A 57,671-nucleotide genomic window follows, 5' to 3' on the forward strand; every position below is an offset into this window, starting at 1 on the left:
ACGATATTCAAAGCTTAGCACTGGCAGAAAGCTACTTTGGTTCAACTCAAGATGTTGAAGACTCAATATTGATTCGTGTTCATCGTGGTGTGGGTTCGGGCGTTATTGTTAATCAACAACTTTTAACCAACCATAATCAGAGCGCTTGTGAAGTTGGTCATATTCAAGTTGATGCATTGGGTGAGCGTTGTCATTGTGGTAATTTCGGTTGTCTGGAAAATCGAGTTGTAAACGATGCGATTGAACGCCGTGCCATACAGATGATAGAACAAGGTTATCCAACCAAACTCACTCTTGATGCGTGCCATATTGCTAACATTTGTCAGTGTGCTAATCAAGGTGATGAGCTGGCAATAAAATTAGTCAAAGATGCCGGCGAAAATCTTGGTCGAGCTGTGGCAATTATGGTGAATATTTTTAATCCACAACGCATAGTGTTAGCCGGTGAGCTAACCAAATCACCACAAATTCTTTTAAGTGCCGTCAATAGTGCTTTAAATGCGCTAAGTTTAGAGGATTTAAGAAAGAATCTTACCATTAACTGCTCATCGCTCAATGACCGATCGGCTATTGGTGCATTTGCCTTAATTCAACAAGCGCTGTTTAATGGTTCGTTATTAATGACGTTGTTTGATGACTATAATTAAATAGATTTTGGTGACTAAAAAGCCCGATGATTCGGGCTTTGTCAATTAGGCTAAAATGCGTAACATTCTTCTTAACGGCTCTGCGGCGCCCCATAATAGCTGATCGCCAACGGTAAAGGCAGATAAGAAATCTTTGCCCATATTCAATTTACGTAAACGACCAACCGGCGTTGTTAATGTTCCGGTAACAGCAGCCGGAGTGAGTTCTTGCATCGATAACTGGCGATCATTTGGTACCACTTTCACCCAATCATTATGCCCGGCAAGTAATTGTTCAATTTCAGGCACGCTGATATCTTTCTTCAGCTTGATTGTAAAGGCTTGGCTATGGCAGCGTAATGCGCCGATACGAACGCACAAGCCGTCAACCGGAATAATTTGGCTGGTGCCTAAAATCTTGTTGGTTTCAGCTTGACCTTTCCACTCTTCTTTACTCTGACCATTGTCTAACGCTTTATCAATCCATGGGATTAAACTGCCGGCTAACGGCACACCAAAGTTATCGGTCGGTAAGCTGCCGTCACGCATTTTTTGCGTCACCTTACGTTCAATCTCTAAAATTGATGAATTAGGATCTTGTAACTCTTTCGCAACTTCAGCATGTAACATGCCCATTTGTGTTAACAGTTCACGCATATGGCGAGCACCACCGCCGGAAGCGGCTTGATAGGTTGAAACAGAAATCCAATCAACTAAATTTTCAGCAAATAAGCCACCGAGCGACATAAGCATTAAGCTGACAGTACAGTTACCACCAACAAAAGTTTTGAAGCCTTGATCCAATGCTGTATGAATGTTAGCTTTATTTACCGGATCGAGCACGATGATGGCATCATCTTCCATTCGAAGTGTTGAAGCGGCATCAATCCAATAGCCTTGCCAACCGGTTGCACGAAGTTTGGCGTAAATCTCTGAGGTGTAATCACCACCTTGACAGGTAACAATAATATCTAATGCTTTTAGCGCATCAATATTGTCGGCACTTTGTAATGTCCCGGTTTTACCTCCAAATGTAGGTGCAGCTTGACCTGCTTGAGATGTAGAAAAGAAAACCGGATTGATATAATCAAAATCATGCTCTTCAACCATACGTTGCATCAGAACAGATCCCACCATTCCACGCCAACCGACAAAACCAACATTTTTCATAATTTATTTCCAAAAAGTAGATGTTATATTGAGATATATTTTTTACTATTAAAACAAAATATCTTGATAAAACAAAGTAAGATAAGAATTATTTCTACAGGGTATAACAAAATAACATGGCGTTATATTAAACAGCTAAATCAATGAGTTTATTAAGTGCTTGATAAGCAAGGCAGCGGTTTTGAGTGTTTTTAAACCAGTTTGCCTTACTTATATAGACGACTTATCTTGAGCGATAGCTATGTGCTAAAAATCCTCATCTTGATCGGAATTGGTTGTCATTGATGCGATATTAATTTGCTCAATCCCTTCCACTGATGCTTTGATTACTTCCGGTAATAAATCATCTAGCTGCAATTGTTCTCTGAGCATAAAAGTCGCTAATAACATAGGGATATTCACACCCGTGATAATTTCGAGATTGGGATAACTTGCCATAAGCTGCGCTGTGGTATTAAAAGGCGTTCCGCCTTTTAAATCCACCAAACACAATATTGCCTCGCCTTGTTGGGCAAAGCTTGCTAAATGATTTTCAATCTGCTGTTGAAAATCATCTAACGATTGACCCATTAAAAAGGGTACTGCTTCACATAAGGTTTGTTTACCACAAATCATCTCGGCACTTACGATCAAGCTTTGCGCCGTTGGTCCATGAGTACTGATTAATACTGCAACCATTGTTGCACTCCTTAATAATCCAGACAACGATAATAGCGACGAATAGTCATTGGATGTCGATTCAAGTGTTCAACATAAGCATCAATTCGATTATTTATCGTTCTAAACACAAACGGTGATAAATGGCCACGATATTTTTCTGATATACCCGGTAATGGATAGTCTTTGGTATCAATAATGGTGTAGTTTCCACAAATTTGCGGTAAGAATTTTGCCACTCTTTCACTTAATGGACGTTGACTATCTTCACCAACATAAACGGTTACAGCCGTATCACGGTCAATCACTTCTAGTGTGCCATGGAAAAATTCAGCAGACTCGATCGATTTTGAACGTAGCCAGTGCTGCTCTTCCCAGTAGCACATCGCATGAGAATAAGTTGCACCCCATTGGTTGCCAGCACCGACAAAATAGTGCATCGCATCGTTATGATGTTTCAATGCGACTTCTTGCCCGAATGCATCAGCTTTTTTCGCCACTTCGACGATGTTTTTAGCAAAATGTTGATCCATTTGTTGATAAAATTCATCATAGTCAGGGTATTCGCCGGCCAAATACATTAAGCGATCAGCGGCCATAAAGAATTTTAATTGTTCATTCATTGGGTAAGAAATCACATGGTGCGCCATTTTACCTAATGGTGAATCGGCTTTATCTAAAAAGGCTAAAACTGTTGCACCCACATCTTGTTGAATTTTATCAATAGCCGCAACGACTTCTTGGGTAGAGCCTGTAACAGATGAGATGATAATTAAGGTGTCTTTGGTTATACGCTTATTGCCGGTTACCAGATATTCCGCTGCATGTTGAATAAAGGTTTCAATAGCTGATTTTTCTTTCATATGAACAACTGCTTGCATCGATGAAGCGTAAGTTCCGCCAATACCTAACCAGCACACATTGCTGTAACCACGAGAATGAATTTTATCAATAAATTCATTGATTTGTGGACGAAGTGCCAATGCACCATTCATGCTCTCGAGTTCTTTTTTTTCATCGTATTTTCTCATGCTCTAACCCTCTTAATTTTAGATTTAGTAATTTCATCAAATTCCGGATATGTTGATTTTTCCAGATTGTGACCTTTTAACTGTGATACTTGATAGCTAAGTAAGTGAATAGGAATTGTCATAAACAGCGAAGTTAATCGCTCATCACAACTGACACCTAGACATAAGTCATTTTCTGTTAGGTTGTCTTGTTGATGTGCATAAATTGTTACAACATTTTTCACATACTGATTTAAGAATACTTTTAAGGATTCGGCTCTTTGTGCCAGTTTCCCTTGCGGTTCAATAAAAATGATATGATCATCGCTATGCAAACCCAGATAAGGGCCATGCATATACTCTTCGAGCTCTTTACCCAACGCTGTGTTGCGCACGGTTTCGGTAAATTTAGTTTCTCCTTCCCTTGCAACCCCGTAGGTAGCACCGTAACCGATCATTATTACCCGTTGAGCTTGATTATATTGATCTTCAAGGCGATTAACCCACGCCTGTGAACGCTCAATGACTAGTGGTAATAATTGGGTAATCGTTTTAATCTGATTCATATAGTCATCAAATTTGGCTTGATTAATGGTTTCGGTTTTTTGCCCAATAATGAGGCTAATTAAGATCAAATCTAAAATAGTGATACTATAACCGGCACTGACATAAGGCATTTCTTCAATCGGCATCCCCATAGATAAAACGTGATTGCTAACTTGATACAAAGGACTTTGCGGATTGCTGGTCAGGCTATATATCGTCTTGTTATGGTGAATAAATTGTTCAACTAAATGAATGGTTGAGTAGCTCTCTCCACCTTGTGAAATGGCAAAATAGAGTGTATTTGGATCGTTATAGTGCAGGTAATTAGCCGCCATTGAAGGATCTTCAATATAGACAGGAATCTTCAACAGTTCGCTCATTATCGGTCTTGCACCATAAGCAGCATTAGCACTGGAGCCGGTGGCAAAAATGACAATGGCATTAAGCTGTTTTATTTGACTTAAATCGATATGATCGGCAAATAACGTCTGATAATTATCTAAAACAGCTTGATAATATTTCGGCTCTAATGCGACATAATCAGCAATACTTTTCATTGTTTTATCCCTCAATTTCCTAATAACCCAGTCCAGGCACCGAAAATGCCTATAGCGGCGATAAGTAGAAGGATCCAATGTGCTTTAACACCTTTTTTCACCAATACAAACATAAATAGCGTAAAAAGTAACGGTAGGATCTGTGGCACAATGCCGTCAAAAATATCTTGTAAGGATGCCGAATCATCACCGGTACCTATTTTCAATGGCATATTGAGTGTCACCATGGTGGCAACCATTGCCCCGACCACACAGAGTCCGAGTACTGAAGCGCCATAGGACAATTTATCCATTAAGCCGGTTTTTTGCACTTTTTCAATAAAGGAAGCGCCAATGTTGTAGCCAATTAATAAGCCAAAATATCGTGCTAAAATCGCCGGCACATTAAAGATAAGCAAGAATAACAATGGACCTAAAATATTGCCTTCCAGTGCTAAAGAGGTGCCAATGCCGGTGGCAATAACACGTAATGTCCCCCAGAAGAAAGAGTCACCTAAACCACTTAACGGCCCCATTAACGCAATTTTGACATCATTAATCGAACTTTTATCAAACTCACTATCGGTGGCATTTTGTTCTTCCATGGCAATACAGATGCCTAAAGGAAAGGTAATTAGCCAAGGGGTAACATTATAAAATTCTAAGTGGCGTTGATAGGCATCGGTAAGGTCCACTTGATTATCACTATAAATTTTATCTAAAGCCGGGCGCATGGCATAGGCATAGCCTAAGTTCATTTGCCGTTCATAATTCCATGACCATTCAGCGGTGAAAGAGCGCCAAAAAGTTCGGGTTAATTCTTTATTGGTTATTAATTTAGAATTCTTCGTTTTCATAATCGATCTCCTGTGCACCTAAAACGTTGCCAGTGTTAGTTGTTAGCTTCTGACTGTCTTGTTCTGTTACGCCTTTTTTTCCATTAAATGAGGAGTAACCGGTCAAGATAAGTGCTAGGCAGGCACCAAAAATGGCCACGCCAGTAACAGGCACTTTCATATATACGGCTAAAGCAAAGCCAAGAACAAAAAAGGTGGCATTGGTTTTTTTAATCATAATTTTCATTAACATGGCAAAACCGAACGCCGGTAATAAGCCGGTTGCAATACCTAAACCATCGATAATAAAGCGAGGAATCATTTCTAATAAGCCATTGACCGCTGAACTACCGAATAAGTAGGAGAATCCAACCACTAAACCAATTGGCAGATTGATTGAAAAGAAACCACCGAGTATGTTCATTCGATCCATTCCTTTGCCGTTGCCTTCGCTGGCGTATTTATCGGCTTTGTGAACAAAGTAAGGAAGAATAAAAAGAAAACATAAATTTTTGACTAATAAAACCAGTGATGCAATTGGAATGCCCAGTGCTAAGGCGATTTCGGTACTTTTACCAGCACCAATGGCAAAAGCGGTACCTAAAACACTGCCGGAAATTATTTCCGGTGGAATGGATGCACCGATTGAAAACGATCCGACAAACGCTAATTCTAACGTTGCCCCAATAATAATGCCTTGTGTGATATCACCCATGACTAAACCGGCTAAGGTACAAGTCACTAACGGTCTGGATAACATTGATGAACCTAAAAAGTATTCACCATTTGCTAACATCGCAATCAAAGCTAACAGTACTGCGGTTAATTCGATACTCATTTTGTACCTCTCAACTATTTCTCAAATTTCTGCTTTGATTCGCTTGGAATTTGCTGAATGTAGATATCAATACCGTCTTGTTGTAATTTGGTCAGTAAATCTGCTTCAAGATCGGTTAAATTAATGGTTTTAGAGTAGTTTTTTGTGCCTTCACGTGGCTTAGTGCCGCCTAAATTAAGGCTGGTTATTTTGCCTTGCGTGCCACGGATTAATTTTTCAGCATCTGCTACTGATTCAACGACAATTAGCATCTGATATTTATCCGTGACGCCTGAGTTAATCGCCTCAATACTGTCATCGATAGATTTCATCACTAATTTTGCATGCTCTGGCTTAGCCAAACGAATCGCAGATTTACGTAGTTCGTCAGTGGCAACAACGTCATTAGCAACTAATATCGTGTTTGCATCCATACTTTCGAACCATGAAACAACAACTTGACCATGCAATAAGCGATGATCAACACGTAACAATTTAATCATTGGTGTACCTCCTAAGTGAAATCGACCACATATTTGGTATTACTAGCAAACTTATACTCAAGGGCAATCGGTTCGCTATTAGTATCAAAATAGTGATTAGAAATTTTAAATAATGGGTCGTTAATCTGGATTCGAAGTTGTTTGGCGAGCTCTGAGTTGGCTACAATCAGTTGCAAATCTTGTTCTAATTTATCGACTTTTTTCTTGCCTGAATTGATGATTTCGAGCGCAGATAACACTTTGATAATTGAAATTTGAAAATCGGGAAAGTTATTTAATGGCAGCACAAAGATCGCTTTTACGATACTGTTTTTTGCCACTTCAAGGAAGCTAATGTAATAGACCAGTTCAGCCGGTTTTATTTTTAGTAATTGGCTGTAATATGCGCCTGCTTGCCTTAAGTAAGCTTCTTTGATGACTTTTTTATGATTGGGGTAGATGTAAGGTTTAATGATGCCTGTCATCTCTAAAATATTTTGGGTCGAAAGCGTTGGCGCAACAAACAGCCCCACTCCTTTTTTCCTCACCACCATATTTTGATCGACTAATCGATCTATTGCTTTACGGACAGTTGTTCGGCTTACATTGTAATCTTTTTGTAATTGCCCTTCGGGTGGTAACTCAGCACCAACGCCATATCGTCCGGTATTTATCTGCTCAAGTAATTGAGCGGCAATTTTTTCAAATAGCTTCATTTATGTTTTTCCTCATAATTGAAGATATTTTTAGCCGATAAGTGATAGCGAAATCGGTTGCCAATCAAATATTGATCGGTATGTTCAAATGGCTGGAAATTATTATCGTAACTGTAACTTGATACTTTATAGATAGGTGTTCCTTCGGCAATAGCTAAATACTGTGCTTTATCTTCGGTCGCTGCTTCGTAAGTGATCTCTTCCCGACCATGGCTTGGGGTAAAATGATAATGCTCTTTAAGGTATTCATAGAGCGAAACGTTATTTAAATCCTGTTTTTCTAAATCGGTAAATTTTTCCGAAGGGAGATAATTGATTTCATAAGAAAGCGGAGTGTTGCCCAATAAACGTTGTCGGATAATTCGAATTAATTGTTGGTTGGATCCAAAAAAGCTACGCAATTGTGCGGGCATTTTTATAATTTGGTTGGACAATACTTTTATTTCAATTTGAACATTTTCTTCTTTTTGGATCTCTTCACTAAACGAAGACATTTTTAGCATATTGATTTCAAAAACGTTGTGATTCGGAATGTGGTTATCGGCTTGAAAAATATAACTTTCCATCGCTAAATCATGCAAGGCTTTCCTGACGGTTGTTCGGCTTACCTTAAAAAATTCCGCAAGCCCTCGCTCAGTCGATTTTTCCGTAATAATTTTAGGATTTGCTCTTATTTGTTCTTCTACATCGGTTTTAGACGCAATATCACGATATTCCAAAGATCACACTCCAATTACTGGGCTTTTTTAATTCACAGATATATCTTAAATCACATAATATAGTTCAAAAAATAGATAAAAAAATACATGTTGTCAATTTTAAGTACCAAAAGTGTAAGCGAGATCACAAATTTTATGAGATAGTTAATAAAATCAATTAAATGAATATTAATTAGGGTTGGCGGTGGGGTAAAATAGCAGCAGATAGTGCGTTAAATAAATACGATAAAGCGACAGTTTATAAGCTATTGTGGAGAATAACAGAGCTGAAGCGGATAATAAAAAAGCCTACTCATTGAGCAGGCTTTTTTATATAAAAATTGGTCGGCGAGAGAGGATGACTCGCATTTCATGCTCGCCCTTCGGGCCGTTGCTAAAGCAACGTTGTCTCGCTGCGCTCGGCTCGAACCTCCGTCGGTTCTCATCCTCTAGACTAAAGCGGATAATAAAAAAGCCTACTCGTTGAGCAGGCTTTTTTATATAAAATTGGTCGGCGAGAGAGGATGACTCGCATTTCATGCTCGCCCTTCGGGCCGTTGCTAAAGCAACGTTGTCTCGCTGCGCTCGGCTCGAACCTCCGTCGGTTCTCATCCTCTAGACTAAAGCGGATAATAAAAAAGCCCACTCAATGAGTAGGCTTTTTTATCTGAAATTGGTCGGCGAGAGAGGATGACTCGCATTTCATGCTCGCCCTTCGGGCCGTTGCTAAAGCAACGTTGTCTCGCTGCGCTCGGCTCGAACCTCCGTCGGTTCTCATCCTCTAGACTAAAGCGGATAATAAAAAAGCCTACTCATTGAGCAGGCTTTTTTATCTGAAATTGGTCGGCGAGAGAGGATTCGAACCTCCGACCCACTGGTCCCAAACCAGTTGCGCTACCAAGCTGCGCTACTCGCCGTTAGATGTTTTTGCTTCGTATAAATGGGGTGGCTAATGGGACTCGAACCCACGACAACTGGAATCACAATCCAGGGCTCTACCAACTGAGCTATAGCCACCATAAGAAGCAGGACGAAATATTACGCATAAAAAATAACATTGTCCAGCATATTTTTTAAAAAATGTGCTGATTGATTATATTAAAAGCGCTAAAAGTTTAATCTTTTAGCAATAACCAAATTATTTAAGCTTTATGCGACATAATATCAATAATTTGGCTGTCGATAACTTTCATGCTATTGCTAACTATTGCACCTAAATTATTGATAGATGTTTCCACACTATCACAGACAATGCCTTCTTTACCGGTGACTCGGGTTTGATTTAACGCCATTAAAACGGCTTTAAAACCCGATGATACCGAAGTTGAAACTTTCATCGCACAGCTATTGGATGCGCCGTCACAAATGATGCCCGATAGATCACCAATCATATTACAAATCGTCATATCAACCGGTTCATATTGCCCTTTACCCAGTAACCAAGCCATACCTGCTGCCGACCCCATGGCTGCGGTTGACGCTGCACAAAGTGCCGATAAAGGTGGGAACTTGCTATGAATATAGATCGCAATCGTATGCGATAACATCAAGGCTCGAGCTAGCTGTTCAGGCGTTGCATTTAAATAATCAGCAACCACAACGACTGGCATTGTGGCGGTGATGCCTTGATTACCCGAACCGGAGTTACTCATCGCCGGCAGTGTTGCCCCACCCATTCGTGCATCCGAGGCGGCGGTTGTGCGAATTATCACTTTAGAAAGTAGATCATCTGCCAGTAAGCCGGTTTTGGTTTGTTGATGTAAAGTTGTGGCAATACTTAAACCATAGGCTTTTGATAACCCTTCTTGTGATAAAGCATCGTTTAATTTTGCTGAATCTAAGATAAATTTGATATCGTCAAAGTTAGCCTGACTGGCAAATTCATAAATGAGCCTCACCGACATATTTTTAAGGATGATATCGTTTTTTGACTCACATCGGCGGGTGTTATCGGCTTGAAAAATTGTTTCACCATTTTTTTCAATTAACGTCACATTAGTATGCTGATCTTCAATGCAGACTTTAACATGGTCAGAGCGGGTATAAATATTCGCTTCAGAGTAGATAGCTTTATTGCTTTTGGCAATTTGTACCGTGATTTTGTTGTCTGCTAACATATTTTTGGCTTGAGTGATTTGGTTATCTGTAATATTTTTTAATACCTCAAGTCCGGCATCAGCATCGCCACCAATCGCACCTATTGCAGCGGCAATGGGTAATCCAATCATACCGGTACCGGGTACGGTTACGCCCATACCGTTTTTCATTAAATTAGGGGAAACAAAAGCGTCGATTTTTTCAATACTGTTTTTATCAATATGCCGAGCTGCGCAAGCGGCGGCTAAAGCAAGTGAAATCGGCTCAGTGCAACCAAGTGCCGGCAAAACTTCATGTTTCACCAGTTTAATTAATTGTTGCCACATTACTTGTTGTTTCATTTTTTATCTCCATATAGTCATAAGTAATGTTAGATGGTGAAGAACATTTAACAGACAATGAACGTACTATTTTAGTCTATGTTGATCAAGAATTGAATAATGTCAATATATTATCAATAGTGGTTAATATTTAATGACTAATTTATCGATGTTATTTAGTCATAAATAGACTAAAACGTACATTAAATCTTAAACTTATTTGCATTATTTTAAGGTAAATTAAATCGTCGGGAATCGTTCAAATTATGTAATATTTTAGTAAAACCGACTGACTTTTTTTTTATTATTGCAATAATGTAAATACCTAAAATTAAATAATAATGGCGATATATGATAAATATTTTATTAATTGATGATGATATTGAATTATCACAGATGCTTAGTGAATATTTGACCAATGAAGGTTTTAATATCAAAAGTGTTTATTTGGGTAAAGATGGTATTGATGAAGCACTTTCAGGTAAATATCGTGCAGCAATTTTAGATGTTATGTTACCGGATGTTAATGGTATTGATGTCCTTAAAAGTATTCGTCAACAATGTAATATGCCAGTTATTATGTTAACGGCTAAAGGTGATAATATTGATCGCGTTTTGGGACTGGAGTTAGGCGCTGATGATTACATCCCTAAACCATGTTATCCACGTGAATTATTAGCCAGATTGCGTGCTGTGTTACGTCGTTTTGATGAACGTTCAGTCGAATTGGTTGATGATAAAAAATATCATTTTAATGGCTTAACGTTAGATTTACCTCAACGACTTTGTACCTGGAATGGTAAAGTCATTGATTTGACCTCAACCGAGTTTAATTTGTTGGTTTTATTGGTCAAACATAGTGAGCGAGTGGTTACTAAAGAAGAGCTTTCAGAAATTGGACTTGGACGAGCACGTGAGCTCTATGATCGTAGTGTCGATGTTCATATCAGTAACATTCGTCAAAAATTACATCAAGTCGCCCAAAATGATGTCACAATTGAAACGATTCGGGCTGTTGGTTATCGTATTCGTTAATTTGCAATTAGGCTTGCTATGAATCGTCGATTATTCACAAAAATACTCATTATATTTGGGGTCATTTTTTATCTTACTTTCCAATTTACTTGGATTGCTTTTTCTTACTATATAGAAAGTAAAAATCAACGATTTTTAAATCATATGCCGACAAAAGTCGACATGATAGCGCAATTATTGCATGTTGCTGGCGAAGATGAAACACTCAATTTTATCGCCCATTTACCGGAGCGTGAACGGGCGTTGTTGTCGATAAAGTTAGTTTCTCCGCAAAATGATCAAGTCAATATTCTGACTGATGAATTAGAACCGCCAACTTATGTTTATCAACGCACCACTATCGCGCCAGACGGTACGCTCTATACGGTGTCATTTAAAGAAGATAAAGATAAGGATGATCACGTTAAAAAAGCGCTGTTTAACATGCCACTACCTATTGTATTAATGGGTATTTGTGTTGGGTTGCTATTTAGCCTATTTTTAGCGTGGAACTTAACCAGACCGATGAAGCTACTAAGGGAAGGCTTTTTTCGAGTCTCTCAAGGCGATCTATCTGTACGATTATTTGAGAAACTAAAAGCTCGACGTGACGAATTAAGCGAACTGGGTAAAGATTTTGATATGATGGTTGAGCAGCTCAACATCTTAATTTCAGATCGTCAAGCCCTATTGCATGATGTGTCACATGAACTTAGAACGCCATTAGCTCGCTTGCAATTAGCCATTGGACTAGCCCAGCAAAATAAACAAAATATTGACACCGCGTTAGCCCGTATTGAGTTAGAATCAGAACGATTAGATCAGCTTATTGGTGAAATCCTAAACTACTCTCGTGCTGAGATGAATAATCGTACCGATGAATATTTTGATCTTAAAGAGTTACTTGGCGTTGTGATAAGCGATGCGAATTACGAAGCCAATCATCAATTGATTAATGTCTATTTTAATTTATCGCCTATTTCTCATTCAATTGTGAAAGGTAATTCAGAACAGATCCGTCGGGCAGTTGAAAATATCATCCGTAATGCGATTCGTTTTTCCAAACCCGGGCAAGCGGTTGAAGTAACATTAAAAGAGTCAGGTAAGTGCTTACAAATTGAAGTGAAAGATCGGGGACCCGGCGTTGAATCCAGTAAACTATCGAGTATCTTTGAACCGTTTGTTCGTATTCAATCTGCTCAGTTAGGTAAAGGTTATGGGCTGGGGCTTGCCATTGCCAGAAAGACCGTTATTATGCATAACGGTACTATTCAAGCAAATAATCGTGATGGTGGTGGGTTAGTGGTGACAATTAAATTACCTTACTGGCGTAAACACTAATAGCAGTCTTGATTAACTGTTAGCACATACTCTTTAATGAGCCGTTGTAATTCAATTTTGTCATGGCCGATAAAATTGAGCGATTGCATTATAGATTGCGGATTGGTTTCTAATGTCGCTTTATATTGTGCAATATATTGGCTGGCAATCGGTTTATAAGACCAGTGCCACTCTTCGGGTTGATAGCCACCTTTACGCCCTTCATTAAATGCCTGACAAAATCCATATTTAGCTAAATTGTCTTGTAACCATTTATATAAAATAATGCCTTTTTTATCATTTTTAAAATAGTCCGATGAAACACTGGTGATATCAATATCGGTACCCCAATGGTGTCTTGATGTGCCGGGCATGGAAGAGAATTTCAAAATCTCTTGAGCAATTTTTTTTGGATCATTTATCTTTTTTGCCAGTGCATCCCATTTACGTTGCCAAATGCCATTTTGATAGGTGTAATTGCGTGTTGCACTAACCACAATAAAAGGAATATCGGGATGTGCTGCCTTAAAATCGTTATAAGCTTTAATCAGTTGCTCTGTCGGCTCCTTTTGTAGATACATGCCTTTTTTATTAACCGGTAAGATTGTTGAATCTAACGCAACAAAATTACTGTCTTGTTTTTCATCGAACTGACCGATAAGTTTGTTTAGTGGTATTGTTTGTGCCATAGTGAAAGTTGTGTATAAAAGTGGGGTTAATGTTGAAAGTGAAGTAAAAATTATTTTTATAACTCTCGCCTTCTTAGTCATTTTATATTATCCATTATATTCTATTAGCCACAATAGGTGAAAAACAGTATAATCCTTTCCCTGAAATTTGAAATAGCCATAATGTGTAAAAACGAGGCCTTATGTTAACAACTGCAACATCTAATACGTCTGTAAATTGTTCAGACACAACCAAAACCCTTGATCTCAATCCAACGCCTGAAAAAATCAATTTGCTCAATTTTACCCGGCAGCAATTGCGTGAGTTTTTTATCTCGTTAGGAGAAAAACCATTTAGAGCTGACCAAGTGATGAAATGGATCTATCATTTTGGTATTGATGATTTTGATCAAATGACCGATATCAATAAAAAATTACGTGAACAGTTAAAAACGCTGGCAGAAATTAAAGCGCCAACTATTGCAATGGAGCAACGATCATCTGACGGCACCATTAAATGGGCGCTTGATGTTGGTAATAACCAAATGATTGAATCCGTGTATATCCCTGAGCGTGATAGAGCGACACTGTGCGTTTCATCACAAGTGGGTTGTGCGTTAGAGTGTAAATTCTGCTCGACCGCTCAGCAAGGTTTTAACCGTAATTTAACCGTTTCTGAAATTATTGGCCAAGTTTGGCGAGCGTCAAATGCTATTGGAGTAACCGGTAAATTGGCCGATCGTCCGATTACCAATGTGGTGATGATGGGTATGGGCGAACCGTTACTGAATTTATCGAATGTGGCACCAGCAATGGAGATCATGCTTGATGATTTTGGCTATGGTTTATCAAAACGTCGAGTCACGCTTTCTACGTCCGGCGTTGTTCCGGCTTTAGATAAATTAGCTGGCATGATTGATGTGGCGTTAGCCATTTCCCTGCATGCGCCTAATGATGCTATCCGTAGCGAAATTATGCCAATCAACCAAAAATATAATATGGCGATGCTGCGAGATTCTATCTTACGCTATCTGGCGACTTCCAATGCCAACCATGGCAAGGTCACCATAGAGTATGTGTTACTTAACCAAATTAATGACAGTGTTGAGCATGCGCATGAACTGGCTAAGTTCCTAAAAAATGTGCCGAGTAAAATTAATTTAATCCCATGGAATCCGTTCCCCGGTGCGCCTTATTCCCGTTGTTCCAATACCCGCATCGACCGTTTTATGAAAACGTTAATGGGCTATGGTTTTACCGTTATTGTTCGTAAAACACGTGGTGATGATATTGATGCGGCGTGTGGTCAGTTAGCCGGTGAAGTTGTTGATCGCACGAAAAGAACGCTTTATAAAAAGCAAAATCTTGCTCAACAAACGGCATAACAAAGCAGAATATAAGGAATTGAACATGAAAAAAATAGTGCCGATATTAAGTTGCTTAATGGTCATGCTATTAGCGGGTTGTCAAAACACAAATGGTGAAGAGTTTGATCCTGAAAAAGCGGCGCTAGCCCGAATGCGTTTAGGTTTGGGGTATTTGGCCAAAGCCGATGAATCAGAAGATAACGTCAAAGCCGCACATTATAATCTGAAATTAGCCGCACAATACTCGCCGAATAATCCGCAGGTTATGCTGGCTATGGCAATGTTTGATCAGCATGTTGGTGAATATAACGAAGCAGAGATGATTTATAAACGCATTACCTTAATGCAACCGGGTAATGGCTTATATCATGTTCATTATGGCTCGTTTTTATGTGGCCGTAATCGTTATCAAGAAGCCAAGCAACAGTTTCAGCAAGGGCTTGATTTCGACCGGCACAGTTGGAAAGCGGATGTTTATGAGCAATATGGATATTGTGCGATTCAAAATGGCGATAAAAAAACGGCTGACTCAATGTTTCAGCAACTGTTTAAATACGATGCTAGCCGTCGAGATAGCGTAATAAAAACCGCAGAACTCTACCGAACAAAAGGGGATGCGAAAGTGGCGAATTACCTATTTTCAGTAACCAAAAAATAGTTTTGATTAAACAATAAAAATTAAATATAAAATATATCATTTGAAGCAGAGTATATGTCATGAGTTTCTGGGCTATTTTGTTATTGGCGTTAGCCATGTCTACAGATGCGTTTGCCGTAGCGGTATGTCGTGGCACATCTTACCAATCAACGCCTTTTATTGGCGCATTAAAAGTTGGACTATTATTTGGTGTCATTGAAGCCATTACCCCCTTATTGGGTTGGTTAATCGGCTATATTGCTCTGCAATATATTGAAAAATGGGATCATTGGGTCGTTTTTGCCGTCATGTTATTTTTAGGTATTAGCATGATTTATAACAGTTTTAAGGAAGATGATGAAAATTGTGATGAGTCAGTCACCCAATCGTCAAAAAAATCTTTTTTAATGCTTATTTTTACCGCTATCTCAACCAGTATTGATGCCTTTGCCGTGGGGGTTGGATTAGCGCTTGCCAGTGTTAATATCTATCTTGCCGCTGGAATGATTGGTCTGGCGACCTGTATTATGGTGACAATTGGCTTATTGTTAGGTAGAAAAATCGGTTGTTTTATTGGAAAAAAAGCTGAGCTAATCGGCGGAATAGTCCTTATCTTAATTGGTGTGATAACGCTTTATCAGCATCTATCGTAATGAGAAAACCGTCGACCGTGACGGTTTTTTATTGACGGCAGATTATTATCTGCCGTTACTATTTTTATACTAAAACATAGGTATTTTCTGAAACTTCTTGTCAAACGTTAATCGATTAAACTACAAACCAAATCATACATTGCTTGTTTTGTCGGGACGATTGGATTTTGCAGTGATCGTGTTGTTAAGTATCTCAAAAAAGCATAGATTCGTGTTTTATACTTAAACATGGGTGTTTTCTGAAACTTCTTGTCAAACGTTAATCGATTAAACGACAAACCAAATCATACATTGCTAGTTTTGTCAGGATGATTGGATTTTGCAGTGATCATGTTGTTAAGTATCTCAAAAAAGCAAAGATTCGTGTTTTACACTAAAACGTGGGTGTTTTCTTAAACTTCTTGTCAAATATTTATCGATTAAACCACAAACCAAATCATACAATGCTAGTTTTGTCGGGACGATTGGATTTTGCCGTGATCCTGTTGTTAAGTATCTTAAAAAATCAAAGATTAGTGTTTTTATACTAAAACATAGGTATTTTCTGAAACTTCTTGTCAAATATTTATCGATTGAACTACAAACTAAATCATACATTGCTTGTTTTGTCGGGACGGTTGGATTTTGCAGTGATCCTATTGTTAAGTATTTCAAAAAAGCAAAGATTCGTGTTTTATACTAAAACATGGGTATTTTCTGAAACTTCTTGTCAAATATTTATCGATTGAACTACAAACTAAATCATACATTGCTTGTTTTGTCGGGATGATTGGATTTTGCAGTGATCCTGTTGTTAAGTATCTCAAAAAAGCAAAGATTCGTGTTTTATACTAAAACGTGGGTATTTTCTGAAACTTCTTGTCAAGATTTTATCGCTTTGTTTAAAAGCCAAATTGATGATTAATCTTTTATTTAAAGGATGCGGGGCGGATAAGGAAATAAAAAAGGGGGCATATAGCCCCCTTTGCTTAAGTATGATTTAGCAATAAATCAACCTATTTGCCCAAAGTAAAATACCGTATTAGTTTTTACTAAATTCGATATCAAAACTATGCGTCTGTTGATTATAAATCGCTTTAAATACGCCCTGATCATGAGGGTTTTGTAAAATATGATTCACAATAAATGGTCTTATATTGGCTTTAATATAACCCGGTAAACCTCGTGCACCACGAATAATGTCATAGTGTTCATGACAAAATGCGCTGATACAAGCATCTTGCATTTCAATGCTATAGCCTCGTGGCTGATAAGCTTGATTCAATTTATCGATTTCACGGCGAATAATTTTTTCAATAATTTGCATCGGCAAGCGTTTAAAGTGAAGAATATTTTCTCGTCCGTTAAAGCGGTTAAGCAATTCTGAACGGTAAGTATTATTGAGTTCATTTGTAGCCAATTGACAAGCTACTTCATCAGACAGTTCCGGATCTAAATAGTAAGATTGTCCGATGTTAGATGTCATGATGATCATGATATCGGAAAAATCAACGGTTCGACCAACGTTGTCGGTTAATCTTCCGTCCGATAAGATCTGTAAAAAGATATTAAATACATCCGGATGTGCTTTTTCGATTTCATCGAAAAGATAAATACCAACAGGTTTTGCTCTAACTGAATTGGTTAAAATTCCGCCTGCTTCAAAGCCTTCATAACCTGGTGGTGCACCGATCAATTTGGCCACAGCATGTTTTTCCATATATTCAGACATGTCAAAACGTATTAACGATTTTTCGTCTCCGTATACATAGAGCGCAAGCGCTTTGGCCATTTCGGTTTTACCTACACCGGACGGACCTAGGAATAAGTAAGACATGGCTGGACCCGACTCTTCAAGCGCATCCACTTTCGCAACTTTTACCGAATTGGCGACATGCTTAACAATATTATCTTGCCCAAAGATGCGTGATAATAGGTGATCTTCAAGATGAATTAAGTTTTCGATTTCATTTTCATCGAGTTTATTGGCCGAAATACCCGAAATTTTACTAAATTCACTGATCACTTGCTGGCGCTTAAGCTGTAAATCTTTGTTAGCTAATGTGACCAGTTTTTTATGTTGTTGGTTATTTTGTTCAATTTCGGCATCGATTTGTCGAATTTTTTCTTTTAATTTGGTCACTGCGGGTGAATCAAATCCACCAGAAGTTAACTGGGCAAAGGTTTTTATAGCAGAAGATTCTGAATTTTTGTTATTCTCTTCTTCTTGTTCTAACTGAGTGATCTCATCTTGCAACTTAAAGCGCATTGTTTCAGCATCACGTTGATATTGGTAAGTTTTGCTAATCTCTGATTTAAGTTCTTGCCAATCTTGTTGCCACTGGTCAAGTTGCTTTTGCAGCTCTTGCTTTTCTGATTCATTAGAACTACGGCTGATTTTTTCCATTAATTCCGTAATTTTAGGGTGCTGTTTATGGGTTAATTGGCGGTAGCTGGCAAAAGCACGATCGAGTAATGAAATTGCTCGTTGTGGTTGTGCGCCACCTAAACCTAAACTGTCACGATATTTACTTGTTAAATGGATCGCCTCGATGACGGCTTCTTCATCCACTGCGATTTTATGGTGCTCAGATAACTCTTGTGCAACAACACTAACAATTGCATTTAAATCATCTCCAGCCGGCTCTTTGACATCATAAAGGGTGTAAAGCTCAGACATATTGGTGCTGGCTTTTAAAACACTGCTTAACTTATCATCACGCACTTCTAAAATAACTTGGAAATTATCTGATTTATCCGCATTATTTAAAGCGTTGATAAAGTGTGAGTTGCCGGTGTTGTGTGCGGCTTCAAGAAAATTAGCCGTGTCGGTTATGATTAAAACCGATTCCGGTGTTTGCATTAATTTTTTTAAAATTCGTTGAAACTCGTTATTAATTTTTGCGCTATCACCACTGGCAAAAAGTGCATCACTATTTAACCAAAACAGTTTTTTGACAATTAAGTCAAATGGTGTGTCCGGATTATTTTTTGCCGCTTGTAAACCAAGGGTAAGCGCCGAAACGCCTACACCTGCTGGACCCGTTAATAATAGTGAGTTTGAAGTTTTTCGTATAAGAATCGATGATATTCTTTCTAAATCATGCTCCCTTCCCACTAAAGCAAAATTGGGATATTGCGCTAAATATTCGCGTCCTCTAACTAAATACATTGATAATTCCTTTGTTATAGTTTAAAGGGCGAAGTTGTACCCGTGCTCTCTTTTTTGGTTTCGGTTTTTTCTGATAAAACGTCACCGGTTACTGCAATAAAGTCACGGGTGTCTTCTTGAACATCTTTAGACATTTTTTCGATTTCTTCCAAATTAGCACGCATTGTTTCAAGTGCTGAACGGGTGATTTCAGTCGCTTCACGTTGGGTATCACCAAATTCTGCTAAGTTTTGTAACATGGCTTCTAAATCATTATTGATTTCATCACGGCCAGTTGCGATGCGGATTGCTTCATTTTTCGCAATATCGTTGGTAACACGTGTCATTTCAGCGAGGGTATTGCCTGCCATGGATTGTGCTTCATTGATCGCCGCTGAGTTAACCGCTGTGACCACGACACTTAGTTGTGATGCAACCGATGCAATACCGCGAGAGTGCATTGCTCTTGCGCTTTCAACTTGCTTTTTGGTTGCCGCTTGCATATTACGTATTTTGATTGCTTCAGTGGTTAATTCACCATAAGTTTGCATGGTATCAACGGTTGCTGTTGATACGGTATCAATATGCTCATCTAAATTACGTCTTGCTTCATCAAGTTTCATTGACTCAAGTAAATTGTCGCCGACGTCTTTGTTTTCAAGCTCTGCTCTGCGTTCACGGTGAACTTTTTCAACTTGTTTGGTCGCTTCGTTCATAATGGCGTAGATTTGGATCATATTGCCATTATTATCACTTAATCCCTCAATTTGCTTGACCATTTTTTCCAGATGATTGCGGATAGCACCAAAACGCTCTTTGCCTTGATTGACAAATTTTAGTGCTGATTGAACCATATCGGCTTGGCGTAAGGTGTGTTGATCGGAAGTTAAATTCAGTAATTCTTTAAGCTTTTCAACATCAATTGATTGCGTGCGCTGCTGATGATTCTGTTTGACTTCAGCTACGATCTCGCCAATTTGCTTACGCTTGTTTTCGATAGCTTGTTTTAAAAATGCTATTGTTTGTTCATTAGCGGTGATTTTCGCTTTTGCTGCCGGTTTGGTTTGACCTAACCCGAAGAACGATCTCTCTTTTTCAAGTTCAATATTGTCAGCTTCAAGTTTTTTGATTTGTATTTGATTGTCATGAATTTCGTTATTTAATTGCGCTTGTTGTGCCTCTTTTTCTGCGTCCCATTGTTGATCAGCTTTAATTTTTGCCAACGCATTACGCGTTTCACCATTTTGGCGCAAGTTATAAAGTGCATCAGTGATTTCGGTAAGCGGTTTTATTTTTTCAATAAAATCATTAAGATCATCATTAAAATCAGAATAAACACGTTGTAATTCAGCAAACACTTCTGTATCGGTCATTTCGATACGCTGTTTTGACATCTCTTCTGAGATAGATTGTAAGTATTCCTTAAACGCATCAAATTCTTGAATTTTGGCACGATCATTTTCTTTGTTGTCAGTGAAAGCTAATATGCGGGTGACTTCTTCTACTTTTTGCTCTAAAGAGAGGCTATCTGAAAAAATGACATTAAAAAAGGTATTGTCCTTAATATTTGCTTGCGGGTTTTCTGCTTTAGTATTTTTTTCACGTTGTCTTGCAGAATAATCTCTTTGTTCAGTGGTGGCTAATTTTTTCTTTGAAGCTACGCTCATTGTTTTTTTCCTTTTTAAAATCTATCCTTTTATTTAAAAACAGGATAATTAATTCCATTACTTGAAAAAGATAAGTCTCATCTTTTCAGCGCGTTATTATCTAATCAACCTCTCTTTTTGACAATATAATTATTATAAATTATAAAATTCATCTGCTTGATAGGTTATCTCGGTAAGATATCGTGAGGGTATTGTATGTGGGGTTGTAACTGTTTTTTCTATCAAAATGAGATCCGCATCAAGCGAAAAAATTTGTTTTACACCTTTAAATCAATTAAAAAATAACCAAAAAAAAATCACCCGCACTATGCGGGTGATTCGAGTTAATGCTTTTAGTATGTAGATGAGAGGAATTACATCATTCCGCCCATTCCACCCATGCCGCCCATACCTGCAGCAGCACCTAAATCAGCTTTATCATCTTTAGGTAAATCAGTAACCATACATTCAGTTGTGATCATAAGACCAGCAACAGATGCAGCATATTGTAATGCGCTACGAGTTACTTTAGTTGGATCTAAGATACCCATTGCGATCATATCGCCGTACTCTTCAGTTGAAGCATTGTAACCATAGTTACCTTTGCCACCTTTAACTGCGTTAACCACAACAGATGCTTCTTCACCACAGTTAGTTACGATTTGACGTAATGGCGCTTCCATTGCACGAAGGGCAACTTTAATACCAACGTTTTGATCTTCGTTTGCACCTTTAAGGTCTAAAATTGCAGATGCAGCACGAACTAACGCAACACCACCACCGGCAACCACACCTTCTTCAACAGCTGCACGAGTTGCATGTAATGCATCTTCAACACGTGCTTTTTTCTCTTTCATTTCAACTTCAGTTGCTGCACCAACTTTAATTACTGCAACACCACCCGCTAATTTAGCTACACGTTCTTGAAGTTTTTCTTTATCGTAATCAGAAGTTGATTCTTCGATTTGTTTACGGATTTGTTCAACACGTGCACTGATTAAAGACTCTTCACCAACGCCGTCGATGATAGTGGTGTTGTCTTTATTGATAACAACACGTTTAGCTTGACCAAGATCTTCTAAAGTCGCTTTTTCAAGCTCTAAACCGATTTCTTCTGAAATTACCGTACCAGCTGTTAAAATAGCGATGTCTTGTAACATAGCTTTACGACGATCACCAAAACCAGGTGCTTTAACTGCTGCAACTTTAACAATACCACGCATAGTATTAACAACTAGTGTTGCTAATGCTTCGCCTTCAACATCTTCAGCAATGATTAATAGTGATTTACCTGCTTTAGCAACCGCTTCTAATACCGGTAATAATTCACGGATATTAGAGATTTTTTTATCAACTAATAAGATATATGGGCTATCTAATTCAACTGTTGCGGTTTCTGGTTTATTGATGAAGTATGGTGATAAATAACCACGATCGAACTGCATACCTTCAACTACATCAAGTTCGTCTTGTAAACCTGTGCCGTCTTCAACAGTGATAACACCTTCTTTACCCACTTTTTCCATTGCTTGTGCAATTAAAGTACCAACAGTTTCATCTGAGTTAGCAGAGATTGTACCTACTTGAGCAATCGCTTTAGAGTCTGCACAAGGTGAAGATAATTTTTTAAGCTCTTCAACCGCTGCAACAACTGCTTTATCGATACCACGTTTTAAATCCATTGGATTCATGCCAGCCGCAACCGCTTTTAAACCTTCGTTAACAATTGCTTGTGCAAGTACTGTTGCGGTAGTTGTACCGTCACCAGCGGCATCGTTTGCTTTTGAAGCCACTTCTTTAACCATTTGTGCACCCATGTTTTCGAATTTATCTTCTAATTCGATTTCACGAGCAACAGACACACCGTCTTTAGTAATGGTTGGTGCACCAAATGATTTATCTAAAACGACATTACGTCCTTTTGGACCTAATGTTACTTTAACTGCATCAGCTAATACATTAACGCCTTTTAGCATTTTAATGCGAGCGTCATTACCAAATTTTACATCTTTAGCTGCCATTTTGTATTTCTCCTAAATTCTGTATATAAATAAAATTATTTGCCAATTACGCTTCAACAATGGCTAAAATATCGCTTTCAGATAAGATAAGCACTTCTTCATTATCAATTTTTTCTGTTTTAACGCCATATCCTTCATTGAAAATAACGATATCACCAACTTTAACGTCTAATGGTTGAACTTGACCATTTTCTAAAATGCGACCATTACCAACAGCTAAAACTTCACCACGTGTTGATTTACCCGCAGCTGAACCCGTTAAAACAATACCGCCAGCTGATTTTGATTCTACTTCTTTGCGTTTAATGATCACACGATCATGCAATGGACGAATTTTCATTAGTTATCTCCTAGCACTAATTTGTAAACAAATGATTATTAACAATAAATCATAATTTAATGATTTTAAAATATAGTGTGCTTTACATGGGGATATTTTTATATTCTTCAAGAGAAAGATTCCAAAAAAATAACCGATTGATTATTTATTCATCATCTTTACGACTAAATTCACCTTCAATATATTCATCAAACTGATTAACGGTTGTTGTTTTTGATGAAACAACAACCGTTTTACTAAATACTTTTTCTAAAATTGATTTGGTTATATACCTTTTAACGTAGGGAATCAATAAAATCCCCCCAAATATATCACTTACAAAACCAGGAAGGGTGACAAGACAAACCCCAACTGTTGTTAAAATATTTGAAAGTGTTTCAATTTTTAAACTCTCCAGTTTCATACCCTTTAGATTCGTCTCATCCTGTTGCATAAATCGATCATTTTTTATAATTTGTTTTTTAGCGAATTGAGAACAAAGAATGAATTTAGCAATCACAAAAATTAGGGTTGGCCATACACCGATTAAAGAAATCACCAGTTTAAATAAACTAATTTCGCAATAAAAATAAAATATAATAAGAAAAAGAATAAAATAGGCTAAAAATCGCATTAGTCATTACCTAGAAACAACATGATACAGTCAGAATATTTGTAGTAATATAAACCCAATCAGTTATTTTTCAACCAAACAGTTTATTTTTTTTAAAATATATCACAAAAAGAATTGACGAATTATCACAGATCGTGTTTAATGTGCATCCATTGTTGCCCGGATAGCTCAGTCGGTAGAGCAGGGGATTGAAAATCCCCGTGTCCGTGGTTCGATTCCGCGTCCGGGCACCAATCCTAAAAGAACACCAGCGAAAGCTGGTTTTTTTGTGTCTGAAATTCAAGCAAGTTAAAAACTGTTAAAAATCGTTTTTAATATCGATATATAAACATGTTTACTGACCCGATATTTAATACAATCTTAACATTAGCATAACAAATAACCACATTGATAAAATATAAATTCTAATCCCAATAGAAAGTGTTAACAGTAGGATCTTGTCTTCATAACTATATAAGAGCCCCTAAATTAGGCGAATTTGTTAAAAGCCAAACAGACGGTAATCGTGATATTTCTGAAAATTCTATATTTTTTACCAGAAAGTGAGAAGATATCTTACTATTTATCCAGTCAAAATATTATTACCTATAACATCACACTCCCTCATAATTTGTGGTAGGATTGGTGCCTAATGTAATACATTGTTTTTATCGGTAAACAAAAATTGGAGGCAGTTTTGTTAAATGATTACAACCCTATCTCCAATCTTTAATCTGTTCATATTTAAAACGTGTCGGAAAAAACAACATCCGATTACGCAAGTGTAGTAATAATTAGGAATAACCATGGCCATCAAAAAAACTGAACTATACACATCCCTTTGGGCTAGTTGCGACGAACTGCGCGGTGGAATGGATGCCAGTCAGTATAAAGATTATGTTCTGACAATATTGTTTATGAAGTATGTATCAGACAAATATAAAGGCGATCCTTACGGTTTGATTGTCGTGCCACAAGGCGCTAGCTTTGATGATATGGTTAAGCTTAAAGGCAATAAAGAAATCGGCGATAAAATAAATAAAATCATCAGTGCGTTAGCTGAAGAGAATGATCTCAAAGGTGTTATTGATGTAGCCGATTTTAATGATGAAGATAAACTCGGTAAAGGTAAAGAGATGGTTGACCGCCTATCTAAACTGATAGGTCTATTTGAAGGACTTGATCTCTCTTCCAACCGTGCCGATGGTGACGATTTATTGGGTGATGCTTATGAATATCTGATGCGTCATTTTGCAACTGAATCGGGTAAATCTAAAGGCCAGTTTTATACGCCATCCGAAGTGTCGCGCATTCTTGCTAAAGTGATCGGTATTAATAGTAATACTCGGCAGGACGCCACCGTTTATGACCCAACCTGTGGTTCCGGTTCTCTTTTATTAAAAGCCAGTGATGAAGCTCCACGTGGTTTGAGTATTTTTGGTCAAGAAATGGATAACGCCACCAGTGCATTGGCTCGTATGAACATGATTCTGCACAACAATGCCACCGCCAAAATTTGGAAAGGTAATACCATTACAGATCCACAATGGAAAGAAGAAAATGGACAACTTAAAACTTTTGATTTTGCGGTTGCTAACCCACCATTTTCAAATAAAAACTGGACTAACGGTATTAATCCTCAAGAGGATCAATTTAATCGCTTCAGCTGGGGAGTGCCACCCGAAAAAAATGGTGACTATGCCTTTTTATTACATATTATCAAAAGCTTAAAAAGCACTGGCAAAGGCGCAGTTATTCTACCTCATGGCGTATTATTTCGTGGCAACGCCGAAGCACGTATTCGTGAAAACCTGATTAAACAAGGTTATATAAAAGGCATTATTGGTTTACCTGCCAACCTATTCTATGGCACTGGCATCCCAGCCTGTATTATTGTGATCGATAAAGAACACGCATCGATGAGGGAAAGTATTTTTATGATCGATGCCAGTAAAGGTTTTATCAAAGATGGCAATAAAAATCGCTTACGTAGCCAGGATATTTACAAAATTGTTGAAGTGTTTACCAAACAACTAGAACAGCCACGTTTTAGTCGTATAGTACCATTAAGCGAAATAGAAGCCAATGATTACAACCTGAATATTCCGCGCTATATTGATTCTAGCGAACCGGAAGATCTGCATGATCTTAGTGCCCACCTGCAAGGGGGAATTCCCAATCGTGACGTTGATGCTTTAGATCGCTACTGGCAAATATTCCCGAGTATTCGCGCTACCTTATTCAAACTAGCGCGTGAAGGTTATAGCCTAGCGTTGATTAACGCTTCTGAAGTGAAAAATACCATTCTAAATCATGCAGAGTTCAAAAGCTTTGCAACACAAACTCTTAAACCCTTTACCAATTGGGCTGAACGTGCAAACCTAAAAGCGATAAAACAAGGTGAGCAGCCAAAACAGATTATTCATCAGATCAGTGAAGATCTGCTGCAATGTTATTCGCGAACGCCATTGCTAAGTAAATATGATATCTACCAGATCTTAATGGACTACTGGGCTGATACCATGCAAGATGATGTATATGTGCTAGTGCAAGATGGTTGGTCTGTGGGTAAAGTCCTGCGTGAATTGGTTGCGGAAAAAGGGGAAAAACTCAAAGAGACGCCTGATTTAGTGATTGGTAAAGCCAAATATAAAGCTGAATTAATTTCGCCTACGCTTATTGTGGCGCGCTATTTTGCTGATGAACAAGCTAAGGTCGATGCATTGCAAAGTAAACTTGATAGTGCTAGTCAAGAGCTAGAAACATATCTTGAGGAAAATGGTGGTGACGACGGTCTGCTCAATGATGCAGTCAATGACAAAGATAAAGTCACCAAAGCTACAGTCACTACGCGTTTGAAAGTTGCCACTAACGCTGATGAAAAAGCTGCACTTAAACAAGCTAAAAAACTGTTTGATTGTGAGGCTGATGCTAAAAAAGCGCTGAAAGAAGCGCAAGACGCACTTGATTTGGCGGTATTTAAGCAGTACTCGAAGCTTAGTATTGATGAAATCAAATCTCTAATAGTTGACGATAAATGGTTAGCGACTCTCGAATCAAACCTTATTGCTGAAATCGAAAGGATTACCCAACAACTGGCCAATCGAGTTAAAGAGTTGGAAGAGCGTTACAGTGAGCCACTACCAATGATTATGCAATCGGTAACAAGTCTGAGTGATAAAGTGGCGGGTCATTTAAAAGCAATGGGACTGGAGTGGACACTATGAGTAATGTAGAAACTAAAGTAAGTTCAAATCTTATTCCAGTTGGCTATAAGCAGACTGAAGTTGGGGTGATTCCGGAGGATTGGGAAATAAAATCTCTTGGAGAAATATGTAGTTTTGAAAATGGTGATAGAAGTTCTAATTATCCTTCAGCACATGAATTTTCTAATTTTGGAATTCCATTTATAAATGCTGGTCATATATCAGAAGGAAAAATCGACCTTGAAAATATGGATTATATACCGACTAATATTTTTGAACGCTTGGGAGGAGGTAAAGTAAAATCAGGTGACTTATTATATTGTTTAAGAGGTTCACTTGGTAAATTTGGAGTTGTATCTGATAAATTAGGCTTAGGCGCTATTGCTAGTTCTCTTGTCATAATAAGACCAAATAAGTCTACAACAACCAGTTTTATCTCATCATATTTTAAATCGAATATTTCAAAAAAAATGCTTTCCCTTTGGGCTGGGGGGGCTGCTCAACCTAATTTAGGAGCAAAAGAGTTAGCTAATTTTCTAGTTCCATTGCCTAATGCTAAAGAACAAACTGCCATCGCCAATGCACTATCTGATGTCGATGCGCTGATTACCGAGTTGGAAAAGCTGATCGCCAAAAAACAGGCTATCAAAACCGCCACCATGCAACAACTCCTTACTGGCCGCACTCGTCTACCACAATTCGCCTTGCGCGAAGATGGTTCGAAAAAAGGTACCAAGCAAAGTGAATTAGGGGAGATACCGGAGGATTGGGATATAAAAACATACGGTGAAGTCTTTACTTTTTTATCAACCGCAACAAATTCAAGAGCTGACTTATCTGACGACGGTGATTTTGGATATGTCCACTATGGTGACATCCATACGAAATGGAATAATAAACTTGACCTAAATAAGGAAAATTTGCCGACGATATCTAAGGATATCGTCAGATCACCATTCATAATGAATGGTGATTTGATTATGGCAGATACTTCTGAAGATTATGAAGGTATTGGTAAAAGCGTAGAAGTTTTTAATGTAGGCCATAAACTGCTTATTGCTGGTCTTCATACTTTCCTATTACGTGATAAAGATAAAGTGTTTGCGGACGGTTTTAGAGGCTATTTATATACTATCCCAGCCGTTAAAAATACCTTTGATAGATTGGCAACAGGTATGAAGGTATATGGTATTTCTAAACAAAATCTTTCTGCCGTTTGTATTCCTGTACCAAACATAGATGAACAAACTGCCATTGCCGCAATCCTCTCCGATATGGATGAAGAGATTCAGGCTTTGGATCAACGTCTTAGCAAAACCCGTCAAATCAAACAGGGTATGATGCAGGAGTTACTAACAGGAAGAACAAGATTAGTGTGAGTGAAAATCGTTATATAAATAATTAAATTCTTGAATCGGAGCTTGAGAATTTGCTAAATAAAAGAATAATAAAATTTAACTAAAGGCAATAGGTAAGCCGGTACATTTTTCTGCTGCAATTAAGCGTATTTGTCTAAATGGCTTAAATTTTTATGAAAAGACTGAGTTTACCTAATTTAATGGCAAGAGGGATATCAGGCAGAACAACCTGTATGACGAAAAGATACTAGCAATCCTGATCTCTTGAGCCTTTAGTTTAAAAACACAGATGAAGGAAAATTAATATGAGTATTGTCGGCCAGCATGAGCGCGCTACACAAAATCGGATTGTTCAATTTTTTCAAACTGACTTAGGTTATCGGTATTTAGGTGATTGGAGGGATCGTGAAAATAATAAGAATATTGAAGTTGCGATCCTTAGTGATTGGTTAAAAAAACGGGGTGTAAGTGAGGCGTTAATTAAGCGCACTATTCGCCAGTTGGATATGGCAGCAGCGCTCGGTGAAGGTAAAAAACTCTATTATGCCAACAAAGATGTTTATCGTTTGTTGCGCTATGGCGTTAAAGATAAAGAAGGTACTGGACATCAGAATGAAACAGTATGGTTGATTGATTGGAATAATCCTGAAGCCAACGATTTTGCCATAGCCGAAGAAGTCTCTATCAAGGGCGAAAATAAGAAACGACCTGACATTGTGCTGTATGTAAACGGTATTGCACTGGGCGTAATAGAGCTTAAGCGCTCGTGTATATCGGTATCTGAAGGAATTCGTCAAAATCTGGATAACCAAAAAAAGGATTTTATTCGTAACTTTTTCACTACCATGCAATTAGTAATGGCTGGCAATGATACGCAAGGTTTACGGTATGCTACAATTGAAACTCCCGAAAAATATTATCTTGAGTGGAAAGAAACAATTGAAAACACTTATACGCATAAACTTGATTATCACCTAAGCCGTATATGTAACAAAGTCCGTTTTTTACAAATCATCCATGATTTTATTGTTTTTGATGCGGGAATAAAGAAAACTTGTCGTCATAATCAGTTTTTTGGTATTGAGGCCGCTAAACATTATATTGCAAAGCGTGAGGGTGGCATAATTTGGCACACTCAAGGTTCAGGTAAAAGCCTAACTATGGTGTGGTTAGCTAAATGGATACGGGAAAATGTCAAAGATGCCCGTGTGCTGATTGTGACTGACCGTACTGAACTGGATGAGCAGATTGAAAAAGTATTTATAGGGGTTGAGGAAGACATTTACCGCACCAAAAGCGGTGCCGATTTAGTGGCGACGTTAAATCAACCGAATCCTTGGTTGGTCTGTACATTGGTACATAAGTTTGGCTGTCAGTCTGAGTCTGAACGTGATGCTGAAACCGATAAGTTTATTAAAGAGCTGAAAAAGTCACTGCCATCCAACTTTAGCGCTAAAGGCGAGTTGTTTGTATTTGTCGATGAGTGCCATCGTACCCAATCTAACAAGTTACATGATGCCATGAAATCAATTTTGCCTGAGGCAATGTTTGTTGGTTTCACGGGCACGCCGCTGATGAAAAAAGACAAAAAGAAATCCGTTGAGGTATTTGGCCCTTACATTCATACCTATAAATTTGATGAGGCTGTCGCCGATGGCGTAGTATTGGATTTGCGCTATGAAGCAAGAGACATCGACCAACACATTACATCCCAAAAGAAAATCGATGAGTGGTTTGAGGCGAAAACGCGTGGCTTATCTCGAATAGCAAAAACGCAGCTTAAACAAAAATGGGGCACAATGCAAAAAGTGTTATCCAGCAAATCACGCTTGCAACAGATTGTGAATGATATCTTGCTGGATATGGACACTAAACCACGCTTGATGGATGGTCACGGTAATGCTATGTTAGTGTGCTTTGATGTTTATCAGGCCTGTAAAGCTTATGAAATGTTCAGCCAAACAGACTTAGCTGGAAAGGTCGCTATTGTGACCAGTTTTCAACCAACTGCAGCGAATATTAAAGGTGAAGAGACAGGAGAAGGGTTAACGGAAAAACTCTTTAAATATGATTGTTACCGCAAAATGCTAGCAGACTATTTTGAATTAGCTCAAGACAAAGTTGCTAATATGGTTGAACAGTTTGAAACAGAAGTTAAAAAGCGTTTCATTGATGAGCCTGGGCAGATGCGTCTATTGATTGTGGTCGATAAATTGCTAACGGGCTTTGATGCACCTTCAGCCACCTATTTGTATATTGATAAGCAAATGAAAGATCACAGCCTATTTCAGGCAATTTGTCGGGTCAATCGTTTAGATGGTGATGATAAAGAATATGGTTATATTATCGACTACAAAGATTTGTTCCGTTCTTTAGGTAAAGCAATTTCTGACTATACTCAAGGTGCGTTTGATGATTATGACAAGGAAGATGTAGCCGGTTTACTAAAAAACCGTTTAGAGCAAGCCAAGCTGGATTTGGATAATGCGCTGGAAATGGTTCGAGCATTATGTGAACCGGTAAAAGTCCCACGAAAGACTCAAGATTATATTCATTATTTTTGTGGTGAGTCTGGCTTGAATCAAGATGAATTAACCGATAAAGAAGCGCTTCGTATAACCTTGTACAAGGCCGTAGTTAAGTTATTACGTGCATTTGCTAATATTGCTAACGAAATGCCTGATGCGGGCTATTCTTCTCAAGATATTGATTTAATCAGGTCAGAAGTTTGCCACTATGAAAAAGTTCGTGATGAAATTAAGCTGGCTAGTGGTGATTTGGTCGAGATGAAGCGTTTTGAGCCCGCAATGCGACACCTATTAGATATGTATATTCGTGCCGATGATAGTGAAGCGCTTATGGACTTTGAAGAAATAGGATTAATTGAGTTAATCGTCGAAAAAGGTGCCGGTGCGATTGATACCCTGCCTGAAAATCTACGTAACAATCCGGAAGCAATGGCTGAGGCTATTGAGAATAACGTTCGAAAAATTATTGTTGATGAAAATCCTGTTAATCCTAAATATTACGAACAAATGTCAGTTTTATTAAATGAGCTAATTGAACTTCGCCGACAAAAAGCGATTGAATATCAAGATTATCTGAAAAAAATTCAAGAATTATCGCGTAAGGTCGTTCGCCCTGAACAGACTGCATCCAACTATCCGAAATCTATGGATACTAATCCTAAACGAGCTTTTTACGATAACTTTGGAAAAGATGAAGGACTTGCAACAAAAATTGATAGTACAATTCGCTACACGAAAAAAGCGGATTGGGTTGGTGATCGTTTTAAAGAACGCGAGATTGCCAATGCTCTTCGAGATGAAACAGCGGGTTATGAAGTGGATATTCAGGCTTTAATGGAACTTGCAAAAGCGCAAAAAGAGTATCAATAATGACGATAATTGAAATTGGTTCGATAACTATACAGTTGAATCGTAAGGCAATCAAAAATTTACACATCAGCGTGTTACCACCGGATGGACGAGTACGTGCATCTGTACCTGAATATATGACAGACGCGGCTATGCGGATGGCTGTGATACGGCGTATCCCTTGGATTAAAAAACAACAGAACAACTTTATAAAACAACCTCGGCAATCAGAACGCGAAATGGTCAATGGCGAATGTCATTACCTATGGGGAAGACGCTATCGCCTCAATGTAGTAGCGCATATCGGTAAGCATGAAGCTAAACTAAATCGAGGACGATTGCATTTATATGTAAACCCTATGGTAACTGCTGAGCAAAAAATGTTAGTTTTGACGACTTATTACCGGAATGTACTAAAAAAGCGAATATCAGACTTATTACCTATTTGGGAAAATAAAATAGGTGTAGATGTTGCTGCTTGGGGTGTAAAAAAAATGAAAACCAAATGGGGAAGTTGCAATACACAAGCAAAACGTATTTGGTTGAATTTAGAACTGGCAAAGAAGCCTCCAGAATGTTTAGAATACATTCTGGTCCATGAGTTAGTACATCTACTTGAGCGTAATCATAATGACCGCTTTAAAGCTCATATGGATAAGTTACTTCCTGATTGGCTAGAACGTAAAGCATTGCTGAATGGATTACCATTGAACTACGATAATTGGCTGTAAATTTCTTTAATAAATGTATGATTTTCTATAGTGAGTTTTTCTTTAGCATTATTAGAACTAACTAAATATACGTATTTAGTTAAGGATACAATCCTTGGTACTTATATAACTTAAATTTTCCATACCTGCAATACTTTAAGCTGTATCTCCGATTCCGCGTCCGGGCACCAATTCTAAAAGAACACCAGCGAAAGCTGGTTTTTTTGTGTCTTAAACTTTTGGGGTATGTTTTTTTATTTTACCTATCAACAACTTTTTACTGAAATTATGCTAAATAGTACGGGCAAAAGCAGGTAATGTTGTTTCGATATTAGGAAGTATCCTCAGTAATTGTCATTAATTTTTAAGTGAATTGCTGATTATCGGAAAAGATTTTTTTTATCTCATCTATAATTATTCTACCGGCAGTAATATCAAGTATCCTTTTAGGAAAACAGATAATTATTTTTTTCTGTAAAACATTTTTTTGGATAATATGTAGAGAATCATCAATTAAATAGTCTGGTAGTAGGCTTACTCCAAAATCATTTTTAATAGCGACATAAATAGAGTTCAGCGTATTGGATTCGAATAATATTGACTTTCTACCATATTTATCAATTATATAATGGTTTTCAGGAAGGTCTTTCAAATCAAAATTGTAAAGCAATGTCTTTATCTTTTTGTCACACAATATTTCATTTTCCAAATACCGCTTAGAACAACATAAATGGTAGTTAATATTACGTAATAAATCCCCCTCATAATCTCTATCCGTATTAATGTACCTTATTGCTATATCACACTCTCTTTTATGGAGACTTTCAATGTTAGTACTTATTAAGAAATTAATTTTTACTTGAGGGTATTTATTTAATATTGGTTTTAGGCCTGGTATTAATATATTTTCAGCAATAGAAGCGCTTGATGATAAAGTAAGGGTTTGTTTTAAATGACTACCTGCCGTTGATTCTTCTTCCATATCCATCAACGATAAACTGATTTCTACAGCCTTTTCATATAAAGCTTGACCTTCATTGGTTGGATAGTAGCTATTGTCCTTAAAAAAAATTAATTTTTTTTTCAACGAGCGTTCTAATCTCTCTATTTTTCTACAAACAGTTACATAGTTAACGCCCATTTTTTTAGCTGCTGCTGAGGCTGTTTTATTGTCGATAATTGCAACCAAATACCTTAGATCGTCCCAATTCATACTACTCCTTACAATTATGAATATCCTATATGCAATTTATATGGTTCCCATCTAATTTTGCTGTAGTACTATGATTAAAACAGGAGAAAAAGATGATTAAAACATTATTACAAATATCGGGCGTTGAAAATAAACAAATTGATTGGAATAATTGTAATTTATTACTAATAGATATGCAAAATCAATATTTTGAGAGAGAACTGGATCTTAAAGAGCGAGGGAGAGACGCTGTCTTGAAAGCTAAAAGTGTTCTTGATTTTGCCAGAAACAAAAAAGTTAATATTTTTCATGTTATACACGTTAGTAATGATAAAGCAAAATTATTCAATAGTACCAGTAACGATATCAACATTATCAAAGAGCTGGAGCCAAGAAAAGGTGAAAATATAATTGTCAAAACGATACCTAACTCATTCTATAAAACTGATCTCTATGATTTATTGCAACTTACGGGTAAAAAGCAATTAGTTATAATGGGTTTTGCCAGTCATATGTGTGTGACGGCAACAGTTATAAGGGCCTTTGAGCTTGGGTTTGATAACTTTGTTCTCACTGACTGCTGTGCAACAAGAAAGCTTCCATTATTTGATGAAATAGTAGAAGAAGATTTATTACACAGATCTTCAATGGCATTATTAGGAGATCGTTACGCAACACTCATGAAATCTTATGATGTATTAAATTAGCCCCCTTTTCTGAATTTAGTTTGATTGCAGTTTAAAGGTGACGGTTGATTCTGTCACCAAATGCTGTAAACCAACTTATCGTTCTTTTGCCGTTTGGCATAGGTATATTATCCTTGCCAGTCACTTATAAATAGCTAAATCAATCTGCGATATGTATGGGGACGGCAACAAGCGCTTCATAAAACCTACACTTGCGAAATAACGTTAGATCAACAAATTTCATAAAGCATGTCAAAATAAATGTTACCACTACTGTAATACAACAAGTCACCAAAGCATGGATAATATTCATTGGGCTATCGATAATAATTTTAGGTATTCCGGGGGATACAAAAGCATAACGTGATAAACCGGATACTCACTGTTAAAAACTAAAAAGAAGTAAAAGGAAAACTGACTATGTTTTCAAACTGAGATTGTGATGCGAAAAATGTGATCTATATCTTATTTTTGGTAGTTTGTTATAAAAATTATTTAAAATTATTATTTTGATGATTATTTTATCTGCAATAATTATAATACATTCAATAAAAATCAAACAGTAAGCGAAAAATCATCTAATCAGTCGAGTGACATAGATAAGTTAAACATATCAAGAAAATGTGTTGATTAGTTGTTTTTTATATTTTTGTTTAGCATGATTTTGCTTGAAAAATGGCACTATTTTTGCAGAATTTGTTTGTTACACATCACTTATAGCTTGTGTTGAACATTTTTCAATTAAAAATGGAATATTATTATAAATTTCAATGTGATATTGGACTTTTAATCATAATGCAATTTGCACTATTGCTGTGCAAGATTTGATGAAAAAAGATTCTAATAAAATAAATTGTTCTGAAAATCAAAATTCAGACTATTTATACAGGCTTTATTTAAAAGATATTAGTAATACAACGTCTTTAACTTTGTTTAAGTAACATAAAAATAGAATTACAATTCAATAATTGGAGTAATTATCATGAATAATTTAAGGAAATATAAGCGTAAATTTTTGTTAGGTGTTGGGTTGCTGACGATGCTTGCTAGTGCACAGCTTCATGCTGCCCAAACACTAGTCTATTGTGCTGAGGCTTCACCTGAAACATTCAATCCACAGTTAGTGACAAGTGGAATTTCAATGGATGCTAGCGCTGTGCCTGTTTATAACCGTTTGGTCGAGTTTAAATTAGGTACGACCGAAATTGAACCTTCTTTAGCTAAATCCTGGGATATTAGCCAAGATGGTTTAACTTATACCTTTCATTTACGTGATGATGTGAAATGGCATAACACTAAAGAATTTAAACCAACACGAAATTTAAATGCTGATGATGTTATTTTCACATTTATGCGACAAAAGGATAAAAATCATCCTTATAACAAAGTTTCAGGTGGGCAATACGTATACTTTGATAGTATGGGGTTAACAGATTTAATTAAAGAGATTAAAAAGGTTGATGAATATACAATTGTATTTGAATTAAATCAACCGGAAGCGCCTTTTTTAGCTGATTTAGCGATGTCATTTGCTTCAATATTATCTGCTGAATATGCCGATGCTATGCTTAAAAATGGCACCCCCGAAAAAGTGGATTTAGTTCCTGTTGGTACAGGGCCATTCACTTTTGTTCAATATCAAAAAGATTCAAAAATCCTTTATAAAGCTAATCCAGAATATTTTGGTCCAAAAGCTAAACTTGATCGTTTAGTTTTTTCAATTACACCAGATGCTGCAATTCGTTATGCAAAATTGCAAAAAGGAGAGTGTCATGCTATGCCATTTCCAAATGTGGCCGATGTTGAACGAATGAAATCAGACAATAATATTGTAGTGAAAGAAATGGCTGGGGTTAACATTGGCTATTTAGCCTACAATATGGATAAGCCACCACTTGATAATTTAAAAGTTCGACAAGCATTAAATATGGCAGTGAATAAAGATGCGATTATTAAGGCTGTTTTTCAAGGTGCCGCTGAACCGGCTAAAAACTTTATTCCTCCTTCAATGTGGGGTTATAACGATGAAGTAAAAGATTACCCTTATGATCCAGCACAAGCAAAAGAATTATTAAAATCAGCTGGGCTAGAAAACGGATTTACTATCACTTTATGGGCAATGCCAGTACAACGTCCATATAATCCAAATGCGCGCCGTATGGCTGAAATGATTCAAGAAGATTGGGCTAAGATTGGTGTAACCGCTAAAATTGTTAGTTATGAATGGGGAGAGTATTTATCCCGTATTCGTGACGGTGAACATGATGCGGTGTTAATGGGTTGGTCTGGAGATAATGGTGATCCGGATAATTTTTATTCTGTTTTGATGAGTTGTGATGCGGTTAAATCAGGTCAAAATTATTCACATTGGTGCTATAAGCCATTTGATGATTTATTACAACAAGCTCGCATTGAGCCTGATCATGAAAAAAGGGTCAAGTTATACAAACAAGCGCAAGTTGAAATGCGTGATCAAGCGCCTACGCTAATGATTGCTCATTCTATGGTTTATATGCCATTACGTAAAGAGCTTAAAGGCTACGTCATGGATCCTTTAGCATTACATAATTTTAACCAAGTTACTCTTGAAAAATAGCATCAATGCAATTAACCACCTTTTTGTGGTTAATTGCGGCATTAGCTTTTTTAGGGTTGAAATAGTAAATATTATTTTTATAAAAAATTATCTTTCATATAAACAATACGTTAGAAGCAATATTTAAGAGCAACTATATGTTCCAATTTATTTTAAAGCGGTTAGGTATACTGATTACGACGTTTATTTGTATCACACTGCTTACTTTTATTTTTGTCCATCTTATCCCAGGGGATCCTATTACAGTGCTTGCTGGAGAGCGAGGCTTATCCCCAGAACGCCATGCTGAATTGATGACTCAACTGGGTTTAGATAAACCACTTTATCATCAATATTTTCAATATATTATCAATATGTTTCATGGCGATTTTGGAATTTCCTTTAAAAGCCAAATTCCAGTATGGGACGAATTTGTACCCCGATTTAAAGCAACGTTTGAGTTAGGATTTTGCGCAATGTTGTTTGCTGTCAGTGTCGGCATTCCAATCGGTGTTCTTGCCGCAGTGAAACGTGGTTCAATATTTGATCATACAGCGATAGGCCTGTCTCTAACCGGTTATTCCATGCCAATTTTTTGGTGGGGAATGATGCTAATAATGTTAGTCTCTGTACATTTAAACTTAACCCCAGTGTCCGGACGTGTCAGTGATATGCTATTTTTGGATGAAAGTAATCCTTTAACTGGATTTATGCTAATTGATACTTTTTTATGGGGTGAAACAGAAGATTTTATTGATGCTGTAACTCATTTAATTTTACCGGCTATTGTGTTAGGTACTATTCCATTAGCGGTCATTGTCCGTATGACCCGTTCTTCAATGTTAGAAGTATTAAGTGAAGATTATATTCGAACTGCACGTGCTAAAGGCGTTAGCCGAATTCGTATTATCCTTGTTCATGCGTTACGCAATGCGATGATTCCAGTGATTACTGTTATCGGTTTACAAGTTGGTTCAATGCTAGCTGGAGCTATATTGACCGAAACGGTTTTCTCATGGCCTGGAATTGGACGTTGGCTTATTGAAGCGCTACAACGCCGAGATTACCCTGTCGTGCAAAGTGGCGTGTTAATCGTTGCGGGTATGATCATTTTAGTGAATTTATTAGTTGATATGTTGTATGGCGTTATCAATCCACGTATTAGACATAAATAAGAGTATGTATACAGATGAATAAACAGGATATTGCTGAAAAAACCAATACACAGCCGGATGCTAGTTTGGTTGCACCTAAACCCTTAACGCCCTTAGGAGAGTTTTGGTTCTATTTTTCAAAAAATAAAGGGGCTGTTGTTGGTTTAATTTTTATTGTTATCGTTGTATTGCTAGCTGTTTTTGCTAATTTTATTGCGCCACATTCTCCTTCTGAACAATTTAGAGAAGCATTATTAGCTCCTCCTGTCTGGATGAAAGATGGCAGTTGGCAATTTATTTTGGGAACCGATGATGTAGGTAGAGATATTTTATCTCGCCTTATTTATGGTGCTCGACTATCCTTATTGGTCGGTTGTTTGGTTGTCATCATCTCACTTATTTTGGGCATTACCCTAGGTTTGATTGCTGGTTATGTTGGTGGCTTCGTCGATAACATCATTATGCGAGCTGTTGATATTATGCTTGCTTTACCGAGTTTACTGCTTGCACTGGTTTTAGTTGCAATTTTCGGCCCATCTATTACTAACGCCTCTATCGCTTTAGCTTTTGTTGCATTACCACACTATGTTCGTTTAACTCGAGGCGCGACGCTTGCTGAAATTAATAAAGATTATGTGATTGCTTCCCGAGTTGCCGGTGCCGGAGCCTTACGGCAGATGTTTATAAATATTTTGCCAAATTGTTTAGCGCCACTGATTGTTCAAGCCTCGTTAGGATTTTCAAATGCAATTTTAGATATGGCCGCCTTAGGATTTTTAGGTATGGGCGCACAACCGCCAACACCTGAATGGGGAACAATGCTTGCTGACGTATTGCAATTTGCACAGTCTGCATGGTGGGTTGTTACCTTTCCTGGCTTAATTATTTTAATGACAGTGTTAGCTTTCAACTTAATGGGAGATGGTTTGCGTGACGCACTTGATCCTAAATTGAAGCAGTAATGGAGATACAGTCATGGCACTATTAGAAGTAAAAGAATTATCAGTTGAATTTAACGGATTCAAAGCCGTAGATCATATTAGTTATGACGTCGAACAAGGACAAGTAGTTGGTATAGTTGGAGAATCTGGCTCAGGTAAATCAGTTAGTTCGCTGGCAATAATGGGATTAATTGATTTTCCCGGCAAAGTTACTGCCGAAGCATTACATTTTGATACTAAAAACCTTCAACAGCTTACAAGCAAAATGCGTCGTAAGATTGTAGGTGCAGATGTGGCGATGATCTTTCAAGATCCAATGACTAGCTTGAATCCTTGTTTCACTATAGGTTACCAAATTATTGAAACATTAAAAATTCACCAAGGTGGCAGTAAAAGAGCACTTAAAGCAAGGGCGATTGAATTGCTTAAATTAGTGGGTATTCCAGATGCTGAGAATCGTTTAAGTGTTTATCCACACCAGTTGTCAGGTGGGATGAGTCAACGGGTCATGATCGCAATCGCAATTGCGTGCAATCCTAAACTCTTAATTGCTGATGAGCCGACAACCGCATTAGATGTTACCATTCAAGGGCAGATTATTGAGTTATTGCTTGAGTTACAACGCAAAAATAACATGGCATTAGTTCTTATTACCCATGATTTAGCGTTAGTTTCTGAAGCAGCACAAAAAATTATTGTGATGTATGCCGGGCAAGTTGTGGAAATTGGCGATGCTGAAATTATCTTTAAAACGCCGTTACATCCTTACACTCAAGCATTATTACGATCACTTCCTGAGTTTACTCAAGATAAAGAACGGTTAGAATCGTTATCTGGTGTTGTACCGGGTAAATACGATAGACCAGTGGGCTGCTTACTTAATCCTCGTTGTCCTTATGCAACTGAGCGTTGTAATACCGAGGAGCCTACATTAATCAGCTATTCCAAAACCAGGAAAGTAAAATGTCATTATCCATTATCGCGCGAAGGGACACCTCAATATGAACAACAATAATATGGAAAATAGTGAATTACTGCTTGATGCCAGAAACTTGACGAAATATTATTCGGTAAAAACCGGTTTCTTTTCGGAAAAAAAACAAGTCAAAGCGGTTGATGGTGTTTCTTTTACATTAGGTAAAGGCAAAACCCTTGCGATTGTTGGCGAATCAGGGTGTGGTAAATCTTCATTAGCCCGATTATTAACAATGATTGAAAAACCGACATCCGGTGAAATATATTTTAAAAATCAGAACCTATTAAATGATGATCCACAAGCGCAAAAATTACGTCGTCAAAAAATACAAATCGTTTTCCAAAACCCCTATTCATCATTAAACCCACGAAAAAAAATCGGCTCGATATTAGAAGAACCTCTCATTATCAATACTGATTTAACGGCAAGTGACCGTAAAGCAAAAGTACTATCAATGATGCAAAAAGTTGGGTTAAAAGAAGAGTTTTATAATCGTTATCCTCATATGTTTTCGGGTGGACAACGCCAGCGTATTGCTATCGCAAGAGGTTTAATGCTTGATCCCGAAGTGGTGGTTGCTGATGAACCGGTTTCAGCATTGGATGTTTCTGTGCGAGCACAAGTACTTAATTTGATGATGGATTTGCAACAAGATCTTGGGTTATCTTATATATTTATTTCTCATGACCTTTCAGTTGTTGAGCATATTGCTGATGAAGTAATGGTAATGTATTTGGGGCGTTGTGTTGAACAAGGGAGAAAAGATGAAATCTATCGTAATCCTCAACACCCATACACGCAGGCACTTTTATCCGCAACACCAAGATTAAATCCCGATCTTAGGCGTGATAGAATAAAGTTAGAAGGGGAATTACCAAGCCCTTTGAACCCGCCTTTAGGTTGTGCTTTTCATGCTCGCTGTCGTTGGGCATTTTCACGTTGTGCATCTCAGCAACCAAAGCTGATTAATTATAATGAACATAAAATTGCTTGTTTTTGCACAGAAGAGAAAATTAATAACAGTGGCAGTTAATGCTGCCACTAAACTGCCATTATATGAGAAAGTTTAACGGAATTTTTATTAACAAAACTTCTAACTTACTTTTTGAACGATTGAGTGGTAATGAAGAAGTATGTAATAAGGTTATGGGTGACGTAGAATTAAGAGAAGTGATTAAACGACTTGCCAAACAAATATATGAGCGAGTAAAGTGCTAAAATAATATATAAACACTATTTTTAATAAATACCATCTTCAATTAGCATAGGTAATTTATGACTTACTATACCAATATATTTTCCCCTGAAACCTATTTATCTTTGGATTTTTATTTACTCACCTAGGGGGATAAGTCCCTCAAATTTAGAGCATTCTTCTCCAAATGCATATGCAGGTATGCCTATACCCCCTGACAAATTCCATATCTGCTTAAGCCAGTCAATGCTTACTTCAACAATTAAATCATTGACTGAAAATGGAGTTTCATAAGGATCAAATAAAGGCACTTCTGGTTGTAATTTAGCATCAATGAATTTTATGCCAAACAGTTCACGATAAGGTTCTATCACTTTATTAAGTACGTATAGATCTGGTCCGATAAGGTGAACCATAATAGAAAATATACCTTCCTCATCTTGGGTGGGATGAATACCAACCTCAACCGATCTAGCTTTTTCGGGCAGAATCTGTTTAATACGATTAATCTTCGCAATCGCATCTTGCGTGTGCCTATTAAGAATATCTTTCAGTATTATCATATATTGAGTTTTTGTCATAACTTTCTTCTCGTTAGTTTGTTTTCCTTGCTTTATACGCAATAAACGACAGTTTTTTGTCTGATTCTTGTTTGGCAGGGTACATAATACAGTCTTTCATAAGATGTTTGTCCGCTTGAATAATTAATTCATTGCCGGTTGTAATTGTAGTTAAAAAAATTGTTTATTTATTTTTCAATCATTCTGTGTAATTTCTTGTTTCTCATGTCTACCATTTGGATTAATGTATTTGTTGAAATACATATTTCAAATTTATAATGATTATAGATTAGTTAAAATATTCAGTTTTTTAACTAAATAAATTTTTTTAACGGTATTGATTAAATAATAATAGATATTTTTGTAAAGAGTTTCAGGAATAATTTAGTCAAAAGTTCCTCTAAATGTTCATTAACATATAGCGTACTAGATACAATATTATTATTTAATAATCCGTTACTGGAATATACTCATCTTTTTATATTAGTAAGATTATATTAAAATTAAGTTAGATATGATTATAGTATTATTCTAATTATAGAATTAATTAGTTGTTAGCTTAGGGTAAAACAATGTCCAATTATCAAACGCCAATCACAATCAAAGATGCATTAACTCATATACAACAAAGAAACTACTTATTACCATCGATTCAACGTGAATTTGTTTGGGGACAAAGTCAAATTGAGGTTTTATTTGATTCCTTAATGAGAGGATATCCGATTGGTACATTTTTATTTTGGCGGGTTGATAAAGATGGTATAAATAATTTTCAGTTTTATGAGTTCCTAAAACATTATCATGATCGTGATCAGTTTCATAATGATAAGGTAGAAAATTTAGACAAAGAATCTATTACAGCTATCTTAGATGGGCAGCAGCGGTTAACTGCCTTATATATAGGTCTTATGGGAACATATGCAGCCAAATTACCCTATTATCGCGTAGATAATGATCATGCTTATCCTAAGAAACAATTATATTTAAACTTATTCTATAGGCTTACAGATGAATTAGAAATGAAATATGAGTTCAAATTTCTAACTCAATCAGAAGCTACAAAAGAATCAGAAGATTGTTTTTGGTTTCCTTGTCACCAAATACTAGAATTAGCTGATATGAGTAAGATTTCAATGTTTTTGATGAAACAAGGGCTGATGGATACATCTAAATATACAGAAAGTCAGTCTGAATACGCTATAAAAACTTTAAATGAATTTTATAATATCATTCATCAAAAAGGTACAATTAGTGCATATGTGGAAAGTGATAATAAACTTGATAAAGTTTTACAAATATTTATTAGAATTAATAGTGGAGGGACTAAATTAAGTTATTCAGATCTTTTATTATCCATTGCAACAGCTCAATGGACGGAAAAAGATGCTCGAGAAGAGATACATTGTTTAGTTGATGATTTAAACCAAATAGGCACATCCATAAATTCTATCCCTTTTCATTTTAACAAAGATTTTATATTGAAATCTTGCCTAGTTTTATCTGATTTAGATGTGAAATTTCAGGTGGATAATTTCACTAAAGAAAATATGAAAATCATAGAAGGAAATTGGGAAAAAATTCGTAATGCTATAATTCTTTCTGTTAAATTAATTTCAAACTTTGGTTTTAATGGTGATAGCTTAACGACATATAATGCTGTGATACCTATTGCTAATTATATTTATTATAATAATTATGACAATAAGTTTCTGATTTCAAGTCATTATCAAGGTGATCGACAAAAAATTAAAGAGTGGTTGGCTAAAGTTATACTTAAAGGTATTTTTGGTGGTACACCTGATGCGATTTATCCTGTTATAAGGCGATTGATAAAAGAGTCTCCTTTCTCATTTCCGTTAGAATCCATAACAGAACATTATAGAGGTCGACAGCGCTCTATCATATTTGATATGGACGAATTAGATGCTTTATTAGAATTGAAATACAATGATAAAAAGACATACTCTTTACTAATGTTGCTATATCCATCGATTAATCAAACTTTTATTTATCACAAAGATCATTTACATCCTCGATCTCACTTTAATAAAGTTAATTATCGTCTTTTAGGACTTACTGTTGAAGATACTATTTTCTATGATAATTATAAAGACCGTATTGCTAATATTCGGTTATTACCAAATACACAAAATCTTGAAAAAAGAGATATGACACTACAAGCATGGGTTGAACAAAATTTTGATAACCAAAATGCTATTCATCATTTTTTAAAACAACATCATTTATCTGAGAATGTATCTCTTGATTTTAAAGATTTCAAAGAATTTGTTTTAGAACGTGAAAAATATATTAAGCAGGATTTACTTGATATATTGAATATTAAGCCGAGTCTTTAAATTCAATAGTTTATTAATTTTATATCCAGTAAAATTTTAGCGGTTTTTGGTAAATATAAAAGTACTTTAATTTTTATATTCAGAATTTAAACTTATAAATAAAATACTGGATATATTCCTTTAACTAAAATCTTTACCCCACCTTTTCAGATAACAAATTGTGAAATCACTCATTTTATGCTAGTTTCATCGTTATCACTTACATAAAATATTGGTTAAACCAAGGTTGCTTATGTCAAATTCATCGGCTAAAAAAGTCGCTTTTGCCGCTTTTATCGGTACCACCATTGAGTGGTATGATTTTTATATCTATGCGTTGGCATCGGTATTGATTTTTGGTCAGCTTTTTTTTCCTTCAGATAACGAGTTTGTGCAAATTTTAGGTGCGTTTGCTACTTTTGCAGTAGGTTTTTTGTCACGTCCTTTAGGTGCAGTGCTTTTTGGTCATATCGGTGATCGCTTAGGGCGTAAAAAGTCGTTAATTATTACGTTAGTGCTAATGGGCGTAGCAACAACGTGTGTTGGTTTATTGCCCTCTTACCAACAAGCTGGTGTGATATCGCCAATTTTATTGGTCGCACTACGTATTTTACAAGGTGTCGCTGTTGGTGGTGAGTGGGGTGGTGCCGTGTTGATGACAAATGAACATGCGCCGAAAGGATTGAAAAATTTCTTTTCATCCTTTGCTCAGTGGGGAAGCCCTGCCGGCAATATTTTAGCACTATTGGTTTTCTCTTATATTATTCGGTTACCAGTTGCTGAACTTATCGATAGTGGGTATTGGCGTATTCCTTTTTTAGCCAGTTTTATTTTGTTAATTATTGGGGTTATTGCTCGTGTCACCTTAACCGAATCGCCGGTTTTTATTGAATCAAGCAAAAAACAAGCAGACTTAAAACAAGAATCCGCCCCCATTATTGATGTATTTAAAAAGGCAACCCCATTACTAGTTTTAGCCATAGGTGCCAATGTGTTATCATTTAGTGGTATTTTTTCAAATACCTTAATGATTGGTTATACCACTATCGCACTAGGTGTTGAAAAAGGTGTAATTGTCGATGCTCTATTTTGGATTGCGCTTGTCCATTTTGTTGCCCAACCTTTCATCTCTTATTGGTCAGAAAAATTCTCGGCAACTCGCTTTTTGACTTGTTCGGCAATATTAGCGATGGCATCAGTATTTTTGTTATTCCCGATTATAAATTCAGGTACAAAAACTAGTTTTATTATTGGTATTTCGTTAAATGTGATTTGTTATAGCGGTTTTTATGGTGTGATAGCCGGATATTTAAGCCGAATTTTTCCAGCGAGGATTCGTTATACTGGGCTCTCAATGAGTTACCAAGGATGTGCGGCTATTTTTGGTAGCTTAATTCCGATGATAGGTGGTTATGTTATTTATACCTTCAAAAGTTTTTGGTTACCATTAGCCTTGTTTTATTGCGGTTTAGCACTGATATCCATTATCTGCATCTACTTGTTAAGCAAATATCGTTATTATGATGAATAATAAGGTCAATATATGAAAACCGTTTTATCAATTCAGTCCAATGTTGTTTATGGTTATGCCGGCAATAAAGTGGCGACGCTGGCGATGCAATTGCAAGGTGTCGAAGTGATGCCAATTCACACCGTTCAGTTATCGAGTAATACGGTTTATCCACATTATGACGGCATTGTGCTGGGCGCTCAGCAAATCACTCGAATCGTCAATAGTTTAGAAAAAATTGGCGTATTATCATCCATTGACGCCATTATTTCGGGCTATATTGGACTTGCCGAACAAGGTGAAGAAATCCTTGAGGCCGTAAAAAAGATTAAATTTTATAATCCTGATGCGATTTATGTTTGCGATCCGGTGATGGGTGGCGACATCAATAAAGGCAGTTCTCTGCCACAAAATATTATTGATTTCTTCACTAAGCAAGCAATCAAATACGCTGACTATATCACACCAAATTTATTGGAGTTACAGATATTATCGAATCTGGAAATCAAAACCTTTAACGATGTGCTTAACGCCATAAAAACGCTGCAAAATAAGCCGATTCAAGCCATATTGGTTAAAAATCTACTGCATGCCGGTAAAACGACTGAATTATTTGAAATGATTTTAGCCACACCATCGCAAAGCTATCATCTGGCTCGACCATTATATGATTTTCCCCACCGTCCATTAGGCGTGGGCGATTTAATTTGTAGTCTGTTTACTGCGCATTTAGTCAATGGACAATCCCAATTAGCCGCCTTTGAACTGGCTGCCAATGCCGCTAATCACGTTCTCGACATCACCAAACAACAAAATGCTCGAGAGCTGGCGATTATTGATGCTCAGCAGTGGATTAAACAGCCGGATTTGAAGTATCGTGGGACACCGCTAGCATTATAAGGCAATTCAGATCGGTATTATTGTCATTGGTCATAATCATTTTAGCTGCAAAATTTAATTAGTTTATTCTTGGCATAGAAAATGCATTCCTCAAAATGTTACTGTTAACAATTGAGGAACGACTAAAATGTGGAAAAGACACCCAATATTATTAAGTTTATTGCTTATTAATCCTTTATCTGGTGCTGCTGATATACCGCGATCAGAGACAGGAAAGTACTGTGATACCCCTTCCCGTTGTCTTAACCCGATAACGACCAATGTCATGGTAACGTCCCCCAATTATTTAGCGACTCAAGCTGGAATTGATATATTACGCAAAGGAGGCAATGCGGTTGATGCAGCGATTGCCGTAGCCTCAACGCTTGCTGTTGTTTATCCTCAAATGAATACCATTGGTGGAGATAACTTTTGGTTAATTTACAACGCTAAAACTAAAGAACTAAAAGGACTAAATGCTAGTGGTCGTTCTGGTAGTTTAGCCACGATAGACTATTATAAAAATCAAGGTTTCCATAAAATTCCCTCACGAGGCTATTTGGCAGCCAATACCGTTCCAGGGGTGGTTTCCGGTTGGGATGAGGCGTACCAATATGCATCTAAAAATATGAAAAATGCACTACCGTGGAACACGTTATTCGCATCAGCAATTGATTATGCCGAAAATGGATTTTCGGTTTCACCTAGCTTAAATTATTGGACAACAATCAATATTGATCCAAAAGACAAAGAGTTTCGGGAGTTACAGCGTTTTTCGGAGTTTAAAAAAGTATTCTTAAAAGACGATGGGCAAGCTTACCAAATTGGCGAAATCCTTAAACAACCCGATTTAGCTAACACATTAAAAATTATTGCAAATAAAGGCGCTAAGGAATTTTATCAGGGTGATATTGCCAAAAATATTGTCAACGATCTGCAAAGCCATGGTGGTGTGTTGACTTTAGATGATTTTGCTAAGCATCGTACTACATGGGTAGCTCCGATCCATGTTAATTATCGACAATATACCGCCTATAATCTACCACCCAATACACAAGGAATGGCATCATTAGAGATTCTAAATATACTCAATAATTTTGATATAAAATCCTTGGGTGAAGGTAGCGCAGATTATTACCATTTAATTATTGAAGCAACAAAACAAGCATTTGCTGATCGAGATAAATACCTTACTGATCCCGATTTTAATCAGATTCCGCTTGATCTCTTATTATCTACCCAACATGGTCAGCAACAAGCAAAACAGATTGATATGCAAAAGGCTCGTGTAGAAATAAAGCCATTAGATCCTAAAGGTGATACCGTTTGGTTTGGTGTTGTTGATGCAGAAGGAAATGCGGTATCTATTATTCAAAGTATTTATCATGATTTTGGTTCTGGCATTGTTGCTAAAGATACAGGAATTTTATTGCAAAATCGTGGTAGTTTTTTCTCGTTAGATCCTAACCATATTAATCGTTTAGAGCCAAATAAACGCACCTTTCATACGTTAAATCCAGCCATGCTTTTAAAAGATAATAAACCTTATCTGGTTTATGGCACCATGGGCGGAGAAGGACAACCACAAACGCAAGCGGCAATTGTGACACGAATTGTTGATTATGGCATGACACCCCAAGATGCCATTAATGCACCAAGATGGTTACATGGCCGCACATGGGGTGCATCATCCAATAATCTTAAAGTGGAGGGACGCATACCTAACGATGTAATTCATTCCCTCAAATTACGTGGACATGATGTGCAAATTGTTGATGATTACACTGATACCATGGGTCATGCCGGTGCCATTCTTATCGATGCAAATTTACATCTACTAATGGGCGCAACCGACCCGAGAGGGGATGGTTTAGCGGCTGGGTATTGATACTATTTGGGTAATGAATTGATAGCGGTTAAATAAAGTTGCTCAATGCAGAAAAATCCCTTTTAAACTATAACATTATATAATCTTGTTAAGGTTTCCACCGTTAAATGTTGGAAGCTTTAAAACGGATAACGGTATAGGCTCCTCAATAATTTTTACATTGTTGCAATAATAACTATTGGCTTGGTATTGTTTGCTATAAACAGTGAGTGTTTTTACTGATTTAATTGATGTTTGGTTGCAATGTAACTCCGTATAATTTTTAAAAGAAAAAAAGACGATTTCCGAAAATATAAAAAGATAAGATATCTTTATTAAGATTGATTTATTTTTCCCAAATCAAAGCAACTACCTATATTGAGTGCCGTAAAGATTGCCAACGTGATTGATAAACTCCCAATGACATAATGCAGTGGTGACCGCGCAAAATGAATTAGTCGAGATAGTGCATAAATTAAGGCTAGTGGTGCGTGAAGGAGTAAAAATTATCGAGGAGCAATTCTCGATTTTTATCTAAAATTTACTACTATCAACTTTAAATTGCCAAACTTACTAAGCGCCGTAATTGCATTAGTATTCTGTTCAATAAGATTTTTACAGATTCTCCTCGCTATAGGTTAGCGCAATTGTTTAATATTATTATTCGAGCATTCAGGCGAACGAAGGTTTCCAACAAAACCCTCAAGCTCTCTGTTCCACTGCGCGTGGAGCGTAAGGGCGAAAGTTTAGTCTAATGTTTATTAATTCGACTACTTTGTTGTTCTTTAGTTGGATCATGAGGTTGGCATTTTCCATATATTGTTGATTTAAATATTTTTCCACGATTATCAATGAGTTCTCCAATCATAACATAGGGGGCACCAACTGGATATTTGATGTGATCGTGATGTCTAGTGTAATGGTCAAAATCGATTGTAATGATCGCGCTTTTCAAGCATTGCGAATTGATATCTTTAGCATTCAATAAGCGGTAAAGTTTAGAATTATATTTAGATACGATTGGTTGAAAATATGCCGTGTCTGGTTTAACAACCTGATTTAGTAAATCGAACTTTAATGAGAAAATATGGTTTGTTTTTGTAAATTGATACAATATACCTAAAGCCCAGTATCCGTGAAAGTCATTATTCCTGCTACTAAAGCTGCCCGTTATTCCTCGTATTACATCAATAAGTTCTTTGTGCTTGGACATATTTAATTGGTTTCAGTTTTGGTCAAAAATTTAAAGTAATCTATTGGAATAGGTAAGCGATAATGCCGACAAGCGGTTAGTATTATCGGGTTAATTCCATATTTTATAGCACTAAGCTCTTTAAAATAAGGCTCACTATTGCAAACATTCAAAACATCCGCCAAAAATTGCTCAGGATCTTGCTTAATGTTTAAAGTGCTTAAAGAACTACCATGAAGATCTTCATTAGTATAAAATAAATCTTCAGATGTTGAATCAGGATACCATAATTGAAAATTACAATGTTGTATTATTAAGTTTTTGATGTCCTGAATATCTTTATATACGTCTTTTAGATCAAATAAAGAAGCAAATAAAGCAATATAGGGATATAAAATACTGCTGGCTGTTGCTTCTTTTCTGTATTCATCACTCATATTTTTAGGATGTCTGATCAGTTTTTCATAATCTGTGAATATACAAGGGTATGTAAGATGTTGATATAGTTGAAACCCAATGGATTTTGTCATTCCAGATAACCAAGTGTGAATAAATTGTTTTGTGTCAGGTAAACTTACAAGAAAAAGTACCGCTAATGAAATATCAATGGCTTGCTCATCTAAACATGGTGAGTACAATATTTGATTGTTGCTGATAAAAAGAATAATTGCATCTCTATAGTAATGTAGTTTTTGAATTAAATTTTGTCCAAAATCACCATCACGTTCCTCTAAAGATAATTTAGTAAATATAAAACTATTCCAAAAGCCGTATAATGCTAATCTTCCTAATATATCAAATAATTTTAGGTTTATATCTATTGGGCAAATTGATTTTATTGCTTTTGATAACCCATAATATTTATTAACGTGAGGAAGAATTTTTGTATCTAAGAAAGTATTATTGATATTTAAGGTTAACATCCAATAGAACTGAAATAACTCTAAAATACCACTAACTTTCTTATTTTTTTTCTTTATATTGTAATATTTTTTTATTTTATCCCATAGAATAAGTAAAGACTGTTCACTACTTAGACATGCACTTTCTAGATTATTTTCACTTTTAGACCAAGATATTAAAATACCTAAACAAAGATATAACTGCCTGACTGCTTTTAGACATTCATCATCATTTTTGAACTCTTTATTAATTAATAAATGAGTTAGACGAGAAAAATATTGTTGAGAAGATTCGGGTATATCTATCATTGCTAGAGACTTTCTCAAAAGGCTTTGACATTCATTTGGAAGCAATTGCTCTTTTAAGAAGTGCTTTTCAATTAATGAAGATAAAACTTCACCATTCCATTCAGAAAAAGTGATATTTTCTTCTTGATATTTATCTTCGTAGCTTGTTATATCAACCCTAACATCCTCTTGCAAATCACCACCAAAACATAAACAAATTTCAATCTGTTTATCCTTATATTTAGGAGGGAGATGACAACGAATATAAGTCTCGCGAATTTGATCTAGGGAGGGTCTTAAATCATTTTTATTTCCACTATTCCAGTCCTGATTGCTTAAATTTCCTGCTTTAATGGAAAATAAATAGACTTTTGGCTTTTCCTTTCCAATTTTACCGTATGCAGCAACGTCAACGCCATATTGTTTATTCCCTCTTCCTGGCTTGGAAAAAACAGTTAATCCCATTTGAGATAATAGATTTGGGACTAAAACATCAAGTTCATCTCTTTCGTTTAAGGTTTTTAAATATTCTCGAATAATTAATTTCATAAGATATATTCCTTAATTCGAAAGGTAAATAAAAGATATTCTAAATTACTATTATCAACAACACTTTGTAATGGTAATTCGGATGAGTAGCTATATTTATGCATAGGTGTTTTTTGAAGAGCTTTGCTTCCACCATTTATACCACCACAATAATAAAGAGAATTATTTCCATACAAATTTATAACTGTTGGTATTGCTTCTCCAAACAATGGGTTTTTACGAACATTCTCATTTATTTGATCATTTATATCACAACGATATTTATGATATTTCTCTTTTTGGGGCAAACTTGGATTAAGTTCAGAAATAGTTTCTTCAATCTCATTAATTTTTAAAAAATCTTTATATTTTTCTACTAAATTAGAGGTGATTTTTTTTATTTTGGGTGTAAATGATTTTCTATGTTCATCAATGAAATCTTGGAAAGTATTTGGATAGTTAAGAACTACAGTGCTAAAAAGCAAGTTAATAATTTTATTTTTTTCTTTTTTATTTTGAACAATGTCTAATAATGTCAATATAAAACTGATTATTGATGTTGGAGAAAAAAATAACCAACCACAAACTTTCTGAGCAAGGAATAAACAAATGTTTTTTTTGTTCAAATCCAAAAAAAAGGTATCGACAGTTATTGTTTTATCATCTTTATGCCGATGATTAATAATAGCAGAACAATTTCTTTGTAATATATATTCAGATGATAGTAACCATTTTGTGATTAGATAATTAGTAAGCTTTTCTGATTCTGAAATAGAATACAAAGTTGATTCAAAAGATGTTAACAAGAATTTATTGCGATCTTTTATTAACAAATTTTCTAGTAAAAAACATGCTTTGATGACATTAGATTCAAAAAGTTTTTCTATGCTTAGATCAATTTTTGTGAGATACTTCTCTAAATTTAAAAGATTTAGCTTAATGATCTGATCTACAATTTTATTGGTTAAATAGTTGGGAATATTTTTGATATTAAAAATAAGGCCTGCTGTTATTTGTATTACATTATCATCTTGTTTTAACCAAATTTTATCCGCTAAATTAGTTATTATTTTTTCTTTATTTAGGAAATGAATACTTATTATTACAAGCAAATAAAGAATATTACCATGTATTGAACTGTTATCATTTTGATCAATTATCTGTTCTACTTTTTTTAGAATCTGATTAATATCTTTATCTTCAATATTACCAATGAAAGATAATTGGCATAATGTAAACAATAGTTGCTGCTTTATTGAAATATCTATTTTAGGATCTGTAATAATATTTATTAAATTAGTAATTCGATAATCAAAGGTATTTATATCAAATGTGCTTACAGATGTTGAGAGTAAACTACCAAATTCATCCAAATTGGCTAAGACTAAATTAAAAAATTGATCAGCCTTATTTTGATCTTCACTACATAATCGCCGAATAGCCATAGTTTGTTCAATAATTAGTGAGCATTTCATTAATTCAAGAAGATCAATATCTAACTCCATTAATAAACTATCTAACCAAATATTTAAACAATATAACTGATGGTGTTTATTGGTAAAATTGTCTTTATTGTAGTTTAATATAGCATCAATTATATTGATTTCTTTTGAATTATGTAATTCTTTGATGATTAATATCAGTTCTTTTTCAGTAAGGGTGTGTATAGTTAAAAGCTCTGAAATTTTGTTTAATAAATAGTTTTCTTTCTGTGCAACTAAAATTTCATTTTTTATTGAATCCATATTTATCCTTTTAATGATATAAAACAGATAACTTAATGATTATAATACATCAATATGAAATAAAGTTTTACTCTATCATTAAATTATGAGGGATCTAAAATGGAGTATTTTCTAACAATATTTTCGGGAATTGGTGTAACTGTTATCAGTTGGGTGAAAGAATTTTTTTCAAAAAAAAGAAATAAAAAGAATGAATCTCAACTCAAACTAAAACTAGAAAAATCATCTTTAACTGATAGCGTTTCCATTCTAACTGAAAAAGACAAATGAACACAACGATTTCAATATGTCTTGACACTTATGAATTATACTTCGTGTCATGGTGGTTTTACTAAAGCAAAGCTAGCGAAAATAATGAAGCTAGATAAAATTAGTTCACTTGAAAAATATACAACAGGCGAGGAAGAACCATCTTTTAAATTTCTTGAACAATTTTGTGAAAAGTTTGGTATTAATTTCCAATGGATGACAGAAGGGATAAGTGAACCGTTTTATAATGAAAAATATATAAGATTTGACCCAATTGACTATTATGAAGAAATAGAACGCCTTCAACCAGAAAAAATTTATTTTATTCGATGTAATAGTGAAATATCAGAGTTTTTTATTGTTTTAAAGCTTGCCGATTGGAATTATCTGATTTGTCACCGTATTTGGCACTTAAGCGATCATGTTGGCGGTACGGGAAGAGATCAATTAGTAAAATTTTATAAGCTAGTTAATAAGTTAAGAAATAACGGTTTTTATTGTAAATGTTCAGGAAGAACCTTAACCAACGATAAGTTTGATAAATTGTATCTGGGACAAGTGTTTCCGGCCGAAATTATTAATATTAGTCAAACGGATAATCCTTGGTGGGATGATTTTACTGATATAAAACATCATTATCCAATAGCTGAAAGTTATCTTAAGATGTATGGTCAATCATTTATTAATGCACAAAAAATAGTACTTACTGAGTTAAAATATAGATAAAACTATTATATGTTTGATAAATAATTATGGATAGTTTGTAACATAAGTAGTGTTACAAACTATTTTATTTTACCCAAAATCCCCTCTACTTTCTTCGGTGTGATTTCTATTATTTTAGCAATGGTTTTGATATCAACACCTTTATTAAGTAGTGCATTTGCTAATGCTTTGGCTTGTGCAAGTGCTGCTTCTTTTTTTCTTTCTCTGCCTTAATTTTATCGTTAGCGACCGCCAACTTCTCTTTAGCAATCAACTTTTCTTCCTTACGAATGCGTTCAACCACTTGATAAGTAGGGACGTATTTTAGGCTTTGTTCTAACTCGTCCATAAGTTTAGTACTGCAAAAGCTAATATAGGATTTTGGAGTAATGATTAGATGGTCGATTAGGTCGATATTTAAAATACGACCGACTTGAATTAGGCGATCGGTAATATCTTTATCTGTATCCGACGGAATCAGCGATCCTGGCGTATGATTATGAACTAATATCACCCGTGAGAGGTTTTTCATTATCGCAACACGAATTACATTCACCGGCTCAATGTCGGCCGATTTATAACTGCCAAGCGCAATCAGTTCGATATACAGGATGTAACCAGCTTAATTTATGCCAATCATACAAAAATGTTCTTTTTCTTTGTCGAACTGATTATCACGCAATAATACACGTTGCATTAAACTATAGAGATCATCCGTCCCATCAATATAGTGTTTGTCATGCTTGATTAGTTTTATATCCATCTTACCGTCATGTAAAATCATTTAAAATAATATAGCATATTTTTCCTATACTTAGCAGTAGTAAATTAGTCTGGGACATACCTATGATAACTATTTTAAGTTTGCCTGATAGGTTTATCGTAAACTGCAATAAAAATCATTTAGCATTTTAGTTTGGATTATAATTCTACTAATCTTTATTATAATAACGCCTAAAATAACAGTAGATAATTCAATATCACAATCCAATCTAAGGAGTTATACAGTATTAAATAGTTGGGGGATTTTTTGGCTAGTTCGGACAATTAATTATTGCTTCAACACAATCTTACTTAATATTTTTTGTATCCCACCAATAGAATAATGACAGCATAATAAAATTGCCGGGTAGATTATAAAATTAAGGGTTATCATTGATGTGATACCTAACATCCCCATAATAAACTCTAGATTAAAAATCGATTTATAATCATCTTCCATAATTAATATGAAGAAAATTGGTGACATTACGGTAATGATAAGACCTATAGGCACGCCGAAAATCACTAAAGTCATCGGTCGTTTTATTTTATTTAAAAGAAAGATTGAAATCAGAATAAAACAGAAATAACACAAACCATAACATATCAAATAATATAATTCTGGTGGTAAACGATGATGTTTTCTTATAATTATTGAATAACACCATTGGTAACTTAGATAGGCACCGATAAAATTAAATAAAACGATAATTACTAAATTAATTATTTTCACTAACTTGTCCTTTTTTATCTTCAATCTCTTTTACCGCTTCTTCTAAAGAGCCAGGCATATAATAAAGTCCTTGTAGACCATATTCATCTAAAACAGATGAAATGGCATATGCACCATATGGGAAATAAAAAGGAGCAATTGCATAATTACCATTAATCATTCTTTTTTTAATATTCAGCGCTTGATCTTGTGTTAATGTGATTTCTGGTTGAGAAACATAATCAACATTTTGTGCGTGGTATTTTACACATTGTTCTATTGAATAGGATGTGTCCATCATCATAAAAAAATTCTCCTTGTCCTCGATATTGTCGCATACACTTTCTATTAAGATCAAAAATTATGAGTTGATGGCTAGAGTGGATTTTATTTTAAATACAACACTTTAATGCTAAAAAAAGTTACAGCCCGTTTTTGGTTAAAAAGATTTCAGATTTGAAGCTTTTTATCATAAATAGTCATGGTTAATTAATTGATTATCAATGATAATGAATAAAGTATGTCAAAATTAAGGAATAGTTAAAATGGAACGGAGAATAAAACAGAAAATTACTGAATTAGAACAACAATATCATATCCATATTTTATACGCTTGTGAGTCGGGTAGTCGGGCGTGGGGATTTCCCTCGCCAAATAGTGATTATGATGTGCGTTTTATTTACGTTCATCCGTTGGATAAGTATTTAGCTATTGATAATCCTTCATCACATTTAACTTTTCCTGTAGATGATGAATTGGATTTACAAGGTTGGGATCTGAAAAAGACGTTACAGTTAATACGTAAGTCCAACACCACGCCATTTGAATGGCTACAATCTCCAATTATTTATCAACAAAATGAAGTCATTGCGGGACAACTGTGGCAACTGTGTGCCCACTTTTTTAATGCGCGTGGTAATATTTATCACTATTCAGGTATTGCCAAAAGTGCCTTACAAAACCGTGATGGGCAGCAGATTGGCATAAAAAAACTGTTTTATGTGCTAAAACCACTATTGTGTGCTAAATGGTGCCTAGAAAAACGGCAAATTGCGCCCATGTCAATCATTCCGTTATTAACTTTGTTACCGGACAGTTTGCGCCAGCAAATTAATGATATTATTACATTAAAAGCAACCATGGTGGAATCAGCGCCGATTACCATTGCGCCAGAAATCTTATTGTTTATTGAACAATCAATGATTGATATCTCTGAACAAGTTCAATCTATCTGCGAACAACATTTTAATGCAGATAAATTAGATCAATTTTTTAGGCAAACATTAATGACTTTAAAATAGCGTTGAGGGAGACTTAATGACAATTGATGATTTAAAAGCGCAAAATCTTATTTTGTTTGAAGTGATTAGTGGTAGTCGTTCATTCGGATTAGCTACCGAAACATCGGATACGGATATCAAAGGAGTGTTTTATTTACCTAAAGATAAATTTTATGGACTGGAGTATATTCCGCAAATTAGTAATGAAACCAATGATATAGTCTATTATGAATTAGGACGCTTTGTCGAGTTATTACTAAAAAATAATCCGAATATTTTAGAAGTATTGGCTTCTGCACCAGACTGTATTTTATATCAACATCCGATAATGCAGCAGTTAACCCTTGATCTATTTCTATCTCAGCAAACTAAACAAACCTTTGCTCACTATGCCATGTCACAAATTAAAAAAGCCAAAGGATTGAATAAAAAAATTAATAATCCCGTTGAGGTGAAACGTAAAACAGTCCTTGAATTTTGTTATATCATTCAAGGTCAGCATGCTTATCCTCTCACCAATTGGTTAAATGAAAAGCATCTTGATCAACACTTATGTGGTTTAGTGAATGTGCCACATAGTCGAGATTTATATGCACTTTTTTATGATGCATCGGAAGATTGCGGTTATCATGGCATTATTCAGCATGATGATTCGACTGAACTGTGCTTGTCATCGGTGAAAGAAGGTACCCCAGTAAATGCTTACTTAAGTTTTAATCGTGATGGTTTTTCATCGCATTGTCGTGATTATAAGGCTTACTGGCAATGGGTTGCCGAACGTAATGAGCAGCGTTATCGTAGCAATATTGAAAATGGTAATGATTTTGATGCTAAAAATATGATGCATACCATTCGCTTATTACAAGTTGCTCACGAAATAATGACCA

At 36.0% G+C, this 57,671-nt stretch carries 48 protein-coding genes, 3 tRNA genes and 3 other RNA genes (2 of these 54 cut by a window edge); 25 read left to right on the top strand and 29 right to left on the bottom strand.

Annotated features, from left to right (window positions below; translation table 11 throughout):
• Positions 1-647: the 3' portion of an ROK family protein gene (locus J3U42_RS06140; protein WP_220218417.1), read on the top strand. Its footprint begins 580 nt before the window's first position; only the last 647 of its 1,227 coding nucleotides appear in the window; its start codon lies beyond the left edge, outside the window; its stop codon occupies positions 645-647.
• A gap of 45 nt (positions 648-692) precedes the next feature.
• Here J3U42_RS06140 and asd read toward each other — a convergent pair whose 3' ends face one another.
• From asd to J3U42_RS06215, 15 genes are all read right to left on the bottom strand, one after another.
• A complete protein-coding gene (asd, locus tag J3U42_RS06145) occupies positions 693-1,796 on the bottom strand; it encodes an aspartate-semialdehyde dehydrogenase (RefSeq protein WP_220218416.1) in 1,104 nt (367 codons plus the stop codon).
• Between the two features lie 246 nt (positions 1,797-2,042).
• Positions 2,043-2,474, bottom strand: a complete 432-nt coding sequence (locus tag J3U42_RS06150) for a PTS sugar transporter subunit IIA (protein WP_220218415.1) — start codon at positions 2,472-2,474, stop codon at positions 2,043-2,045.
• Between the two features lie 11 nt (positions 2,475-2,485).
• Positions 2,486-3,484, bottom strand: a complete 999-nt coding sequence (locus J3U42_RS06155) for an SIS domain-containing protein (RefSeq protein ID WP_267335968.1) — start codon at positions 3,482-3,484, stop codon at positions 2,486-2,488.
• Positions 3,481-4,566: an SIS domain-containing protein gene (locus tag J3U42_RS06160; protein WP_267335969.1), complete on the bottom strand. Its 1,086-nt coding sequence runs from the start codon at positions 4,564-4,566 to the stop codon at positions 3,481-3,483. The genes J3U42_RS06155 and J3U42_RS06160 overlap by 4 nt, the downstream gene beginning before the upstream one ends.
• Before the next feature lie 11 nt (positions 4,567-4,577).
• Positions 4,578-5,402 carry a PTS system mannose/fructose/sorbose family transporter subunit IID gene (locus J3U42_RS06165; RefSeq protein ID WP_220218412.1) on the bottom strand — a complete coding sequence of 275 codons (825 nt, stop codon included), beginning with the start codon at positions 5,400-5,402 and terminating at the stop codon, positions 4,578-4,580.
• Positions 5,383-6,219 (bottom strand): PTS mannose/fructose/sorbose/N-acetylgalactosamine transporter subunit IIC, encoded by an 837-nt coding sequence (locus J3U42_RS06170; protein WP_220218411.1) that lies wholly within the window; start codon positions 6,217-6,219, stop codon positions 5,383-5,385. Before J3U42_RS06170 ends, J3U42_RS06165 begins: the two co-directional genes overlap by 20 nt.
• A 14-nt stretch (positions 6,220-6,233) precedes the next feature.
• Positions 6,234-6,701, bottom strand: coding sequence for a PTS sugar transporter subunit IIB (locus J3U42_RS06175; protein WP_220218410.1), 468 nt, complete (start codon positions 6,699-6,701; stop codon positions 6,234-6,236).
• Between the two features lie 11 nt (positions 6,702-6,712).
• Positions 6,713-7,396, bottom strand: a complete 684-nt coding sequence (locus J3U42_RS06180; protein WP_220218409.1) for a GntR family transcriptional regulator — start codon at positions 7,394-7,396, stop codon at positions 6,713-6,715.
• Entirely contained in the window at positions 7,393-8,115 is a 723-nt protein-coding gene (locus J3U42_RS06185; RefSeq protein WP_220218408.1) for a GntR family transcriptional regulator, read from the bottom strand. Before J3U42_RS06185 ends, J3U42_RS06180 begins: the two co-directional genes overlap by 4 nt.
• Positions 8,116-8,436: 321 nt before the next feature.
• Positions 8,437-8,561: non-coding RNA, RtT sRNA (locus J3U42_RS06190), on the bottom strand.
• 41 nt (positions 8,562-8,602) lie between these two features.
• A non-coding RNA gene (locus J3U42_RS06195) (RtT sRNA) lies at positions 8,603-8,727 on the bottom strand.
• A 41-nt stretch (positions 8,728-8,768) separates the two neighbouring features.
• Positions 8,769-8,893, bottom strand: a non-coding RNA gene (locus J3U42_RS06200) — RtT sRNA.
• A 41-nt stretch (positions 8,894-8,934) separates the two neighbouring features.
• Positions 8,935-9,011 (bottom strand) — tRNA-Pro (locus tag J3U42_RS06205).
• Positions 9,012-9,035: 24 nt separating this feature from the next.
• Positions 9,036-9,111 (bottom strand) — tRNA-His (locus J3U42_RS06210).
• 125 nt (positions 9,112-9,236) lie between these two features.
• Positions 9,237-10,532, bottom strand: coding sequence for a serine dehydratase subunit alpha family protein (locus J3U42_RS06215; protein WP_267335970.1), 1,296 nt, complete (start codon positions 10,530-10,532; stop codon positions 9,237-9,239).
• 333 nt (positions 10,533-10,865) lie between these two features.
• Between J3U42_RS06215 and J3U42_RS06220 the strand changes: the two genes are divergently transcribed.
• Both J3U42_RS06220 and J3U42_RS06225 read left to right on the top strand, forming a co-directional pair.
• Entirely contained in the window at positions 10,866-11,546 is a 681-nt protein-coding gene (locus tag J3U42_RS06220) for a response regulator transcription factor (protein WP_366915688.1), read from the top strand.
• A gap of 18 nt (positions 11,547-11,564) precedes the next feature.
• Positions 11,565-12,866 carry an ATP-binding protein gene (locus tag J3U42_RS06225; RefSeq protein WP_220218405.1) on the top strand — a complete coding sequence of 434 codons (1,302 nt, stop codon included), beginning with the start codon at positions 11,565-11,567 and terminating at the stop codon, positions 12,864-12,866.
• Here J3U42_RS06225 and J3U42_RS06230 read toward each other — a convergent pair.
• Positions 12,863-13,615, bottom strand: coding sequence for a M15 family metallopeptidase (locus J3U42_RS06230; RefSeq protein WP_267335971.1), 753 nt, complete (start codon positions 13,613-13,615; stop codon positions 12,863-12,865). The two genes, J3U42_RS06225 and J3U42_RS06230, sit on opposite strands and share 4 nt — an antisense overlap.
• A gap of 101 nt (positions 13,616-13,716) precedes the next feature.
• Here J3U42_RS06230 and J3U42_RS06235 point away from each other — a divergent pair, with 101 nt between their 5' ends.
• The 3 genes from J3U42_RS06235 to J3U42_RS06245 are packed head-to-tail and all read left to right on the top strand — an operon-like array spanning position 13,717 to position 16,170.
• On the top strand, positions 13,717-14,898 hold the full coding sequence (locus J3U42_RS06235) for a bifunctional tRNA (adenosine(37)-C2)-methyltransferase TrmG/ribosomal RNA large subunit methyltransferase RlmN (protein ID WP_220218403.1): 1,182 nt from the start codon (positions 13,717-13,719) through the stop codon (positions 14,896-14,898).
• 25 nt (positions 14,899-14,923) lie between these two features.
• Complete coding sequence (locus J3U42_RS06240) at positions 14,924-15,538, top strand: hypothetical protein (protein WP_220218402.1); 615 nt, start codon at positions 14,924-14,926, stop codon at positions 15,536-15,538.
• A 59-nt stretch (positions 15,539-15,597) separates the two neighbouring features.
• Positions 15,598-16,170: a manganese efflux pump MntP family protein gene (locus J3U42_RS06245; protein WP_267329010.1), complete on the top strand. Its 573-nt coding sequence runs from the start codon at positions 15,598-15,600 to the stop codon at positions 16,168-16,170.
• A 1,021-nt stretch (positions 16,171-17,191) separates the two neighbouring features.
• Here the strand turns inward: J3U42_RS06245 and J3U42_RS06250 are convergent.
• From J3U42_RS06250 to J3U42_RS06270, 5 genes are all read right to left on the bottom strand, one after another.
• Positions 17,192-19,321, bottom strand: coding sequence for an AAA family ATPase (locus tag J3U42_RS06250; protein WP_267335972.1), 2,130 nt, complete (start codon positions 19,319-19,321; stop codon positions 17,192-17,194).
• Positions 19,322-19,335: 14 nt separating this feature from the next.
• A complete protein-coding gene (locus J3U42_RS06255; protein ID WP_220218399.1) occupies positions 19,336-20,967 on the bottom strand; it encodes a hypothetical protein in 1,632 nt (543 codons plus the stop codon).
• A 353-nt stretch (positions 20,968-21,320) separates the two neighbouring features.
• Positions 21,321-22,967: a chaperonin GroEL gene (groL, locus tag J3U42_RS06260; RefSeq protein WP_220218398.1), complete on the bottom strand. Its 1,647-nt coding sequence runs from the start codon at positions 22,965-22,967 to the stop codon at positions 21,321-21,323.
• Positions 22,968-23,013: 46 nt separating this feature from the next.
• The gene (locus J3U42_RS06265; protein ID WP_220218397.1) at positions 23,014-23,307 is read right to left on the bottom strand and encodes a co-chaperone GroES; all 294 of its coding nucleotides are present in this window, start codon (positions 23,305-23,307) and stop codon (positions 23,014-23,016) included.
• A 145-nt stretch (positions 23,308-23,452) separates the two neighbouring features.
• A complete protein-coding gene (locus J3U42_RS06270; protein ID WP_267329013.1) occupies positions 23,453-23,920 on the bottom strand; it encodes an FxsA family protein in 468 nt (155 codons plus the stop codon).
• Between the two features lie 157 nt (positions 23,921-24,077).
• Between J3U42_RS06270 and J3U42_RS06275 the strand changes: the two genes are divergently transcribed.
• The 5 genes from J3U42_RS06275 to J3U42_RS06295 all read left to right on the top strand — a co-directional run bounded on the left by J3U42_RS06275 (position 24,078) and on the right by J3U42_RS06295 (position 32,571).
• Positions 24,078-24,153, top strand: a tRNA-Phe gene (locus J3U42_RS06275).
• Positions 24,154-24,705: 552 nt separating this feature from the next.
• A complete protein-coding gene (locus J3U42_RS06280) occupies positions 24,706-27,126 on the top strand; it encodes a type I restriction-modification system subunit M (RefSeq protein WP_267335973.1) in 2,421 nt (806 codons plus the stop codon).
• Positions 27,123-28,484 carry a restriction endonuclease subunit S gene (locus J3U42_RS06285; RefSeq protein ID WP_267335974.1) on the top strand — a complete coding sequence of 454 codons (1,362 nt, stop codon included), beginning with the start codon at positions 27,123-27,125 and terminating at the stop codon, positions 28,482-28,484. The genes J3U42_RS06280 and J3U42_RS06285 overlap by 4 nt, the downstream gene beginning before the upstream one ends.
• Positions 28,485-28,768: 284 nt before the next feature.
• Positions 28,769-31,861 (top strand): type I restriction endonuclease subunit R, encoded by a 3,093-nt coding sequence (locus J3U42_RS06290; protein ID WP_267335975.1) that lies wholly within the window; start codon positions 28,769-28,771, stop codon positions 31,859-31,861.
• Positions 31,861-32,571, top strand: a complete 711-nt coding sequence (locus J3U42_RS06295; protein ID WP_267335976.1) for a M48 family metallopeptidase — start codon at positions 31,861-31,863, stop codon at positions 32,569-32,571. Before J3U42_RS06290 ends, J3U42_RS06295 begins: the two co-directional genes overlap by 1 nt.
• Positions 32,572-32,914: 343 nt before the next feature.
• On the opposite strand, the gene J3U42_RS06300 is transcribed toward J3U42_RS06295, so the two are convergent.
• On the bottom strand, positions 32,915-33,763 hold the full coding sequence (locus tag J3U42_RS06300) for a LysR family transcriptional regulator (protein ID WP_267335977.1): 849 nt from the start codon (positions 33,761-33,763) through the stop codon (positions 32,915-32,917).
• A 92-nt stretch (positions 33,764-33,855) separates the two neighbouring features.
• Here J3U42_RS06300 and J3U42_RS06305 point away from each other — a divergent pair, with 92 nt between their 5' ends.
• From J3U42_RS06305 to J3U42_RS06330, 6 genes are all read left to right on the top strand, one after another.
• Positions 33,856-34,449 carry an isochorismatase family protein gene (locus J3U42_RS06305; protein WP_267335978.1) on the top strand — a complete coding sequence of 198 codons (594 nt, stop codon included), beginning with the start codon at positions 33,856-33,858 and terminating at the stop codon, positions 34,447-34,449.
• A 961-nt stretch (positions 34,450-35,410) separates the two neighbouring features.
• The gene (locus J3U42_RS06310; protein ID WP_267335979.1) at positions 35,411-37,024 is read left to right on the top strand and encodes an ABC transporter substrate-binding protein; all 1,614 of its coding nucleotides are present in this window, start codon (positions 35,411-35,413) and stop codon (positions 37,022-37,024) included.
• A gap of 137 nt (positions 37,025-37,161) precedes the next feature.
• Complete coding sequence (dppB, locus tag J3U42_RS06315) at positions 37,162-38,178, top strand: dipeptide ABC transporter permease DppB (protein WP_267335980.1); 1,017 nt, start codon at positions 37,162-37,164, stop codon at positions 38,176-38,178.
• A gap of 14 nt (positions 38,179-38,192) precedes the next feature.
• Positions 38,193-39,119 (top strand): dipeptide ABC transporter permease DppC, encoded by a 927-nt coding sequence (dppC, locus tag J3U42_RS06320; protein WP_267329015.1) that lies wholly within the window; start codon positions 38,193-38,195, stop codon positions 39,117-39,119.
• Positions 39,120-39,132: 13 nt separating this feature from the next.
• On the top strand, positions 39,133-40,113 hold the full coding sequence (gene dppD, locus J3U42_RS06325; RefSeq protein ID WP_267335981.1) for a dipeptide ABC transporter ATP-binding protein: 981 nt from the start codon (positions 39,133-39,135) through the stop codon (positions 40,111-40,113).
• Positions 40,100-41,107, top strand: a complete 1,008-nt coding sequence (locus tag J3U42_RS06330) for a peptide ABC transporter ATP-binding protein (RefSeq protein ID WP_267335982.1) — start codon at positions 40,100-40,102, stop codon at positions 41,105-41,107. Before dppD ends, J3U42_RS06330 begins: the two co-directional genes overlap by 14 nt.
• Before the next feature lie 299 nt (positions 41,108-41,406).
• Here J3U42_RS06330 and J3U42_RS06335 read toward each other — a convergent pair whose 3' ends face one another.
• On the bottom strand, positions 41,407-41,850 hold the full coding sequence (locus J3U42_RS06335; RefSeq protein WP_267335983.1) for a DUF6389 family protein: 444 nt from the start codon (positions 41,848-41,850) through the stop codon (positions 41,407-41,409).
• 551 nt (positions 41,851-42,401) lie between these two features.
• Here J3U42_RS06335 and J3U42_RS06340 point away from each other — a divergent pair.
• The 4 genes from J3U42_RS06340 to ggt all read left to right on the top strand — a co-directional run bounded on the left by J3U42_RS06340 (position 42,402) and on the right by ggt (position 48,442).
• On the top strand, positions 42,402-44,186 hold the full coding sequence (locus tag J3U42_RS06340; RefSeq protein WP_267335984.1) for a DUF262 domain-containing protein: 1,785 nt from the start codon (positions 42,402-42,404) through the stop codon (positions 44,184-44,186).
• A gap of 232 nt (positions 44,187-44,418) precedes the next feature.
• A complete protein-coding gene (locus tag J3U42_RS06345) occupies positions 44,419-45,696 on the top strand; it encodes an MFS transporter (protein ID WP_267335985.1) in 1,278 nt (425 codons plus the stop codon).
• A gap of 12 nt (positions 45,697-45,708) precedes the next feature.
• Positions 45,709-46,575 carry a pyridoxal kinase PdxY gene (gene pdxY / locus J3U42_RS06350; RefSeq protein WP_267335986.1) on the top strand — a complete coding sequence of 289 codons (867 nt, stop codon included), beginning with the start codon at positions 45,709-45,711 and terminating at the stop codon, positions 46,573-46,575.
• A gap of 127 nt (positions 46,576-46,702) precedes the next feature.
• A complete protein-coding gene (gene ggt, locus J3U42_RS06355; protein ID WP_267335987.1) occupies positions 46,703-48,442 on the top strand; it encodes a gamma-glutamyltransferase in 1,740 nt (579 codons plus the stop codon).
• A gap of 730 nt (positions 48,443-49,172) precedes the next feature.
• Here ggt and J3U42_RS06360 read toward each other — a convergent pair.
• The 3 genes from J3U42_RS06360 to J3U42_RS06370 are packed head-to-tail and all read right to left on the bottom strand — an operon-like array spanning position 49,173 to position 53,076.
• Complete coding sequence (locus J3U42_RS06360; RefSeq protein WP_267335988.1) at positions 49,173-49,634, bottom strand: hypothetical protein; 462 nt, start codon at positions 49,632-49,634, stop codon at positions 49,173-49,175.
• Positions 49,635-49,636: 2 nt separating this feature from the next.
• Complete coding sequence (locus J3U42_RS06365; RefSeq protein ID WP_267335989.1) at positions 49,637-51,352, bottom strand: hypothetical protein; 1,716 nt, start codon at positions 51,350-51,352, stop codon at positions 49,637-49,639.
• Positions 51,349-53,076 (bottom strand): hypothetical protein, encoded by a 1,728-nt coding sequence (locus tag J3U42_RS06370; RefSeq protein WP_267335990.1) that lies wholly within the window; start codon positions 53,074-53,076, stop codon positions 51,349-51,351. Before J3U42_RS06370 ends, J3U42_RS06365 begins: the two co-directional genes overlap by 4 nt.
• 99 nt (positions 53,077-53,175) lie before the next feature.
• On the opposite strand from J3U42_RS06370, the gene J3U42_RS06375 reads away from it, so the two are divergent.
• Both J3U42_RS06375 and J3U42_RS06380 read left to right on the top strand, forming a co-directional pair.
• On the top strand, positions 53,176-53,346 hold the full coding sequence (locus J3U42_RS06375) for a hypothetical protein (RefSeq protein ID WP_267335991.1): 171 nt from the start codon (positions 53,176-53,178) through the stop codon (positions 53,344-53,346).
• An 84-nt stretch (positions 53,347-53,430) separates the two neighbouring features.
• Positions 53,431-54,051, top strand: coding sequence for a hypothetical protein (locus J3U42_RS06380; RefSeq protein WP_267335992.1), 621 nt, complete (start codon positions 53,431-53,433; stop codon positions 54,049-54,051).
• A gap of 160 nt (positions 54,052-54,211) precedes the next feature.
• On the opposite strand, the gene J3U42_RS06385 is transcribed toward J3U42_RS06380, so the two are convergent.
• The 3 genes from J3U42_RS06385 to J3U42_RS06395 all read right to left on the bottom strand — a co-directional run bounded on the left by J3U42_RS06385 (position 54,212) and on the right by J3U42_RS06395 (position 55,808).
• Positions 54,212-54,643, bottom strand: coding sequence for a JAB domain-containing protein (locus J3U42_RS06385; RefSeq protein ID WP_324169863.1), 432 nt, complete (start codon positions 54,641-54,643; stop codon positions 54,212-54,214).
• Positions 54,644-54,652: 9 nt separating this feature from the next.
• Positions 54,653-54,793 carry a hypothetical protein gene (locus J3U42_RS06390; protein WP_267335993.1) on the bottom strand — a complete coding sequence of 47 codons (141 nt, stop codon included), beginning with the start codon at positions 54,791-54,793 and terminating at the stop codon, positions 54,653-54,655.
• Between the two features lie 718 nt (positions 54,794-55,511).
• Positions 55,512-55,808 (bottom strand): hypothetical protein, encoded by a 297-nt coding sequence (locus J3U42_RS06395; protein ID WP_267335994.1) that lies wholly within the window; start codon positions 55,806-55,808, stop codon positions 55,512-55,514.
• Positions 55,809-56,049: 241 nt separating this feature from the next.
• Between J3U42_RS06395 and J3U42_RS06400 the strand changes: the two genes are divergently transcribed.
• Both J3U42_RS06400 and J3U42_RS06405 read left to right on the top strand, forming a co-directional pair.
• Positions 56,050-56,805 carry a nucleotidyltransferase domain-containing protein gene (locus tag J3U42_RS06400; RefSeq protein ID WP_267335995.1) on the top strand — a complete coding sequence of 252 codons (756 nt, stop codon included), beginning with the start codon at positions 56,050-56,052 and terminating at the stop codon, positions 56,803-56,805.
• Between the two features lie 16 nt (positions 56,806-56,821).
• On the top strand, positions 56,822-57,671 hold the 5' portion of the coding sequence (locus J3U42_RS06405; protein WP_267335996.1) for a DNA polymerase beta superfamily protein. The gene runs 212 nt beyond the window's last position; only the first 850 of its 1,062 coding nucleotides appear in the window; the start codon lies at positions 56,822-56,824; its stop codon lies off the right edge, out of view.

The organism is Gilliamella sp. B2923, from assembly GCF_026536565.1.
GTDB lineage: Bacteria > Pseudomonadota > Gammaproteobacteria > Enterobacterales > Orbaceae > Gilliamella.

Bases quoted from the DNA above. Each gene is read 5' to 3' on its own strand.
- J3U42_RS06165 (WP_220218412.1), bottom strand. From the start codon at position 5,402: ATGAAAACGAAGAATTCTAAATTAATAACCAATAAAGAATTAACCCGA.
- J3U42_RS06395 (WP_267335994.1), bottom strand. From the start codon at position 55,808: ATGATGATGGACACATCCTATTCAATAGAACAATGTGTAAAATACCAC.
- J3U42_RS06290 (WP_267335975.1), top strand. From the start codon at position 28,769: ATGAGTATTGTCGGCCAGCATGAGCGCGCTACACAAAATCGGATTGTT.
- J3U42_RS06310 (WP_267335979.1), top strand. From the start codon at position 35,411: ATGAATAATTTAAGGAAATATAAGCGTAAATTTTTGTTAGGTGTTGGG.
- ggt (WP_267335987.1), top strand. From the start codon at position 46,703: ATGTGGAAAAGACACCCAATATTATTAAGTTTATTGCTTATTAATCCT.
- J3U42_RS06400 (WP_267335995.1), top strand. From the start codon at position 56,050: ATGGAACGGAGAATAAAACAGAAAATTACTGAATTAGAACAACAATAT.
- J3U42_RS06235 (WP_220218403.1), top strand. From the start codon at position 13,717: ATGTTAACAACTGCAACATCTAATACGTCTGTAAATTGTTCAGACACA.
- J3U42_RS06300 (WP_267335977.1), bottom strand. From the start codon at position 33,763: ATGAATTGGGACGATCTAAGGTATTTGGTTGCAATTATCGACAATAAA.
- J3U42_RS06285 (WP_267335974.1), top strand. From the start codon at position 27,123: ATGAGTAATGTAGAAACTAAAGTAAGTTCAAATCTTATTCCAGTTGGC.
- asd (WP_220218416.1), bottom strand. From the start codon at position 1,796: ATGAAAAATGTTGGTTTTGTCGGTTGGCGTGGAATGGTGGGATCTGTT.
- J3U42_RS06245 (WP_267329010.1), top strand. From the start codon at position 15,598: ATGAGTTTCTGGGCTATTTTGTTATTGGCGTTAGCCATGTCTACAGAT.
- J3U42_RS06150 (WP_220218415.1), bottom strand. From the start codon at position 2,474: ATGGTTGCAGTATTAATCAGTACTCATGGACCAACGGCGCAAAGCTTG.
- groL (WP_220218398.1), bottom strand. From the start codon at position 22,967: ATGGCAGCTAAAGATGTAAAATTTGGTAATGACGCTCGCATTAAAATG.
- J3U42_RS06380 (WP_267335992.1), top strand. From the start codon at position 53,431: ATGAAGCTAGATAAAATTAGTTCACTTGAAAAATATACAACAGGCGAG.
- J3U42_RS06280 (WP_267335973.1), top strand. From the start codon at position 24,706: ATGGCCATCAAAAAAACTGAACTATACACATCCCTTTGGGCTAGTTGC.
- J3U42_RS06175 (WP_220218410.1), bottom strand. From the start codon at position 6,701: ATGATTAAATTGTTACGTGTTGATCATCGCTTATTGCATGGTCAAGTT.
- J3U42_RS06305 (WP_267335978.1), top strand. From the start codon at position 33,856: ATGATTAAAACATTATTACAAATATCGGGCGTTGAAAATAAACAAATT.
- J3U42_RS06170 (WP_220218411.1), bottom strand. From the start codon at position 6,219: ATGAGTATCGAATTAACCGCAGTACTGTTAGCTTTGATTGCGATGTTA.
- J3U42_RS06365 (WP_267335989.1), bottom strand. From the start codon at position 51,352: ATGAAATTAATTATTCGAGAATATTTAAAAACCTTAAACGAAAGAGAT.
- J3U42_RS06370 (WP_267335990.1), bottom strand. From the start codon at position 53,076: ATGGATTCAATAAAAAATGAAATTTTAGTTGCACAGAAAGAAAACTAT.
- J3U42_RS06180 (WP_220218409.1), bottom strand. From the start codon at position 7,396: ATGAAGCTATTTGAAAAAATTGCCGCTCAATTACTTGAGCAGATAAAT.
- J3U42_RS06255 (WP_220218399.1), bottom strand. From the start codon at position 20,967: ATGAGCGTAGCTTCAAAGAAAAAATTAGCCACCACTGAACAAAGAGAT.
- J3U42_RS06295 (WP_267335976.1), top strand. From the start codon at position 31,861: ATGACGATAATTGAAATTGGTTCGATAACTATACAGTTGAATCGTAAG.
- J3U42_RS06240 (WP_220218402.1), top strand. From the start codon at position 14,924: ATGAAAAAAATAGTGCCGATATTAAGTTGCTTAATGGTCATGCTATTA.
- J3U42_RS06340 (WP_267335984.1), top strand. From the start codon at position 42,402: ATGTCCAATTATCAAACGCCAATCACAATCAAAGATGCATTAACTCAT.
- dppB (WP_267335980.1), top strand. From the start codon at position 37,162: ATGTTCCAATTTATTTTAAAGCGGTTAGGTATACTGATTACGACGTTT.
- J3U42_RS06390 (WP_267335993.1), bottom strand. From the start codon at position 54,793: ATGGATATAAAACTAATCAAGCATGACAAACACTATATTGATGGGACG.
- J3U42_RS06265 (WP_220218397.1), bottom strand. From the start codon at position 23,307: ATGAAAATTCGTCCATTGCATGATCGTGTGATCATTAAACGCAAAGAA.
- dppC (WP_267329015.1), top strand. From the start codon at position 38,193: ATGAATAAACAGGATATTGCTGAAAAAACCAATACACAGCCGGATGCT.
- J3U42_RS06250 (WP_267335972.1), bottom strand. From the start codon at position 19,321: ATGTATTTAGTTAGAGGACGCGAATATTTAGCGCAATATCCCAATTTT.
- J3U42_RS06360 (WP_267335988.1), bottom strand. From the start codon at position 49,634: ATGTCCAAGCACAAAGAACTTATTGATGTAATACGAGGAATAACGGGC.
- J3U42_RS06270 (WP_267329013.1), bottom strand. From the start codon at position 23,920: ATGCGATTTTTAGCCTATTTTATTCTTTTTCTTATTATATTTTATTTT.
- J3U42_RS06330 (WP_267335982.1), top strand. From the start codon at position 40,100: ATGAACAACAATAATATGGAAAATAGTGAATTACTGCTTGATGCCAGA.
- dppD (WP_267335981.1), top strand. From the start codon at position 39,133: ATGGCACTATTAGAAGTAAAAGAATTATCAGTTGAATTTAACGGATTC.
- J3U42_RS06215 (WP_267335970.1), bottom strand. From the start codon at position 10,532: ATGAAACAACAAGTAATGTGGCAACAATTAATTAAACTGGTGAAACAT.
- pdxY (WP_267335986.1), top strand. From the start codon at position 45,709: ATGAAAACCGTTTTATCAATTCAGTCCAATGTTGTTTATGGTTATGCC.
- J3U42_RS06375 (WP_267335991.1), top strand. From the start codon at position 53,176: ATGGAGTATTTTCTAACAATATTTTCGGGAATTGGTGTAACTGTTATC.
- J3U42_RS06155 (WP_267335968.1), bottom strand. From the start codon at position 3,484: ATGAGAAAATACGATGAAAAAAAAGAACTCGAGAGCATGAATGGTGCA.
- J3U42_RS06230 (WP_267335971.1), bottom strand. From the start codon at position 13,615: ATGACTAAGAAGGCGAGAGTTATAAAAATAATTTTTACTTCACTTTCA.
- J3U42_RS06335 (WP_267335983.1), bottom strand. From the start codon at position 41,850: ATGACAAAAACTCAATATATGATAATACTGAAAGATATTCTTAATAGG.
- J3U42_RS06225 (WP_220218405.1), top strand. From the start codon at position 11,565: ATGAATCGTCGATTATTCACAAAAATACTCATTATATTTGGGGTCATT.
- J3U42_RS06160 (WP_267335969.1), bottom strand. From the start codon at position 4,566: ATGAAAAGTATTGCTGATTATGTCGCATTAGAGCCGAAATATTATCAA.
- J3U42_RS06345 (WP_267335985.1), top strand. From the start codon at position 44,419: ATGTCAAATTCATCGGCTAAAAAAGTCGCTTTTGCCGCTTTTATCGGT.